The sequence below is a fragment of the Pseudaquabacterium pictum genome (assembly GCF_005403045.1).
In the GTDB taxonomy this organism is placed as follows: Bacteria; Pseudomonadota; Gammaproteobacteria; order Burkholderiales; family Burkholderiaceae_C; genus Pseudaquabacterium; species Pseudaquabacterium pictum.
This window is the reverse complement of the sequence record NZ_BJCL01000026.1, coordinates 1-47,300: the sequence shown is the minus strand read 5'-3', so window position 1 is coordinate 47,300 and position 47,300 is coordinate 1. Positions and strand designations below refer to the sequence as shown.

31 protein-coding genes are annotated in these 47,300 nt (G+C 72.6%); 10 read left to right on the top strand and 21 right to left on the bottom strand.

What is annotated here, in order from left to right; translation table 11 throughout:
* Positions 1-152 precede the first annotated feature (152 nt).
* The 3 genes from FFT10_RS26300 to FFT10_RS26290 all read right to left on the bottom strand — a co-directional run bounded on the left by FFT10_RS26300 (position 153) and on the right by FFT10_RS26290 (position 5,529).
* Entirely contained in the window at positions 153-1,502 is a 1,350-nt protein-coding gene (locus FFT10_RS26300) for an NAD(P)/FAD-dependent oxidoreductase (protein WP_137735859.1), read from the bottom strand.
* A gap of 45 nt (positions 1,503-1,547) precedes the next feature.
* A complete protein-coding gene (locus FFT10_RS26295; protein WP_137735858.1) occupies positions 1,548-3,821 on the bottom strand; it encodes a putative bifunctional diguanylate cyclase/phosphodiesterase in 2,274 nt (757 codons plus the stop codon).
* Between the two features lie 82 nt (positions 3,822-3,903).
* Positions 3,904-5,529: an MFS transporter gene (locus FFT10_RS26290; protein WP_137735857.1), complete on the bottom strand. Its 1,626-nt coding sequence runs from the start codon at positions 5,527-5,529 to the stop codon at positions 3,904-3,906.
* Between the two features lie 132 nt (positions 5,530-5,661).
* Between FFT10_RS26290 and FFT10_RS26285 the strand changes: the two genes are divergently transcribed.
* Genes FFT10_RS26285 through FFT10_RS26275 form a run of 3 tightly spaced genes read left to right on the top strand, consistent with a single transcriptional unit; the run spans position 5,662 to position 12,269 of the window.
* On the top strand, positions 5,662-6,948 hold the full coding sequence (locus FFT10_RS26285; RefSeq protein ID WP_137735856.1) for a DUF4231 domain-containing protein: 1,287 nt from the start codon (positions 5,662-5,664) through the stop codon (positions 6,946-6,948).
* A 12-nt stretch (positions 6,949-6,960) separates the two neighbouring features.
* Positions 6,961-8,358, top strand: coding sequence for a toll/interleukin-1 receptor domain-containing protein (locus tag FFT10_RS28705; protein WP_137735855.1), 1,398 nt, complete (start codon positions 6,961-6,963; stop codon positions 8,356-8,358).
* The gene (locus FFT10_RS26275) at positions 8,355-12,269 is read left to right on the top strand and encodes an NACHT and WD repeat domain-containing protein (protein ID WP_137735854.1); all 3,915 of its coding nucleotides are present in this window, start codon (positions 8,355-8,357) and stop codon (positions 12,267-12,269) included. Before FFT10_RS28705 ends, FFT10_RS26275 begins: the two co-directional genes overlap by 4 nt.
* 14 nt (positions 12,270-12,283) lie before the next feature.
* Here FFT10_RS26275 and FFT10_RS27875 read toward each other — a convergent pair whose 3' ends face one another.
* On the bottom strand, positions 12,284-13,006 hold the full coding sequence (locus FFT10_RS27875; protein ID WP_162520936.1) for a PEP-CTERM sorting domain-containing protein: 723 nt from the start codon (positions 13,004-13,006) through the stop codon (positions 12,284-12,286).
* A 282-nt stretch (positions 13,007-13,288) separates the two neighbouring features.
* On the opposite strand from FFT10_RS27875, the gene FFT10_RS26265 reads away from it, so the two are divergent.
* Complete coding sequence (locus tag FFT10_RS26265) at positions 13,289-14,230, top strand: PEP-CTERM sorting domain-containing protein (RefSeq protein WP_162520935.1); 942 nt, start codon at positions 13,289-13,291, stop codon at positions 14,228-14,230.
* Between the two features lie 8 nt (positions 14,231-14,238).
* Here the strand turns inward: FFT10_RS26265 and FFT10_RS26260 are convergent, their stop codons facing one another.
* The 5 genes from FFT10_RS26260 to FFT10_RS26240 all read right to left on the bottom strand — a co-directional run bounded on the left by FFT10_RS26260 (position 14,239) and on the right by FFT10_RS26240 (position 18,138).
* A complete protein-coding gene (locus FFT10_RS26260) occupies positions 14,239-15,054 on the bottom strand; it encodes an enoyl-CoA hydratase-related protein (protein WP_137735852.1) in 816 nt (271 codons plus the stop codon).
* On the bottom strand, positions 15,051-15,458 hold the full coding sequence (locus tag FFT10_RS26255; protein WP_137735851.1) for a DUF6285 domain-containing protein: 408 nt from the start codon (positions 15,456-15,458) through the stop codon (positions 15,051-15,053). The genes FFT10_RS26260 and FFT10_RS26255 overlap by 4 nt, the downstream gene beginning before the upstream one ends.
* A gap of 1 nt (position 15,459) precedes the next feature.
* Positions 15,460-16,461, bottom strand: coding sequence for a phosphotransferase family protein (locus tag FFT10_RS26250; protein ID WP_137735850.1), 1,002 nt, complete (start codon positions 16,459-16,461; stop codon positions 15,460-15,462).
* Positions 16,458-16,856 (bottom strand): EthD domain-containing protein, encoded by a 399-nt coding sequence (locus tag FFT10_RS26245; protein ID WP_228027330.1) that lies wholly within the window; start codon positions 16,854-16,856, stop codon positions 16,458-16,460. Before FFT10_RS26245 ends, FFT10_RS26250 begins: the two co-directional genes overlap by 4 nt.
* A 103-nt stretch (positions 16,857-16,959) precedes the next feature.
* Positions 16,960-18,138 carry an acetyl-CoA C-acetyltransferase gene (locus tag FFT10_RS26240; protein ID WP_137735848.1) on the bottom strand — a complete coding sequence of 393 codons (1,179 nt, stop codon included), beginning with the start codon at positions 18,136-18,138 and terminating at the stop codon, positions 16,960-16,962.
* Between the two features lie 192 nt (positions 18,139-18,330).
* Between FFT10_RS26240 and FFT10_RS26235 the strand changes: the two genes are divergently transcribed.
* Positions 18,331-18,765: a hypothetical protein gene (locus tag FFT10_RS26235; RefSeq protein ID WP_137735847.1), complete on the top strand. Its 435-nt coding sequence runs from the start codon at positions 18,331-18,333 to the stop codon at positions 18,763-18,765.
* Here the strand turns inward: FFT10_RS26235 and FFT10_RS28700 are convergent.
* Positions 18,731-21,472: an ATP-binding protein gene (locus tag FFT10_RS28700; protein ID WP_162520934.1), complete on the bottom strand. Its 2,742-nt coding sequence runs from the start codon at positions 21,470-21,472 to the stop codon at positions 18,731-18,733. The two genes, FFT10_RS26235 and FFT10_RS28700, sit on opposite strands and share 35 nt — an antisense overlap.
* Before the next feature lie 42 nt (positions 21,473-21,514).
* Between FFT10_RS28700 and FFT10_RS26225 the strand changes: the two genes are divergently transcribed.
* Positions 21,515-23,878: a DEAD/DEAH box helicase gene (locus FFT10_RS26225; RefSeq protein ID WP_137735845.1), complete on the top strand. Its 2,364-nt coding sequence runs from the start codon at positions 21,515-21,517 to the stop codon at positions 23,876-23,878.
* Positions 23,879-23,926: 48 nt separating this feature from the next.
* Here the strand turns inward: FFT10_RS26225 and FFT10_RS26220 are convergent, their stop codons facing one another.
* From FFT10_RS26220 to FFT10_RS26185, 8 genes are all read right to left on the bottom strand, one after another.
* Positions 23,927-25,225: a hypothetical protein gene (locus FFT10_RS26220; protein ID WP_137735844.1), complete on the bottom strand. Its 1,299-nt coding sequence runs from the start codon at positions 25,223-25,225 to the stop codon at positions 23,927-23,929.
* 84 nt (positions 25,226-25,309) lie between these two features.
* Positions 25,310-25,735, bottom strand: a complete 426-nt coding sequence (locus FFT10_RS26215; protein ID WP_137735843.1) for a hypothetical protein — start codon at positions 25,733-25,735, stop codon at positions 25,310-25,312.
* 13 nt (positions 25,736-25,748) lie between these two features.
* Positions 25,749-27,050 (bottom strand): hypothetical protein, encoded by a 1,302-nt coding sequence (locus tag FFT10_RS26210; RefSeq protein ID WP_137735842.1) that lies wholly within the window; start codon positions 27,048-27,050, stop codon positions 25,749-25,751.
* A gap of 32 nt (positions 27,051-27,082) precedes the next feature.
* Positions 27,083-28,243 (bottom strand): response regulator, encoded by a 1,161-nt coding sequence (locus FFT10_RS28695; RefSeq protein ID WP_306446713.1) that lies wholly within the window; start codon positions 28,241-28,243, stop codon positions 27,083-27,085.
* On the bottom strand, positions 28,240-31,542 hold the full coding sequence (locus FFT10_RS26200; RefSeq protein WP_137735841.1) for a hybrid sensor histidine kinase/response regulator: 3,303 nt from the start codon (positions 31,540-31,542) through the stop codon (positions 28,240-28,242). The genes FFT10_RS28695 and FFT10_RS26200 overlap by 4 nt, the downstream gene beginning before the upstream one ends.
* 183 nt (positions 31,543-31,725) lie before the next feature.
* Positions 31,726-34,551 carry a formate dehydrogenase subunit alpha gene (gene fdhF, locus FFT10_RS26195; RefSeq protein ID WP_137735840.1) on the bottom strand — a complete coding sequence of 942 codons (2,826 nt, stop codon included), beginning with the start codon at positions 34,549-34,551 and terminating at the stop codon, positions 31,726-31,728.
* Position 34,552: 1 nt separating this feature from the next.
* The gene (locus tag FFT10_RS26190) at positions 34,553-36,373 is read right to left on the bottom strand and encodes an NADH-ubiquinone oxidoreductase-F iron-sulfur binding region domain-containing protein (RefSeq protein WP_137735839.1); all 1,821 of its coding nucleotides are present in this window, start codon (positions 36,371-36,373) and stop codon (positions 34,553-34,555) included.
* Between the two features lie 81 nt (positions 36,374-36,454).
* Positions 36,455-37,447 (bottom strand): LysR substrate-binding domain-containing protein, encoded by a 993-nt coding sequence (locus tag FFT10_RS26185; RefSeq protein ID WP_137735838.1) that lies wholly within the window; start codon positions 37,445-37,447, stop codon positions 36,455-36,457.
* Positions 37,448-37,465: 18 nt separating this feature from the next.
* On the opposite strand from FFT10_RS26185, the gene FFT10_RS26180 reads away from it, so the two are divergent.
* The 3 genes from FFT10_RS26180 to FFT10_RS26170 all read left to right on the top strand — a co-directional run bounded on the left by FFT10_RS26180 (position 37,466) and on the right by FFT10_RS26170 (position 42,671).
* Complete coding sequence (locus FFT10_RS26180; RefSeq protein WP_137735837.1) at positions 37,466-38,068, top strand: GNAT family N-acetyltransferase; 603 nt, start codon at positions 37,466-37,468, stop codon at positions 38,066-38,068.
* A 68-nt stretch (positions 38,069-38,136) separates the two neighbouring features.
* Positions 38,137-39,801 carry an energy-dependent translational throttle protein EttA gene (gene ettA / locus FFT10_RS26175; protein ID WP_137735836.1) on the top strand — a complete coding sequence of 555 codons (1,665 nt, stop codon included), beginning with the start codon at positions 38,137-38,139 and terminating at the stop codon, positions 39,799-39,801.
* 53 nt (positions 39,802-39,854) lie between these two features.
* Positions 39,855-42,671: a zinc-dependent metalloprotease gene (locus tag FFT10_RS26170; protein WP_137735835.1), complete on the top strand. Its 2,817-nt coding sequence runs from the start codon at positions 39,855-39,857 to the stop codon at positions 42,669-42,671.
* Positions 42,672-42,686: 15 nt separating this feature from the next.
* Here the strand turns inward: FFT10_RS26170 and FFT10_RS27730 are convergent, their stop codons facing one another.
* The 3 genes from FFT10_RS27730 to FFT10_RS26160 all read right to left on the bottom strand — a co-directional run bounded on the left by FFT10_RS27730 (position 42,687) and on the right by FFT10_RS26160 (position 45,693).
* On the bottom strand, positions 42,687-42,824 hold the full coding sequence (locus FFT10_RS27730) for a hypothetical protein (RefSeq protein ID WP_154694104.1): 138 nt from the start codon (positions 42,822-42,824) through the stop codon (positions 42,687-42,689).
* A 99-nt stretch (positions 42,825-42,923) separates the two neighbouring features.
* The gene (locus FFT10_RS26165; protein ID WP_137735834.1) at positions 42,924-43,859 is read right to left on the bottom strand and encodes an ROK family protein; all 936 of its coding nucleotides are present in this window, start codon (positions 43,857-43,859) and stop codon (positions 42,924-42,926) included.
* A gap of 10 nt (positions 43,860-43,869) precedes the next feature.
* Positions 43,870-45,693, bottom strand: coding sequence for an aminopeptidase P family protein (locus tag FFT10_RS26160; RefSeq protein ID WP_137735833.1), 1,824 nt, complete (start codon positions 45,691-45,693; stop codon positions 43,870-43,872).
* A 259-nt stretch (positions 45,694-45,952) separates the two neighbouring features.
* Between FFT10_RS26160 and FFT10_RS26155 the strand changes: the two genes are divergently transcribed.
* A partial coding sequence (locus FFT10_RS26155; RefSeq protein ID WP_174246153.1) for a DEAD/DEAH box helicase occupies positions 45,953-47,300 on the top strand: 1,348 nt, incomplete at its 3' end.

Below are 47,300 nucleotides of genomic sequence, written 5' to 3'. Positions count from 1 at the left end.
GGCCGGGAGGGCCTGTTTTGCGGAGGTAGAGGCGGAGTCCTATTCGCCGCTTGCGGCGTGTAGGACGGGGGACATGGAGCAAAACAGGCCCTCCCGGCCCGGCGCGATCGCGCAGAACCAAACGTCCGCAACGAGCCCGAAGCGGAAGACCCTCAATGCAGCTTCACCCGCGGCTCGGTGCTGCGGGTCAGCAGGCGCGAGGCCGAGCCCAGTGCCGTCTTCCACCAGCCATGCAGCGCCACCTGGTGCATCTTGTAGAGCGACAGGTACACGGTGCGGGCGAACAGGCCTTCCACCCACAGGTTGCCACCCACCAGCGCGCCCATCAGGTTGCCCACGGTGGAGTACTCGCCCAGCGACACCAGCGAGCCGAAATCCCGGTACTTCCAGGGCTTGAGCGGCTGACCGCGCAGCTGCCGCTGGATCTGCCCGACCAGGTGCGAGGCCTGCTGGTGCGCCGCCTGGGCCCGCGGCGGCACCAGCACGCCCGCCTCGCGGCCCAGCCACGGGGCGGCCGCGCAGTCGCCGATGGCGAAGATGCGTTCGTCGCGCGAGGTCTGCAGCGTGGGCGTGACCACCAGCTGGTTCAGCCGGTTGGTCTCCAGACCGGCCAGGTCCTTCAGGAAATCCGGCGCCTTGACGCCGGCCGCCCACACCACCAGCTCGGCCGGCAGCGTCTCGCCGCTGGCCAGCACCACGCCCTCGGCAGTGACGGCGGTCACCCGCGCATCGGTGCGCACCTGCACACCCAGGCCCTGCAGCAGCTGGGTGGCGGCGCCGGCCACCCGCGCCGGCAGCGCCGGCAGGATGCGCGGGCCGGCCTCGATCAGGTTGAGCCGGATGTCGCGCTCGGGGTCGATGCGCTCGAGGTTGTAGGACACCAGCGTGCGCGTGGCCTTGTGCAGCTCGGCCGCCAGCTCCACCCCGGTGGCGCCGGCGCCGATGATCGCCACCTGCAGCTGCCGCGGTGACAGCGGTTCACGCTGCATGTGTGCCCGCAGGCAGGCATTGACCAGCCGGCGGTGGAAGCGCTGGGCCTGGGTGGGCGTCTCCAGCGCGATGGCATGCTCGGCCACGCCCGGGGTGCCGAAGTCGTTGGTGCCGCTGCCCACCGCGATCACCAGGGTGTCGTAGCCGCGGGTGTAGGCCGGGGTGACGGACACGCCCTCCTCGTCGACCACCGGTGCCACATGCACCAGGCGCTGCGCGCGGTCCAGACCCACCATCTCGCCCACCCGGTAGCGGAAGCCGTGCCAGTGGCTCTGCGCCAGGTAGTCGGTGGCATGCACATGCAGGTCCATGCTGCCGGCAGCGATCTCGTGCAGGTGCGGCTTCCAAAAATGGCTGCGCGCCTTCTCGATCAGCGTGACATGGGCCAGCCCCTTGCGGCCCAGGCTGTCACCCAGCCGGGTGGCCAGTTCCAGGCCGCCGGCGCCACCGCCGACGATGACGATGCGGTGCAGGTGTTGCGGGGTGCGGGACTCGAACGGCGCTGCGGGCATGGCGGGTCACCAACCGGTCTCGGGTGTCGATGGACCAGTGTAGGGTCAGCCCGCCTCCGGCACAGCCTGGCGCACCGGCCAACCGGCGCGCAGCGCCAGAAAGCGGTCCAGCGGCAGCGGCGGCGACACCAAATAGCCCTGCACCTCATGGCAGCCGGCCTGGCGCACCGCCGCCAGCTGGGCCGCCGTCTCCACGCCTTCGGAGACGGTGCGCATGCCCAGCGTGCCGGCCAGCTGGGCGATGGTGTGCACGATGGCGCGGGCATCGGCGCGCAGCAGCACCTCGCTGACGAAGGCACGGTCGATCTTCAGCGTGTCGAACGGGAAACGGCGCAGGTAGGCCAGCGACGAGTAGCCGGTGCCGAAGTCGTCCAGCGCCACCCGCACGCCCAGCGCGCGCAGCGCATGCAGCCGCTCCAGCGCGCCGTCGCTGTCGCCGATGAACACCGATTCGGTGATCTCCAGCTCCAGCCGGCCGGGCGGCAGCCGGGCAGCCAGCAGCGCCTCGCGCAGCACCGCCAGCGCATGCGCATCGCGCAGCTGCACCGGCGAGACATTCACCGACACCACCAGCCCGGCCAGCGGCCCGTTGGCCGCGCGGCAGGCCTCGGCCAGCGCCCAGCGGCCGATCTCGGCGATCAGGCCGCACTGCTCGGCCACCGGGATGAACTCGGACGGGCCCACCGCGCCCAGCTGCGGGTGCTGCCAGCGCAGCAGTGCCTCGGCGCCGACGATGCGCCAGCCGGCGATGTCGACCTTGGGCTGCCAGTGCAGCGCCAGCTCGCCACGCGCCACCGCCGTGCGCAGGCCCTGTTCCAGCGCCACCCGGCGGCGGCTGCGGGCGCCCATGGCCGGGGTGTAGACGGCATGGCGGCCGCGGCCGCCGTCCTTGGCCGCGTACAGCGCCAGGTCGGCGCGCACCAGCAGGTCGTCGACGCCGTCGGCTGTGCCGTCGCAGCGGGCCACGCCCACGCTGGCACCCACCTGCAGCTGCCGGCCCTGCACCAGCACCGGCTGCGCCAGGCTGGCGATCAGCCGGCGCGCCAGCGCGTCCACATCGGCCGGGCCGATGGGCGCGCGCAGCAGCACCGAGAACTCGTCGCCGCCCAGCCGCGCCACCAGGTCGCCGGGGCGCGTCACATCGCACAGGCGCTGCGCCACCGTCTGCAGCAGCTGGTCGCCAGCGGTGTGGCCCAGGGTGTCGTTGATGCTCTTGAAGTGGTCCAGGTCCAGCGACAGCAGGGCCGCCGCCTGGCCCTGCTGCAGCGTGTCGGCCAGGGCCTCGCGCAGGGTGTGGCGGTTGGCCAGGCCGGTCAGCGAATCGGTGTGGGCCAGGGCATGCAGCTGCTGTTGCGCCAGCACCCGCGCAGTGATGTCGCTGACCACGCCGCGCCAGCCCAGCGTGCGGCCCTGTTCGTCGACCAGGCGCTTGCCCTGCAGGGCCAGGTGGCGCGGCGTGCCGCCGATGTCCAGGCTGATCACCAGGTCGCGGAACGGCCGGCCGGCGTTCAGCGCCTGCTGCAGTGCCTCCATGCCGCTGCTGGCGCGGCTGCGCAGCAGCGCCAGCAAGGGCTGCGCGGCCAGCGCCGCGTCGGGCAGGCCCAGCAGCTGGCCCAGGCGCGGCGCCTGGTGGCTCAGGTGGCCGTCGGCGCCGGTCTGCCACAGCACATCGTCGGCTTGCTGCTCGAAATCCTGCAGCAGCACCGTCAGCATGCGCTCCTGCCGCTCGGTGCGCCATTGCGCCAGCAGCATGCGGGCCTGCAGCCGGCCGGCCGACTGCGCCCCGATGGCCACCATCGGCGCATAGGCCACCACCAGCATGGCCACGGGCAGCAGGTCGGGGTTGAAGTCGCGCCACAGCGCGATCAGCGCGCCCAGCGCCGTGGCGCACACCCAGGCCAGGCTGGCCGCCGGCACCGGGCTCAGCACGAAGCCGCCGGCGCCCAGCATGCCGGTCACCAGGGTTCCGATCAGCAACTGCTGCGCCGGCTGCGCATGCGGGAACCAGACCACCGGCACCAGCGCCCACAGCGTGGCCAGCACCGCGCTGTGCACGGTGACGCGGCGCATCGCCCGCACCGAGGCCGTGGCATGCACGCGCTGGCGCTGCCGCCACCAGCCCCACAGCGCCAGCAGCGACACGGTGTTGAGCACCGCCCACCAGGCCCACAGGCTGGACGGCACGCCGCCATCGAAGGCCTGCAGCACCAGCGCGCCCGAGCCCAGGTTGCAGGCCATGGTGTAGGGCGTGAGGCGGCGCACCGCACCCAGCAGGGCCGCGCGCAGGGCCCCCGCCTCGGCATCTTCAGCCTGGGACAACGGCACAGGCATGGTGGACGGCGGCATCACCCAATCATCTCGGCCGCCGGCTGGCCAACTTGAGGACGCCCGGCTGCGCGGGTCAGCGTTCCGCGATGTAGTGCTGCATCACCACCTGCTCGCCGGGCAGCAGCAGTTCACGCAGCTGGGCCTCGATGGCCTGGTCGGCCACCGTCTGGCGGGCGCGCTGGTGCAGGTAGTCGGCCCAGCTGGTGACGATGAAGCGCTCGACGAAGCGGCCGGCGTCGTCCAGGTCGCGGTAGATGCGCCAGAAGGTGGCGCCGTCGCGCTGGCGCGGGCCCTTCAGCTGGATGGCCAGGGCCAGGAAGGTCTCGGCCTGTGCCGCGTCGATGCGGTAGCTCAGCTCCACCGCCACCGGGCCGGCGGCGGGGTCGGGCTCATCGGCCACCAGCAGGTCGGTGAAGGGCGCCGGCGTCACCTCGTGCGGCGCGCCCATGCGCAGCGGAAAGCGCCGCGCCAGCAGCAGGTTGGCCAGCATCAGCGCGGTGGCCAGCACCAGCGCCGTCTGCAGGCCCAGCAGGCCGGCCACCGCGCCCCACAGCGCCGAGCCCAGCGCAAACGGCCCCAGCGCGCTGAGCACATGCATCGCCGTGGCGCGGCTGCGCACCCAGGGCGGCGCGCTGGTCTGCGTGGCGGTGTTGAAGGTGTTCATCACCGCCATCCAGGCGCCGCCGCCGGCCACCAGGGCCAGGTACACCGGCAGCGCCCAGCGCGACAGCGCCGCCACCGCCATCACCGCGGCGAACACCACGCAGCAGATGGCGATCAGCCGCTCCAGCCCCAGGCGCTGGCGCAGCGGGCCGATGGTCAGGCCGGCGGCCACCGCACCGGTGCCCAGGCAGGCCATCAGGCCGCCGAAGCCCTCGGCGCCCAGCCCCAGGCGCTGCTGGCCGATCACCGGCAGCAGCGCCCACAGCGCCGAGCCGGCGGCGCTGTAGGCTGCCGTGCGCACCAGCTGGGCCAGGATGGTCTCGGCATGCCAGGCATAGCGCAGGCCGGCCAGCGTGCCGCCCCACAACCGTTCGGGCGGCAGCTTGGTGGGCGGGTGCGGCTTGGGCGGACGGCGGTGGAAATCGTGCGCCAGCACGCCGATGCCGGCCAGCGCCAGCACGAACACCGCGCCGCCGCCCATGCCGCTGCCGCCCAGGCCGCTGGCCAGGCCGTAGACCAGGCCGGCCAGCGCCGGGCCCAGCGCGCGGGCGCCGTTGTAGGCGATGCTCATCGCGGTGATGGCCTGCGGCAGCTCGTCGCGCGGCAGGATCTCGCCCACGGCCGAATTCCAGGCCGGCGACAGCATCGCGGTGCAGCAGCCGCTGAGGAAGGTGAACAGCAGCAGTGTGGCCGGCCCGCCCCAGCCGGCGAGCATCAGCCCGGCCAGCACCACCACCGAGACCGCCTGCACCGCCAGCGCGGCCAGGATCAACCGGCCGCGGTCGGTGGTGTCGGCCAGCACGCCGGCCGGCAGCGCCAGCACGAACATCGGCAGGAACACCGCCGTCTGCACCAGCGCCGCCAGGAAGCTGGAGCCGGTCAGCTCCACCATCAGCCAGCTGGCCGCCATGCCGTGCATCGCATTGGCCACGAAGTACACCGCGCTGGCGATCCACAGCGTGCGGAAGCTGCGGTGGCGCAGCGTCACCCAGATGCTGGTGTGCTGCTGGGCGGGTGGTGGCGGCGTGGCAGGCATGGGCCCTGCATTGTGGAGGTCCGCGCGCAGCCCGCGGGCAAACCCTGTGGCAAAGGCCCGGCTGGCCGCGTCGCCTATGCAATACTGAATTTCGTGCCAGAAGTCACGGCACGACGCTGCCGGAGAGACTGCATGCCCGATGCCCTGCCTGCCCAGAACACCAACGATCCGCAGCAGGTGGTGGCCTCTGCGTGGGCCGACCAGGCGCTGTGGTCGCTGGTCGCCAACCAGCTGGGCGATTCCATCCGCACCTGGCGCGCCCGCGCCGCGGTGGCCGGGGTCGCCGGCCTGTTCCTCAGCCTGCTGGCCGGCACCATGGGCAGCGGCAGCGTCGGCCAGAAGGTGGTGGCCTCGCTGGGCGTGCTGCTGCTGGCGCTGGTGCCCTTCCTGCAGCAGCGGCTGCTGTCGGCCGACCGGGTGCTGGCATGGACCCGCGCCCGCCAGGTGGCCGAGCTGCTGAAGGAGGCCATCTACCGCCACCTGATGGGCGCGCTGGCGCCGGTGCCGCTGGACGACGGCAGCCCGCCGCCCGACCCAGCCGGCCCGGGCAACCTGGTGCGACGCTGCCGCGCCATCAAGCGCAGCGCGGCCGACCTGGCGCTGCTGGCGGCCACCGCCACCCCCGAGCCGCGCACCCGCAAGACGGCGATGACGCTGGCCGACTACCTGGCCGACCGGCTGGAAGGCCAGATCAGCTACTACCGCAAGAGCAGCCTGGCCGCCGGCACCAATGCCCAGCGGCTACAGCAGCTGGAGTTCGGCCTGGGCCTGCTGACGGTGCTGCTGGGCGCACTGGCAGGCAACCTGCTGCCTGCAGCCGCCACGCCCGATGCGGTGCAGAACTCGCCGCTGGCGCCCTGGCTGGCGCTGATCGCCTCCACCGCGGCGGCCGTCAGCAGCCACATCGCCGGCACCCGCAACCTGGAATTGGCGGCCAAGTACTTCGCCACCCATGACCTGCTGAAGACGCTTCGCGACGAATGGGCCGTGGCGCCCGACCGCGACGACCCGGCCCGCGTGCTGCGCCTGGTGGACGCGGTGGAAGGCGCGATAGCCGCCGAGCATGGCGGCTGGGTCAACGACTGGCAGCAGGCGGCCACAGCCGGCACCGCAGCCGGCGCCACAGCGCCGGCCCCGGCCAGCGCGCCGGCTGGCGACCCCGCGCGGTCCGGTCTGTCGCCGGCCGTGCCTGCCCTAGCTGCTGCCGCCTCTGTCGCCACGGCCGCCACCGTGGCCGCCGCCGATGCCACCGACGACCCCGCCGCCAGCGGCGGCGCGGCCGGCCCGTCGGCGCTGACCGAGGTGGAACCCGCGGGCCCGTCTGCGCCGGAGCCCGACGGGCCGGCCGCCCCTGAACCCGATGGCCCTGCTTCGCCCGAGCCCGACGTGCCAGCCGACACCACGCGCCCCACCTCCTGACCAGGCCGCACCATGGCATTCCTGCCGCAGTTCAACAACGACCTGTTCATCAGCTACCGGCGCACCTCCAATGCCGGTGAAGACCCCTGGGTCGACAACTTCTGCGAGACGGTGGAGCTGCGGCTGCGCGACCTGGTGAGTCCCCAGATCAAGCTCTGGAAGGACAAGGAGCAGCTGGAGGCCGGCAAGGCCTGGCGGCCCGAGATCGCCGAGGCGGTGGACTCCACCGGCATCTTCCTGGCGGTGATCTCCCGCACCTACTTCGACAGCGACGAGTGCCGCAAGGAGCTCGACCGCTTCCTGGGCCGGCTGAAATCGGCCGACGGCCGCGACGGCCGCCGGCTGGTGCCGATCTACAAGCACCCGACCAAGCCCGACCAGGAAGTGCCGCGCGAGCTGGCCGAGATCGGCCACCACGAATTCTTCAACCTCGACCCCAAGCCCTGGCGCGAGCTGGACCCCAAGCGCGACTACAACGACTACCAGGAGCGCCTGGGCCGGGTGGTCTTCGACCTGATGACCGCGCTGGAGGAACTGCAGGGCCAGCAGAAGAAGCTGGCGCTGGGCAAGGTGTTCATCGCCAACGTCGGCCCCGAGCTGCAGCAGGAGCGCGAGCGCCTGCGCACCGACCTGCGCCAGCGCGGCTTCCTGGTGGTGCCCGAGAACGAGTACCTGTGGAATGCCGACGACCACCGCGAGCGCATCACCCGCGACCTGGGCGAGGCCCTGCTGTGCATCCACCTGGTGCAGCGCCAGGCCAGCATCGAGCCGCTGACGCCGGCGCGCGCCCGGCTGCAGCTGGAACTGGCCCATGCCGAGATGAAGCAGCGCGGCCGGCCGGCGCCGCTGGTGTGGATCCAGCCCGCCGCCGCCACCGACGCCAGCACCCGCAGCCTGATGGACTACATCGAGAGCGACCTGGCCAACGACGGTGTCGACTACCTGCAGGGCAGCCTGGAGGACCTGAAGACGCTGATGCTGGACAAGCTGCCCAAGCCCACGCCCAAGGCACCGCCCAAGCCGCGCGAGGTGGCGGTGCTGGTGGAAGACGGCGACCTGGCCGACCTGGGCCCGCTGAAGACCCTGCTGGCCGACAAGCTGGGCGTGGAGCCGCGGCCGCTGAAGTTCAGCCGCGCCACGCCCAAGGACGAGGAACGCCTGGCCCGCACGCTGGCGGCCTGCCCGCAGGCCATCATCTTCTGGCACCGGCAGTCGGAGGACTGGGTCTTCGACCTGATGGACCTGGACGCGCTGGCCGACCGGCTGGGGCCCGAGCGCCTGTGCATCGTGGCCGCCGGCGAGGGCAGCGACGAGAAGGCCAGCTTCACCACCAAGAAGGCGCGCATGGTCAATGCGGTGGTCAGCAACGGCGAGGCCGAGCTGCGCCGCTTCCTGGATGGTGCGGCATGACGAGCGCCGCCGCCTATGCGCTGATCGCCGCCAATCCCTTCCCCGGGCTGCGGGCCTTCAAGCCCGGCGAGTCCGACCGCTTCTTCGGCCGCCAGCAGCAGATCAACGAACTGGTGGCCCGGCTGGCCGAGGTGCCGTTCATCGCGGTCTCGGGGGCGTCGGGCTGCGGCAAGTCGTCGCTGGTGCTGGCCGGCCTGCTCAACGAGCTGAAGCGCCGCCACGCCGAGGACTTCGAGACCGACTGGCGCCCGGTGGTGATGCACCCCGGCAACCGGCCCATCGCCAACCTGGCCGGCCCGCTGGCCGAGGCGCTGGAGGCGGCACCCGCCACCGCCGATGCCGGCCGCAGCGACGCCGACGCGCCGACCGCGCGGGCCGACACGCTGTATGGCCAGCTGCGCCTGGGCGGCCTGGGCCTGGTGGAAGCGGTGCGCAATTCCCGCCTGCCCGCCACGGCCCGGGTGCTGGTGGTGGTCGACCAGTTCGAGGAGATCTTCCGCTTCAAGCGCATGGCCGATCCGGACGAGGCCGCGGCCTTCGTCAAGCTGCTGCTGCAGGCGGCGGCCGACCCCGAATCGCGCGTCAGCGTGGTCATCACGCTGCGCAGCGACACCCTGGGCGCCTGCGCCGATTTCCGCGATCTGCCCGAGGCCGCCAGCCGCGGCGGCTACCTGGTGCCGCGGCTGAAGCGCGACCAGCGCAAGGAAGCCATCGTCAAGCCGGTGGAGCTGCGCGGCGCGCGCATCGCCCCGCGCCTGGTGCAGCGGCTGCTGAACGACGTCAGCGACGATTTCGACGACCTGCCGGTGATGCAGCATGCGCTGTCGCGCACCTGGCAGCAGTGGGCCCAGGCCACCGGCGGCAGCCGGCCCATCGACCTGGAAGACTACCTGGCCACCGGCGCCGCCGCCAACGCATTGAACAACCATGCCGACGAGGCCTGGGAGTCGCTGGGCGCGCTGGGCGCATCCGGCGGCACGGTGGAACGGGTGTTCCGCGCACTGACCGAACGGGTGGCAGAAGGCACCGAGGTGCGGCGCCCGCTGGAGTTCTCGCAGCTCTGCGCCATCTGCGGCGGCGGCACGCCCGAAGGCAACGCCGCGGTCACCCAGGTGGTCGAGCGCTACCGCCGCGCCGACACCGCCTTCCTGGTGCCGGGCACCGAGCGGCCGCTGGCCGACAACCCGGTCATCGACATCAGCCACGAGAGCCTGATGCGCCAGTGGGCGCGGCTGCGCGGCTGGGTGCAGGCCGAGGTGGACGGCAGCACCGAGCTGCACGACCTGGTGCGCGAAGCCCAGGCCCAGGCCCAGGGCCAGGGCGAGCTGCGCCACGGGCTGGACCTGGTGCGTGCCCGCACCTGGCAGCAGCGCTTCCAGCCCAACCCGGCCTGGCTGCGGCTGTGCCTGGGCGGCACGGCCGACGAGGCGGCCACCCGGCTGCAGGCCATCCAGACCTTCCTGGATGCCAGCACCGCGGCCGAGCAACAAGCCGAGCGGCGCCACCGCCGGCGCACGCTGGGCATCCGCGGCCTGGTGGCGGCGGTGGTGGTGGTGTCGGTGGCCGCGGCGGTGGTGGGCATCACGCTGCAGAGCCAGGCGCGCTCGCGCGAGCTGGTCAGCCGCGCGGTGCTGGCCCAGGCGCAGGACCCGGTGCGCAGCGCCCGCCTGGCGCTGGGCGCACTGCAGCAGGACAGCCGCAACCTGCGGGCCGACTACGCGCTGCGCCAGGCCATGTCGGCGCTGGAGGTGGCGCGCACTGCCCAGCTGCTGCCGCTGGACGAGCCGCTGACCGAGGCCCGCTACACCGACGACGGCCAGCGCCTGCTGGTGGCCGGCGGCCGCAGCGTGTGGCTGCTGGATGCCGCCAGCCTCAAGACCCTGCACAAGGTGCCCACGCCGGCCAACGTGGTGCGGGCCTGGCAGCTGGGCGAGCAGATCATCAGCTTCACTGACGACTACCAGGTGCGGCTGCAGACGCTGGACGGCAAGACCCGCGCCGACCTGCCCTGCCCCGGCAACGGCAATGCCGTGGCCAGCGTCGCCTACACCGCGGCACGCGCCGGCCAGCCGGCCCAACTGGCGGTGGGCTGCTACAACGGCGCCTTGCTGCTGTGGGACCTGGGGCCGCAGGGCGTGCTGGCCCGCGGCCAGCTGCAGGCCGGTGACGAGCAGACGCCCACCATCAATGCGCTGGCCTTCTCGACCGACGGCCAGTACCTGGCCAGCGGCCAGGCCAATGGCGACCTGCTGGTGTGGAGGCGTGGCCAGGCCGGCGGCGCCTGGATCGGCGCGCAGCCGGCCAATGCGCTGCGCCACCGCGCCGCGGTGCGCGACATGGCCTTCCACCCCAGCGACAACACCCTGCTGGCCAGCGTGTCCGACGACAGCTCGGCACGCGTCTGGACGCTGGACCTGGACCGGCGCCGGCTGGCGCAGCTGGAGGGCAATGCGGCCAACCCCGGCGTGCTGGCCCATGACCGCCCGGTGCTGGGCGTGCGCTTCGTGCAGCGTGCCGACGACAAGTACCTGCTGATGACCCGCTCGGACAAGCGGGTGTTCTTCTGGTCGGACGAGAAGACCTTCGACGCCCGCCTGCATGCCGATGCGGTGACCGATGCCAACCCGTCGAAGGACGGCGAGCTGCTGGTCTCGTCCAGTGCCGACGGCACGGCGCAGCTGTGGTCGTCCCGCGCGGCCACCGCCATCGCGGCGCTGCGCGGCCACCGCAACGAGGTCACCCGCGCCATCTTCAGCCCGGCCGGCGATGCCGTGGTCACCGTCAGCCGCGACCGCACGTTGCGCCGCTGGCAGATCACCCGGCCGGTGATGCTGGCCGCCGGCCGGCCCTGGCAGCTGGCCGCGGCCATCGATCCCACCGCCCAGCGCGCGGTGCTGTGCGGCGAGGCCACGCCGGCCACACCCAACCACTGCCGCATCAGCCCGCTGGCCGACCTGGCCACCCGCGCCAGCACCGACAGCGAGTGGCTGGCCAAGGTGGGCACCGACGCGGTGGTGCAGGCCAGCTTCAGTGCCGACGGCAAGCGCGTGCTGGGCGTGGGCATCACCCAGGATGTCTACCAGACCACCAAGCCGCTGCTGTGGGATGCCGGCACCCGCCAGCGCCTGAATCCGGCCTGGCTGGACACCTGGGCCTGGGCCGCCTTCGCCACCGGCCGGCCCGAGCTGGTCACGCTGCGGCCACCCGCCGCCCCCGGCGGGCCGGAGGAGCTGGCGGTGTGGCCGGCCAAGGCCCTGGACGGCGACGCGCCCGGCGCACCGCTGCTCAAGCTGAGCGTGCCACAAGGCCACCTCAGCGCCGCGGCGCTCAGCCCCGACGGCCGCTGGCTGGCCGCCGCCCGCGGCGACCATGCCCTATTGTGGGACCGCAACGCGCCCACAGCCGCCCCGCGTGAACTGCGCGGCCACCGCGGTGACCTGCGCAGCCTGGTCTTCAGCCCCGACAGCAAGGCCCTGGTCACCGCCAGCGGCGACCGCACCGCCCGGGTGTGGCCGGTGGCCGGCACCGGGGCGCCGGTGCTGCTGCAGGGCGGCCATGCCGGCGCGCTGACCTCGGCCGCCTTCAGCCCCGACGGCCGCCAGGTGCTGACCGGCAGCACCGACAGCAGCCTGCGCCTGTGGGATGCCGCCAGCGGCCGCGAGCTGGCCCTGGTCGAGCGCCATGCCGATGCGGTGACCGCGGTGCAGTTCAGTGCCGACGGCCAGCAGCTGCTGTCGGCCAGCACCGATGGCACGGTGCGCTTCGACCGCTGCCGCGCCTGCAGCCTGCCGTCGGACCAGCTGGCCAGCCAGGCCCGCGCCGCGGTGCAGCTGGCCGGCCCGCCCGAGGCGGAAGACGCTGCCGCCCTGGCCCAGGGCCTGCTGCCGCGCTGGCTGGGCGGCAGCCGCTGACATGGCCTGCAGCGTCAGCGCTGCCGGCGCATCCAGCCCAGCAGCGCCGCGGCGCCCAGCAACAGCATGGCCGGCGTTGCCGGCTCCGGCACCGCACTGATGGTGATGCTGCCCAGGCTGCCGAGGGCAGCCGGATCGGCGTTCGGCCCCACCAGCGCGAAGCCGTACTGCACCGGGTGACCGAGCACCGTGTCCAGGGTCAATTCGAAGGCCTGGCCAGCGACAAGCGCCACGCTGGATTCGGTGTAGCCGGACTGGTAGCCCGGCAGGAAGTCGCGGATGAAGGCATAGGCCACATAGGGCGCGGCCAGGCTGCTGGCCAGCGTGGTGCCGCTGAAGCGCACGGTCTTGCCGCCCAGGGCCACGCCGCTGAAGCCGGTGTCGACGTAGACGTTGGCCTCGATCACGCGGTTCGGCAGATGGCCGCCCTTGCCGTCGGCGATCCACCAGTCCGTGCCGTCGCGCGGTGCACCACCGAGCGTGCCGTTTGGCGCCAGCATGGCCTGGCTCCCTGCGATGCTGGCAGGCAGCGCAGCCAGGTCGGTGTTCAAGAAGAACCCGTCCACGCGCGCGCCCCGGTCGGCGGCGCCGGCGGGGCGTTCGAACAGGTTCACGAAGCCCACCCAGGGCATCGCGGCGTCGACGGTGACGTCAACGCGCTCGGCATGGGCCGCTGCGGCACAGGCAAGGAGCGCGGCCAGGGCCACGCGGGAGCGAAGGATCGACGGAAGGGTCATGGATGCTCTTGACGGGTTGGCGGGCCGGTGAGGTGCTGGGCGAGGAGGATGCTCCCGCCCGCCCCGCAATTTGCCAGACACGCCTGTCCGCGCCACCGTCAATTTGATGACATTGGCACCCGCAACTGGGGGGGCGCACGCCGGCGGCCGCCACCCTGGCCCAGGGCCTGCTGCCACGCTGGCCGAGCGGCAGCCACCGCCCCCCCACGAACCGCCGTTGACACCGGCCTGGCCGCCGGTGAAATTGGTCCGCACCAACACCACATGTCCCAAGGGGGTTCCATGCATGCACGCACAGCCGCTGTCGCGCTGGCCACGCTTCTCGCGGCCGGCACCGCCACTGCCAGCGACCTGGTCAACTTCACCACCGTGTTCAACACCGACTGGACCCAGGCCGGCGTCGGCGGCCTGCGTGGGGTGGGCAGCGGCGAGATCGCGCTGTCGGCAGTCCGCGGGCCGGTGACACGCGCCTATCTGTACTGGCACGGTCCGGCCAATCCGACCTCGGACAGCGCCAATGCCGGCATCAGCTTTGCCGGCAACGCCATCGTGGGCACGAGCACCGGTCTGTCGGACGACAACTTCTGGGGCTTCGACAACAGCCAGGCCTACCGCGCCGATGTCACGGCCCTGGTCAGCGGCAACGGCAGCTATGCGCTGGGCGACATGACCAAGCCTGGCGTGGAGATCAACGGCGCCTCGCTGATCGTCTTCTACGACGACGGCAACGCCGCCAACAACCGCGATGTCGTCCTGTTCAACGGCAACGATGCGAACTGGCCGAATCCCTACGACGCGGTTGGCTGGAACACCACGCTGTCCGGCATCAACTACAGCGGCGGTGCAGTCGGGCTGCACATGCATGTGTCCGACGGCCAGAACTTCAGCGACGATGACGATGGCACGCTGCTGCTCAACGGCGATGTGCTGGCCACCGGCGGCATCTTCCAGGGCGACTCGACGCCGCGCGGGACCGGCGGCGTCGCCAACGGTGCCCTCTGGGACATCCGCGGCTTCGACGTCACAAGCTTCCTGAGCCCCGGCAGCAATGCCATGAACTTCAGCATGTCCACGGTCAATGACGCCCTCAGCCTGGTGGCGGTGGCCATTGATCTGCCGTCCGGCGCGGCGCCGCCGATCCCCGAGCCCGGCACCTACGCCCTGATGCTGGCCGGCCTGGCCGGCCTGGGCTGGGCCACACGGCGGCGGCGCAGCGGCCTCTGACGCGCCGCTCAGGCGCGCGGCGGGAAGGCCGGCGTCCGCTTGGCCAGGAAGGCGGCCACGCCTTCGGCAAATTCGGGCTTGTCGATCAGCACCCGCTGGCGCTCGGCCTCGTAGGCCAGCTGGTCGGCCAGGGTGCTGGTGGCGGCGGCGTCATAGGCGCGGCGGGTTTCCAGCGCGGCATGGGCCGGCAGCGTGGCCAGCTGGCGGGCGGTGGCCAGGGCGCGTGGCAGCAGCTCGGCATCGTCGACGCAGTCCCAGACCAGGCCCCAGGCGGCGGCCTTCTCGGCCGGCAGCTTGTCGCCCAGCAGGGTCAGCGCGGTGGCGCGGCCGCTGCCCAGCAGGCGCTGGTAGAACCAGGTGCTGCCCACATCGGGCACGATGCCCAGCTTGGCCATGAACGGCAGGTAGAAGTAGGCCGAACGGGCGGCCAGCACCACATCACCTGCCAGGGCCAGGCCCAGGCCGCCGCCGGCGGCCACGCCGTTGATGGCGCAGACCACCGGCATCGGCAGCGCACGCAGGTCGAGCACGATGCGGTTGGTCACCGCATGCATCGCATCGGCGGCGCGGTTGCCGGGGCTGCGGCCTTGCGGGTCGGGGGTGGAGATGCCACCGGCCAGATCGGCGCCCGAGCAGAAGGCGCGGCCGGCGCCGGTCAGCACCAGGGCACGCACACTGGTGTCGGCCGCCAAGTCGGCGATGGCGCGCAGCAGGCTGGCCTGCAGCGTGGCGCTGATCGGGTTCAGCCGCGCCGGGTTGTCCAGCGTCAGGATGGCAACGTCGCCGTCGCGGGCCAACTGCAGTTCGGCGTAGGGGCTGGTCATGGTGTTCCTGTCGGGGTGGGCGCGGCATGGCGCTGGTGGGTGTCGTAGCCGGGCTGGTCAACGGCCAGCTTGGCCAGCGTGGTGGCCCACAGGTGCTCGGCCAGGCCGGGGTGGCTGCTGTCGATGGCGCCATCGGCCAGGCGGCTGGCCAGGCGCCGGTTCAGGGCGGCCAGGTCGGCTTCGTCGGGCAGGCCCAGCAGCACCTGCAGGCGGCGGCGTTCGGCGGCATCGGCAGCCGGGGCCAGGGCCGTCTGGCGGGCCACGGTGTCGACCATGTTGGCGGCCACCCGCGCCTGGTAGGCCAGCGCGTTGTCGCCATGGCGGCCCAGGGCGGGGCCGGCGTCCTCGCGCAGGAAGCGGGCGACGGCAGTGAGCAGTTGGTCGGGGTTGGGCAGGTCTTGCATCTCAGTTCACCGGGGGTCGGGGCAACAGCAGTTCCAGGAGGTCGATCTCGGCCTCGGACGCGCGGCGTCCGATGGCGGCTTTCTCCATCACCGGCTCGGCACCGCTCAGCCAGGCCTCGCCCATGCTTTCGCAGATGACGCCCCAGCGCAGGCTGCCCAGCACCTGCCACCAGTGCACCCGGGCCTCGTCCACCGTGCCGCCGGCGCTGCGGTAGCCGTCGAACAGCTGGGCCCAGTGGCCGAAGCCGCCCACCGGCCGCTGGTGGCGGCCGTAGCGCCAGCTGTTGACGCCCAGCCAGCCCAGGTCGGCCATCGGGTCGCCCTGGTGGGCCAGCTCCCAGTCGAGCACGCCGACCAACTGGCCGCCCTCGGCCTCCAGGTCGACCATCAGGTTGCCGTTGCGGAAATCGCCATGCACCAGGGCCGGCGCCGGCACGTCGGCCGGCGCATGGTCGGCCAGCCAGCGCAGCGCCAGCTGGAACACCGGCCGCACCGTGCCGTGGCGGGCATGCCAGTCGGCCAGGTGCTGCACCTCGGCCCGCGGCTGGGTGCGGCGCAGCGCCGGGGCCCCGGCCAGGTCGACCGCATGGATGCGGGCCAGCGCGGCGCCCACCTGCCAGGCCAGCGCCGGGCGGTGGGCAGCAGCCACCCGCCGGCCCAGGGTCTCGCCGCGCAGGCGCTGCATCACGAAGCCCTCGCCCAGGCCGTGGGCCGGCTGCAGCACCGCCACCACGGCCGGCACCGGCACGCCGGCCGCAGCGGCACGGCGGATCAGCTCGGCCTCGGCCGCCAGGCCGGGGTTGCCGTTGCCGCGCAGCTCGGCGCCCGGCGGGGCGCGGCGCAGGATCAGCGGCTCCACGCCCGCCGCAGTGACGGCCTCGAAGGCCCAGGTCTCCTGGCTGGCGCCGCCGGACAGCCGTTCGATGGCGCGCACCGGCACTGGCGCAGCGCCGTCGGTCGTCAGTGCGGCCGACAGGCCCTTGGCCAGTGCGGCCGTGGTCATGGCTGGAACGGGCTGCCGGCCAGTGGCTGCAGCGCCGCCTTGCCCGGCAGCACGCCGTGCTCGGCGACCAGGAACAGCGGCGAGGCCGACAGGTCGATGAAGCGGCGCTCGTCGGCCAGCAGTTCCACTGCGGCAGCGCGGGCCGCATCGCCGCGGGCCGCGGCGCGGTCGTCCAGGCTGTCCCACCACAGCTCGGCCACGCCGTCGAAGGCCGGTGGCGATCCGCGCGCCGCCGCCAGGCTGGCGGCCACCGGATCGTCCACGGTGTGGCACTGCACATAACGGCGCAGCCGCATCGCCACGGCATGGCGGGCCACCAGCGGCGCATGGTGGTCGCGCCAGTAGGCCTGGAAGGCAGCGCGGTCCAGCGACGGCAGGCGCCGCAGGCAGAACATCAGCTTGATCAAAGCGCCTACCAAGCGAACGCCGCGGAACCGGCTTTGCCGGGCCGCTGGCGTTGCCCCCTTGAGGGGGCGGCCGAAGGCCGTAGGGGGTGGGTCAAAGCCGCTCAACGATCGTGACGTTGGCCAGACCGCCGCCCTCGCACATGGTCTGCAGGCCATAGCGCTTGCCGCGGGCATGCAGGGCGTGCACCAGGGTGGTCATCAGCTTGGCGCCGCTGCCGCCCAGCGGGTGGCCCAGGGCGATGGCACCGCCGTTGACGTTGAGGCGGGCATGGTCGGCGCCGGTGGCGCGCAGCCAGGCCATGGGCACCGGGGCGAAGGCCTCGTTGACCTCGTACAGGTCGATGTCCTCGATCTTCATGCCGGCCTTCTTCAGCGCATGGGCGGTGGCCGGCAGCGGGGTCTCCAGCATCACCACCGGATCACCGCCGATCACCGTCATGTGGTGCACCCGGGCCAGCGGCTGCACGCCCAGGGCCTTCAGGCCACGCTCGTTGACCACCATCAGGCCGGCCGCGCCATCGCAGATCTGGCTGGCGCTGGCCGCCGTGCAGACGCCGCCCTCGGCGATCAGCTTGACGCCGGCCATGCCTTCGAGCGAGGCGTCGTAGCGGATGCCTTCGTCGGCGGTGTGCATCTCGCCGGTCTCGGTGCCGTCGTTCATGCGCACCTTCACCGGCACGATCTCCTTGGCAAAGACGCCAGCCTTGGTGGCGGCGGCGGCGCGCTGGTGGCTGACCAGGGCGTAGGCATCGAGCTCCTCGCGCCGCATGCCGTACTTCTTGGCGATCATCTCGGCGCCGGTGAACTGGCTGAAGGTCACGCCGGGGTAGCGGTCCTGGATGCGCGGGCTCATGTAGGTGCCGAAGCCGGCCTTGGCGGCGGCGGTGCTGGGCAGGCCCATGGGCACGCGGGTCATGCTCTCGACACCGGCGGCGATCACGATGTCCATGCTGCCCGACATCACCGCCTGGGCAGCGAAATGCAGCGCCTGCTGCGACGAGCCGCACTGCCGGTCCACCGAGGTGCCGGGCACCGATTCGGGCAGCCGGCTGGCCAGGATGGCATTGCGGGCGATGTTGACGGCCTGCTCGCCGGCCTGGCCGACGCAGCCCATGATCACATCCTCGACCAGGGCCGGGTCGCAGTCGGTGCGGGCGATCAGGGCGTCCAGCACCTGGGCGGCCAGGTCGGCCGGGTGCCAGCCCGAGAGTTTGCCGTTGCGCTTGCCGCCGGCGGTGCGGGCGGCGGCGACGATGTAGGCTTCAGCCATGGTGGTGGGCTCCTGGAATTGAATCGGAACGGGATTGTTGGCCGCCGCCTGCGCGGCCGGGGTCGTCGGAAGCGATGATTTTTCAGGCCCCGCGGCGTCCAGCGTTCTAGGGGCGTGGCATGCGGCGGCGGTGCCGGCGCCCGGTATAACCGGCGGCGGGCCACGGAGGCCCGGCCACCGAGAGACCGCACGATGACCAAACGCCTGCTGATCGCCACCGCCCTGGCCGCCGCCCTGCTGGGGGGCTGCACCATCCACTACCACCAGCACCATGCGCCGCCGCCACCGGCGGGCGGCAGCGGCGACCCGAAGGCGCCGCGGGTGATCATCAGCAACGGCAACATCAGCGTCGACCAGGACGTGCTGCGCTTCGCCAAGGACCAGACCAACGTCACCATCACCTGGCGGCTCGAAGGCAAGGGCGGCAAGCTGACCTTCCCGGAGAACGGCGTGGTGTTCGAGCGCGCCGCCGACGGCGAGATCGTCGACTGCAAGCGCAGCCAGGACAACACCGTGTTCACCTGCGTCAACCGGCACAGCCGGCCGGGGGTGTACCGCTACGGCATCAACGTCAATGAGGACGGCAAGCCGCTCAAGCCGCTGGATCCGTATGTCTGGAACGACTGACCGAGTCCAGCCAGTTTGACAAGTCGGCCCACACGGCACCGTGCTGCTCGGTGCGGCCGCGTTCGACCTCGGCGTCGAACAGGGCGCCGATGGACCGGCGCCCGGCTTCGAGAAATGCCGCCAGGAATGCAGCATCGGCAGCGTCCCGCTGCATGCCCGCCGTTGTGAAGCCCTGCTCGGCGGCACCGTGCCACCGGGCGCCGTGCCGTGCATCGTCGAGGGCGACGGCCAGCGCGGTGCAGACATCCAGCACGCTGGTCGCCAAGAGGTGTGAGCCGAGCCGGTCGACGATGCGCAGCGCATTCCGGGCACCATTGCGCGCCGACCGCAGGTCACCGGACGCCAGGCTCACCATCGCCAGGTTGAGCTCGAAGGCGGCGGTGAAGTCATCGTCCCCCTGCGCCTGCGCCAGCGCCAGGGCCTCGCTGTAGCTGCGCTGTGCCGCCTGCAACCGGCCTTCCATGCGGTCGAGTTGCGCCAAGGCGTTCAACGCACTGCTGAGCCGCCTCGGATCGTCCAGCGCGCGTGCGACGGCCACGCCGTCCTGCGCATGGCGGCGTGCTGCCGCCCTGTCGCCCAAACCATTGGCCGCCATGCCCAGCGGCTGCAGCACTGCGGCCTCGCGGGCCGTGTCGCCGATGTCGCGGGCGATCTCCAGGCATTCCGACAGCTGCGGCATGGCTTCGGCATAGCGGCCCATGAAGCAGGCGACCTGACCCGCATTGAACAAGGCTCTGGCGCGAAGGGCATCGCGGCACTGCGCCGCAGGATGGGCCAGCATCTGCAGGGTGGCGTCGCGCCACACGCTCAACAGGCCTCGGCTGAGCCAGTAGGGCCGCAGCACGATGCCCAGTGACAAGCCCAGTTCGGCGGCCGCACGCGCGCCCGGCGCGGCCTGGTCCTGCGCGCACCAGGCCAGCGCGGCCAGCAGGTTGTCGCGCGCCTGGTCCAGCCGGTCCAGCGCGGCGGCCTTGTCGGCGCCGGCCAGCTGCTGCTGGGCGGCCTCGGCCAGTGCCAGCTGGACCTGGGCATGGCGGCGGCGGGTGGCGTCGGCCTCGCTGCCGGCGGCCTGCAGCCGCGCCGCGGCATGCTGGCGCACGGTGTCGAGCAGGCGGTAGCGCCGGCTGCCGTCGGGTGCCGGCAGCACCGCCACCAGGCTCTGGTCGGCCAGGCTGTCCAGTGCGTCCAGCACCGCGTCGGCCGGCAGGTCGGGATCGGCGCAGACCGCCTCGGCGTCGTCCAGCGCCCAGGGCCCGGCAAACACCGCCAGCCGGCGGTAGAGTACGCGCGCATCGGCGTCCAGCAGGTCGTGGCTCCAGTCGATCAGCTGCTGCAGCGTGCGCTGGCGCGGCGCCACCGTGGTATCGCGGGTGGCCAGCAGGGCCAGGCTGTCGCGCAGGCGCCGGGCCAACTCCGGCAACGGCAGGCTGCGCACCCGCGCCGCGGCCAGCTCCAGCGCCAGGGCGATGCCGTCCAGGCGCTGGCAGATCTCGAGCACCAGCGCCGCATTGGCCGACGTCAGCGCAAACGCCGGATCGGCGCTGCGGGCGCGGTCGACGAACAGGCGCACCGCCTCGTGGCGCAGCAGGGCCTCGGGCGTGGCGGCCGACGTGCTGGCGATACCGCCGCGCTGCGGATCAGGCAGGCCCAGCGCCGGCACCGGGTAGACCTGCTCGCCGGCCACCTGCAGCGGCGCGCGGCTGGTGGCCAGCAGGCTGACGCCGGCGCCGGCCTGCAGCAGGCCCTTGGCCAGCGCCGCCGCGCCGGCCACCAGGTGCTCGCAGTTGTCCAGCACCAGCAGCAGCCGGCGGCTGGCGACATGGCGGCGCAGCGTATCGTCCAGCGGGCGGCCGGGCTCCTCCTGCACGCCCAGCACCGAGGCCACGGCCTGCGCCAGGCGCTGCGCATCGTCGACCGGTGCCAGCTCGATGAACCAGACGCCGTCCGGATGGGCATCGAGCAGCTCGGCCGCCAGCTGCACCGCCAGCCGGCTCTTGCCGATGCCGCCGGTGCCCAGCAGCGTGACCAGCCGGTGCTGGCCCAGCAGGGCCTGCAGCTCGGGCAGCACCGTCTCGCGGCCGATGAAGCGGTTGAGCTGCTGGGCCAGGTTGTTGGGCGTGGCCTCCAGCGAGCGCAGCGGCGGGAAATCGGTGCGCAGCGGCGGCGCCAGCACCTGCCACAGCGGCTCGGGCCGGTCCAGGTCCTTCAGCCGCACGGCGCCCAGGCTGCGCAGGTCCACACCGGCTGGCAACACCGGGCGCAGGCGGTCGGCCACCGTCTGCGACACCAGCATCTGCCCGCCGTGGGCGGCCGACATGATGCGGGCGGCGCGGTTGACGGCGGGGCCGAACCAGTCGTTGTCACGCGCCTGGGCCGGGCCGGCATGCAGGCCGCAGCGCAGCGCCAGCGGCAGGCTGCCGGCGGCGGCCGCATCGGCCAGCGCCCGCTGCAGCTGCAGCACCGCGCCCAGCGCCTGCTGCGCATCGGCAAAGCTGGCGTGCAGGCCGTCGCCGGTGCCCTTGACCCACTGGCCCTGCCAGTCGGCCACCGCCTGGCGGGCCAGCGCATCGTGCTGCGCCAGCGCGGGGGCCATGGCGTCGGCCTGCTGTTCCCACAGCCGCGTGCTGCCTTCGATGTCGGCGAAGAGGAAGACCACGTCCGGCGCGGCGGCAGCGGCGTCGGCGGGAGGACAGGCAGGCGGGACCACGGCGGCACGATACCCGATGGGTGGGCAGCCACAATCCCGCCGATGTCGTTTGCGCCCACCCAACCCTGCCTGCGGCTGCAGACCCTGGACCGCGGCGACGGCCTGCTGGGTCTGCAGCCCTGCGGGCCGGTGCGGGCGCCGGCGCGCACGCCGCTGTTCGGCGCCCGCGGCCCGCAGGTGAGCGTGGCCTGGCTGGACTGGCTGCCCGCCGGCGCCCGGCCCGCGCCCGCCGCCGAAGCCGCGGCGCAGGCCCGGTTGCGGGAGACCGGCCTGCAGCCGCTGCCGGCCGACGCCCTGCAATGGCGCGGCCCACCCACCTTGCCCACCGAGGCCCCGTTGCTGAGCCTGGTGCGCGAGACCGACTTCGCCGCCTTCTGGTCCGACGCCCTGCCGGCACTGCAGGCCGAGGGCTGGGCCATCGACCAGCGGCCAGGCTTCGCCCATGCGGCGCTGCCGGTCAGCGGCTGGCAGATCCAGCTGGCGCCGCTGGCGCCACCGCGCGGCCTGGGCAGCTGGCTGCTGAGCCTGGGCGTCACGGTGCAGACCCGCGACGGCAGCGAGACCCTGGACCTGGTGCCGCTGCTGGCCCGGCTGGTCAAGCACGACCGCCGCTGGACCGACGCCGACGCACTGGCCGCCATCCACGACGATGCGCTGATCCGCCTGGTGGCCCCGGGCGGCCGGGTGATCGATGCCGAGGCGGCGCCGCTGAAGGCCATCGTGCGCCACATGCTGGACCTGCTGACCCGCCCGCGCCGCCGTGCCGACGAGCCGCTGGTGCTGAGCAGCTGGGAGGCCCAGCGCCTGGCCCTGCTGCGCGCCGGCCTGCGCGATGCGATGGCCAGCCACCCCAGCGCGCGGCGCGACTGGCTGCTGCAGGGCGATGACGGCCTGGCCTGGCTGCAGGCGGTGGGCGCCGGCGAAACGCCACCACCGGTCGCACCACCACCCGGCCTGGGCATCACCCTGCGCCCCTACCAGCTGACCGGCCTGGCCTGGCTGCAGCAGCTGCGCCGGCACGGCCTGGCCGGCATCCTGGCCGACGACATGGGCCTGGGCAAGACCGCCCAGGCCCTGGCCCACCTGCTGCTGGAGCAGCAAGCCGGCCGGCTGGCCGGTGGTGCCGACGGGCGCCCTGCCCTGGTCGTCGCGCCAGCCAGCCTGCTGTTCAACTGGCAGGCCGAGGCCGCCCGCGTGGCGCCGGCGCTGAAGCTGCTGACGCTGGACGGCCCCGACCGGGCGAAGCGCATCGCCCGCATCCCCGCGCATGACGTGGTGCTGACCAGCTACCCGCTGCTGTGGCGCGATGCGATGGCGCTGCAGCGCCAGCCCTGGCACCTGGTGGTGCTGGACGAGGCGCAGATGGTGAAGAACGCCGGCAGCCGCACGGCCACCGCCGCGCGGCGGCTGAACGCCCGCCACCGCCTGTGCCTGACCGGCACGCCGGTGGAGAACCACCTGGGCGAGCTGTGGGCGCAGTTCCACTTCCTGCTGCCCGGCTGGCTGGGCGATGCGCGCAGCTTCCAGCGCGACTGGCGCACGCCGATCGAGAAGAACGGCGAGACGCAGCGCGCCCGCCTGCTGGCCGCGCGGGTGCGGCCGTTCATCCTGCGCCGCCACAAGGCCACCGTGGCCACCGAGCTGCCACCGCTGACCGAGCAGCTGCACCGCCTGCCGCTGGCCGGCGCGCAGCGCCAGTTGTACGAGAGCGTGCGCCTGGCGGCCGACGAGCGGGTGCGCCGGGTGCTGGAATCCCAGCGCTTCGAGGGCGCGCTGGTCAGTGTGCTGGATGCGCTGCTGAAGCTGCGCCAGGTCTGCAACGACCCGCGCCTGCTGGATGCCGGCGCGGCCATCGGCCCGGCCGGCGACGCCGGCACCAGCGCCAAGCTGGCCTGGCTGGCCGCCACCCTGCCCAGCCTGGTGGCCGAGGGCCGGCGGGTGCTGGTGTTCTCGCAGTTCACCCGCATGCTGGCGCTGGTGCAGATGGAGCTGCAGGCCCTGGGCCTGCCGCATGCGCTGCTGACCGGCGACACGCCCACCGCGCAGCGCGGCGCGGTGGTGGCGCAGTTCCAGGCCGGCGGCGTGCCGGTGTTCCTGGTCAGCCTGAAGGCCGGCGGCGTGGGCCTGAACCTGACCGCCGCCGACACCGTGGTGCACATCGACCCCTGGTGGAACCCGGCGGTGGAGCAGCAGGCCAGCGCCCGCGCCCACCGCATCGGCCAGACCCGGCCAGTCACCGTCTACCGCCTGGTGGCCGCCGGCAGCATCGAGGAGCGGCTGCTGGCCCTGCAGCAGCGCAAGGCGGCGCTGGCCGATGTGGTGCTGGGGGCGGAGGGCGGCGCCGACACGGCGCTGCAGCCGGCCGACGTGCAGGCGCTGCTGGCGCCGCTGGACGATGCCCCATAGCGCCGCAGCAGCCTGTCCACCCGCGCCTGGCAGCAGCCACCGTGACGGCTAAGCAGCCGCCAGCGCGGCCAGCCTGGCCTTGTCTTCATCGAAGCCTGGATTGCCGAACCCCGCCGCATCGACCACCGATTCCAGAAAGGCCGATGTCTGGCCCAGGACCCGGGACCGGGCGCCGAAGAGCTTCGCATTGAAGTGTTCGTCAAACCCGAGGCAGTAGTCGGTGTCGGCCAGTCTCTGCGGCAGTGGGGTGCAGGTGCAGGCCTGCACCAGCGGGCGCAGCACTTGCCATGAGGCGTCCCGCACCGCCTCGGGCTCGCCCGGGACCGCCATGACGAAGACCAGCAGGTGGGAAGGACAGGCGCGGAGCGCTTCGCCGACTTCCCAGCTGGTGCCTCTGGTGGGGCGGAACCGGATGACGACCAATTGCGCCCGGACCATCAGGCCTTGAACGAGCGCTTGCCACCCCTGCGCCTGAACGTCCGGCAAGCGGATGCGGTCGGCCCCGAGATTGGGCAGCCCCTCCCTGGGGCCCTCCAGCGCAACCATCGGTCCCTCATGGCGGACGACGGCGCTGAGCTTCTGTTCGATCGTCTCGAGCCGCGTGGTGTTGAGGAAGTGCGAGAACAGGGTGTCCGACTCACGGCCCGTGCCATCGACCACATGCGAGCGCAGGTAGAGGATCGGCTTCCGGTCATCCCGGGCCAGCGTGAACAGGCCGTCCGGCGCAGCAGCCCTGGCAGCGTGCACCGCCTGGTTGCTCCAATGACGCCGCAGCAGGGGAAAGCCCAACAGGGCGCCGAAACCAATGGTCAGACCGATGGTGTCTGAGGACACGGCCGGGACCAGTGACTTGACCAGCAGGAACAGGCCCAACGGCAGCGTCAGGGCCAGCGTCATCCACAGCGCAGACCGCGATGCTGGCGCTGGCGCGGCACGCAGGTCCGGCCTGGTGTGCAAGGCCACGGACATGACAAGCCGCAACATCGATTCCAGATCGGTGTCGTGGACAAAGGCCAGCCGGACGGCGATCTCGTCCTGCGGCATGCCCTTCGACAGCGCCAGGTGTGTGGTGAACGCCAGGTGCTGCAGTCCCATCCTGTCGGCCAGGGACAAGGCCGGCGCGTCCATCAGCATCGGCGGGAACGTCCAGTGCGTCAGCAGGTGGCTCAGGCCAGCGGCTTCCAGGTTCTGTGCGCGTTCCTGCGCCACCACGGGCCAGCCGGCTTTGGTGGCATGGAGCTCGAGCAGGGTCTCGACATCGACGTCGGCGAGCACCAGGCACGCGTCCAGCGGCCTGCGGCCAGCACGCCAATGGTGGACGACATCGCGCAGTTTGGCTGGATCCATCACGACGCCTGTCCCCATCGACCGAAGTGGGTGCATCGTATGCGCACGCACCGCTGCGGCCACCACCGGGCCGCAGCCCGGGGGTCAGAGCCGGCAGATCACGTTCAGCCCGGTCTGACCGGCCGCGCTGGCCGCGTCGATGTAGCCCACCGCGCCGGGGGTGCGGGTCACCACCTCCAGCATCTGGGCCACGCTGGTCAGCTCGCGCGGCGGCGCGCCCTTGCCGACGTGGCGGCGCACCGTCCAGTAGGCGCGGTAGCGTTCCTCGTCGAACTGCAGGCACACCGCCAGGAAGCGGTTGCGCAGGACATGGCCGGGCGCCAGGTTGTAGACGGTGACCGGCTGGTTGTCGGCCTCGATGGCGCGGCCGGTGTAGAGCCGCGCCACCGTGGCGGCATCCACCCGCGGCACGCCGGCATGGCCGATGACCAGCAGCGGGGATTCGGACTGGGCGCGGGCCCAGGGTGCGGCGCCCAGGGCGCCGGCGAGCAGGAAATGACGTCGGTTCATGTCCGTCTCCTGCTCAGTAGGCCACGCTGTAGCTGAGCCGCCAGGTGCCGAAGCGCTGGTTCTCTGGCGATGGCTGGCCGGCCGGCGTGTCGATCAGCCGGGTGGTCTCGCCGATGCGGGTGCTGGCATGCTCGACCTTCAGGCTGCCGCCCCAGGGCGTGTGCCAGGCCATGCCCAGCGTCCAGCTGGTCTGGTTGGCCACGTAGATCGATTCGGCCGCGATGCGCTGCGCGGCATTGAGCTGCGCGGCGCCGGGAATCATCGGCGGCAGCTGCGTGTTGATCAGCTGCCGGTAGCGCTCCATCTGCGTGCTGCTGGTGCGCAGCCGCCCGGCGCTGACATAGGGCGTGAACGCCCCCATCTCGCGGAACACCGTGACATAGCCACCCAGCGTGTTCGAGCCCAGCCGGGTGCGGAATTGCTGGTTGCGCGCCAGTTCAGCCGCCACCCGCCAGCCATCGCCCAGCTGCTGCTCGACGCCCAGCGTGGTGATCACGTTGCGGATGCGCGCCACCGTCTCCATCGGCGGCCCGGGCACCAGGTCACTGACCTTGTAGTAGCCCAGGCCGGGGCCGACCGGCACGAAGGGATAGTCCACCGGCGTGCGCTCGCCACCCAGCCGGGCGGTGCGTGCCGCATGCAGGCCCAGGCGCAGCGTGGTGCGGGGATTGCGCAGCGTGGTCAACAGGCCGAAGGTGGTGACGTTCACCGACACATAGCTCTCGCCGGCGGCCACCTGCGGCGGCGCACCGTCGCGCAGCCAGAAGCGCGCGGTGGTGCCGATGCGGCCGCCGTAGGCTTCCACCGCCAGCTCGCCATCGGGCAGCAGGCTCGTCGACCGGGTGTGGCCGATCGAGACGCCGTTGTACTCGTTGGACGGGATGATCGAGTACATCTCCACCGGCAGGCGGGCCATGTCCTGGGCCACGCCCACGTCCAGGCTCTCGGAGTACATGTACAGCGGCAGGCGCATGCGGCCAGCGCGCACCAGCCAGGCATCGTCGGGCCGCCAGGCCAGGAAGGCCCAGGCCGGCCGCAGCTGCCACTGGTCGTCCGACTTCTCCGACGGCGCAGCCTTCAGCTGCACCGTGGCCGACCAGCGCGGGTTGATGCGCCAGTCTGCCTGCAGCGCGGCCACGCTGTCGGCGTTGAAGGTGCCGTTGCCGTCGATCCAGCGCAGGTAGCGCCCGGGCGCGTCATCGGTCTGGGCATAGCCCAGCGTGGCGAAGCCGGACCAGGCGATGTCCTGCGCCTGCGTGGCATGGGGCGCGGCCAGCGCGGCCAGCAGCATGAGCGGCGCCAGGATCGCGCGCATGCCGGCACGCCGGCGGGGTGGGAGGGCATGTGTCATCGGAGGTCAGCAGCCACAAGGCTGTCGGGAAGGGGTTGGTCGCTCCACTGCCGCGCGATGCGCTGCAGCGTGTCCTGGTTGGCCAGCAGGGCCTGCACCACCGCTGGGTCGAAGTGGCCGCCGCTGCCGGCCACGATGTGGGCGACGGCGGCGTCATGGTCCATCGGATCCTTGTAGGGACGGCGGCTGATCAGCGCGTCGTAGACATCGGCCACCGCCATCAGCCGGGCCGACAGCGGGATGTCCACGCCGCGCAGGCCGTCGGGGTAGCCGGCACCGTCCCAGCGCTCATGGTGGTGGCGTGCGATCTCCATGCCGTAGCGCAGGAAGCGGTTGCCCTGGTGGCCCATGCGCTCGGCGGCGCGGCGCAGCATCTCCCAGCCCTGCATGGCGTGGGTCTTCATCACCGTCATCTCGTCGGGCGTCAGCCGGCCGGGCTTGAGCAGGATGCCGTCGGGGATCGCCACCTTGCCGATGTCGTGCAGCGGCGCCGACTTGGCGATGTCCTCGATGCCCTCGTCGTCCAGCCCCAGGGTGTTGCCGGGCTGGGCGGCCAGCCAGTGCGCCAGGGTGCGCACGTACTCCTGCGTGCGGCGCACATGGAAGCCGGTGTCCTCGTCGCGGAACTCGGCGAACGAGATCATCACGTGCAGCGTGGCATCGCGCAGCTGCTCCACCTCGGCCAGCCGGCCCTGCAGCTCCTCCTGCAGCCAGGCATTGCGCCGGTGCAGGGTGTCGCGCCACTGCTTGGCCTCGAGCTGGGTGGCCACCCGCGACAGCACCGTGGCCGGGTTGAACGGCTTGTGGATGAAGTCGGCCCCGCCGCATTCGAAGCCGCGGGTCTCGTCCTCGGGCTGGCTCAGCGCGGTGAGGAACAGCACCGGGATGTCGCGGGTGGCGGGGTCGGCCTTCAGGCGGCGGCAGACCTCGTAGCCATCCAGCTCCGGCATCATCACATCCAGCACGATCAGGTCGGGCGCCTGGCGGCGCACCAGCTCCAGCGCCTTGGCCCCCGACGGCGCCAGCCGCACCCGCCAGCGCGGGCTCAGCAGGCTCGACAGCAGGCTCAGGTTGGCCGGCGTGTCGTCCACCACCAGGATCGACGCCTGGGGGTCGGCCTGGGCCAGCATCGCGGGAAGGGGATGGGCTTGGTTCATGTCGGCGTGGCGTCAAGGTCGGTTTGGAGGCCCGGGCGCTGGCCCTGTTGCGCCTGCTGGCACAGCACCAGCGCGGCGTCGAAGTCGAAACGGCTGATCGCCCGCGACAGCCCGCGCAGGGCCACCGGATCGAGCAGGCTGGCCAGTGCCTGCTCGTGGGCCTGCCACCAGTCGATGGCGCGGCTGTCGCTGTCGGTCAGCAGGCTGGCCAGGGCTGACAGGTCGGGCACCGACGCGGCATCGGCCGGCGCGGGCGTGGCCACCGGGCCAGCGGCCGGGGCGGCCGGTGCATCGGCGATCTGCATGCGCACCGCGTCCAGCGCGGTGAGCAGGCGGGCCAGTTGGTCCTCGGTCGCCTGCAACTGCAGACCGGCGGCGGCGGTGTCCTGCGCCACGGCGGCCTGCTCCAGCGCCAAGGCCGCGCTGCGCAGTGCATCGGCCGCCAGCGTGCCGGCCAGGCCTTGCAGCGTGTGGGCGGCCTGGCGCAGGCTGGTCCAGTCGGGGGCGGCCAGCCAGGCATGCCAGTCGACCAGGCCGTCGGCATAGTCCTGCGCCATGCCGCGCAGCAGGCGCCGGGCCAACGCCGGGTTCTGGTCGCAATGGGCCAGCAGCCGCGTGCGGTCCAGGCCGGGCACCGCGGGCAGATCGGCCTCCGCCGCGGCGGCCGTCAGGACGGCAGGCTGCGGCGCCGGCGCCACCGCTGGTGCGGCCGGCGGCATGCTGCCGGCACCGGCGCGGCGCCAGCGCGCCAGCGTGCCGAACAGCTGCGCCGGCACCAGCGGCTTGGTGATGTAGTCCTGCATGCCCAGGGCCAGGCAGCGCTCGCGCTCGCCGGCCATGGCGTGCGCGGTCATCGCCAGGATGGGCAGGCCGTCGAAGCGGGCATCGCCGCGCAGGCGGCGCACCGCGTCGTAGCCATCGAGCACCGGCATCTGCAGGTCCATCAGCACCAGCTCGCAGGCATCGGGGCCGTTGGCCTGCAGCCATTCCACCGCCTCCAGGCCGTGGTGGGCAACCTGCACCTGCACGCCCTGCAGGCCCAGCAGGCCCTGCGCCACCTCGCGGTTCAGCGCGTTGTCCTCCACCAGCAGCACCCGCAGGCCCTGCAACGGCATGGCCAGGGGTCCCGCGGGTGACGGCGCCGCAGCAGCAGCCTGGGCATCGCGCGCCGGCGCAGTGGCATCGGCCGGCCCGGATGGCCCGCCCAGCAGGCGGCGCAGGTCCTGCGGCATCACCGGCTTGTCGATGACGGCGGCGCCGCAGGCGGCGGCGGCGGCCGACAGCTCGACCGAGCCATGCGCCGTGATCACCACCACCCGCAGCCGCGGCCAGCGGGCACGCAGCTGGGCCAGCAGGCGGCCGCCGTCGATGTCGGGCAGCACCCAGTCCAGCAGCACCAGGTCGACCGGCTGGCCTTCGTCCTGCGCGGCCTGCAGCTGCGCCAGTGCGGCGCGGCCGTTCTCGGCCGACAGCAGGCCGCCGGCCACGCCGACGCCCAGGCGCTGCAGCATGGCCAGCAGGTTGGCCAGGGTGTCGGGGCGGTCTTCCACCACCAGAACCCGCAGCGCGGCGGCGGCAGGCTCCAGGCCAGGGCTGGTGCCCGGCTCCACCTGCAGCGGCACCCGCACGGTGAAGCACGAGCCGGCACCGGGCACGCTGTCCACCGTCACCGTGCCGTCCATCAGCGTCACCAGCCGCTGGCTGATGGCCAAGCCCAGGCCGGTGCCGCCATAGCGGCGGGTGATCGAGGCATCGGCCTGGCTGAATTCGCGGAACAGCTGGTTGCACTGCTCGGCCGTCATGCCGATGCCGGTGTCGCGCACCCGCATCACCAGCACCAGGCCCGGCGCGGCGGCGCCAGCCACCGGCTCGGTGGCCAGGCTCAGCGTGACCTGGCCGGCCTCGGTGAACTTCACCGCGTTGCCCAGCAGGTTGGTCAGCACCTGCTGCAGGCGCAGCGGGTCGCCGCGCAGCACGGCGCGGTGGCCCAGCAGGGTGGCGTCCTCCACGTCGCACAGCAGTTCCAGGCCCTTGTCCTGGGCGCGCTCGCGCACCAGGGCCAGCGCGCGGGCGGCCAGTTCCTCGACGCGGAACGGGCTCAGCTCCAGCGTCATGCCGCCGGCCTCGATCTTGGAGAAGTCGAGGATGTCGTTGATCAGGTGCAGCAGGTGCTCGCTGGCCGCCATGGCCTTGTCGAGGTAGGCCCGCGGCTGCGGGTGCAGCGGCGACTGCAGCGCCAGCTGGGTCATGCCCATGATGGCGTTCATGGGCGTGCGGATCTCGTGGCTCATGTTGGCCAGGAAGGCCGTCTTGGTGCGCGCTGCGGCTTCGGCCTGGTCACGCGCCAGGGCCAGGGCGCGCTGGGCGCCGTCGCGGGCCTGCAGTTCGCTCTCGATGGCAGCGGCCATGCGGTCCAGCGTGGTGGCTAGCGTGGCCAGCTCGTCGACCTGGCTGCGCTGGCGCGCCGCATCGCTGCGGTGGCTGTAGACGCCCGAGGCGAAATGCTGGGCGGTGTCCACCAATGCGCCGATCGGCCGCAGCACGCTGCGCCGCATGCCGATCATCGCCACGGCGGCCAGCGCCAGCATGGCCACGTTGGCCAGCAGGGCCACCATCACCGCCAGCGTCAGCCGGTCACGGGCCAGCAGCAGCTCGGCGTCGGTGCGGCGCTGCACCTCGACCGACAGCCGGCCCACCGCACGGATCAGCTCGGCCCGCAGGGCCTCGTAGCGGGGCGAATGCACCCGCTCCACCGCATAGGCCAGGTCGGGCTGGCCCTCGTCGACGAACTGGCCGGTGGCACGGTCGTACAGGCCCTGGGTGGCAGCGAAGGCGATCTTCTCCTCCACCTGCAGCGCGGCCGAGGCATCCAGCACCGCCTGGGCTGCACGCAACTCGGTGGCGGTGAAGTCCAGCGCCCGCAGGCGCTCGATCATGCTGCGCGGCGCCAGGTTGGGCGGCGGCTTGATGGCGGCGCCACCGCCGATGCGTTGGCGCCAGTAGTCGGCCATGCCGGTGGCCACCGGCGAGGGCAGCTCACCCTGCCAGGTGCCCAGGATCTCGTAGTAGAGGTCGAGGTAGCGGGTGCGGGCGGTGGTGGTGTAGCTCTGCACCAGCGAGGCCAGCAGCTCGGTGCCCTGCACCAGGTCGTCGACCTCGGCATGGGCCGCCTCGCCGCGGTTGACGGCGCGCTCGATCTGGTCCTGCGCCTGGCGCACACCCAGCAGCAGGGCCAAGTTCAGCAGCAGCACCAGGCTGACCATGCCGAAGAACAGCCGCGAGACCTGCTTGAGCTTCACGGCAGGTACCCCGCCTCCGCCTGGACAGGCGGATGGGTCGCGACGGCGCAGCGCGTGGGTCGGTCGGAGTTGGGGTACATCTTGGCACGTGCCAGACACAAGCTGGACACATGGCGGGATTGTTTCGGCCCGCCCGCGGCCCGGTGGCCGGTGGAGGCGGGACTGCACCCGCCAATTCGGCGCTTAAACGGACGCGGCGGCAGCCGACTGCGCGCCAGGCGCGGCCGGCGCCAGCCGCACCGCGCAGAACTTGAAGCCGGGGATCTTGGCCGCCGGGTCCAGCGCCGGATGGGTCAGCCGGTTGGCCGCCGCCTCGGCATAGGCGAAGGGGATGAACACCGTGCCGGGCGGTGTGCCGTCGTCGCGGCGGGCCTGCAGCTGGATCCGGCCGCGCCGGCTTTCCACCGTCAACAGCTCGCCCGGCTGCAGGCCCAGCGCGGCCAGGTCGCTGCCGTGCAGGCTGGCGGTGGGCACCGGCTCCAGCGCGTCCAGCACCTCGGCACGGCGGGTCATGCTGCCGGTGTGCCAGTGCTCCAGCTGGCGGCCGGTGATCAGCGCAAACGGGTAGTCGGCGTCGGGCGGCTCGGCGCCGGCCGTCACCGCTGCCGGCACCAGCTTCACCCGGCCGTCGGCGGTGGGAAAGCGCTCGGTGAAGACGATGGGCTGGCCAGGGTCGGCCTCGCTCAGGCAGGGGTAGGTGATGCTGCCGGCGGCGTCCAGCCGCGCCCAGGGCACACCGGCGATCACGCCGTGCAGGGCCTGCCGCATCTCCTCGTACACGGCGGCCACACCGCTGTCGGGGCCGGGGTAGTGCCAGGCCAGGCCCAGGCGCTGGGCCAGCTGCTGCAGGATCCACAGGTCCTGCTTCGCCTCGCCGGGCGCGTCGAGCGCGCGCCGGCCCATCTGCAGCATGCGGTCGGTGTTGGTCACCGTGCCGGCCTTCTCGGGCCAGCCGCTGGCGGGCAGCACCACATCGGCCAGCCAGGCGGTCTCTGTCATGAACAGATCCTGCACCACCAGGTGCTGCAGGCTGGCCAGCCCGGCGCGGGCGTGGTTGAGATCGGGGTCGCTCATCGCCGGGTTCTCGCCCATCACCAGCATGCCGCGCACCTTGGCGGGGTCGTTGTCCGGCGCGGCGGCCTTGTGCAGCGTCTCCACCACCGTCAGCCCCGGCTGGGCGCTCAACGGCTGGCCCCAGAAGTCCTCGAACCAGGCATGCACCTGCGGGTTGTCCACCCGCTGGTAGTTGGGGAACATCATCGGGATCAGCCCGGCATCGCTGGCGCCCTGCACATTGTTCTGGCCACGCAGCGGATGCAGGCCGGAGCCCGGCTTGCCGATCTGGCCGGTGATGGCCGACAGCGCGATCAGGCAGCGGGCGTTGTCGGTGCCGTGCACATGCTGGCTGACGCCCATGCCCCACAGGATCATCGACGCCTTGCTGGTGGCAAAGGCCCGCGCCACCTCGCGGAGGGTGGCGGCCGGCACGCCGCAGACCGCGGCCATCGCTTCCGGCGAACACGCGGCCACGCCTTCCTTCAGCGCGGCGAAGTTGCTGGCGCGGTCGCGCAGAAAGGCCGGGTCGGTCAGGCCCTCGTCGATCACCGTGTGGATCAGCGCATTGAGCAGCGCCACGTCGGTGTCCGGCTGGAACTGCAGCGTGCGCCAGGCATGGCGCGACAGCTCGGTGCGGCGCGGGTCGGCCAGCACGATCTTGGTGCCGCGGGCGGCGGCGTTCTTCATCCAGGTGGCCGCCACCGGGTGGTTGGCCGTGGGGTTGCTGCCGATCACCAGGATCAGCCCGGCATGCTGCACATCGTTGACCGGGTTGCTGACGGCGCCCGAGCCCACGCCTTCGAGCAGGGCCGTCACGCTGCTGGCATGGCACAGCCGGGTGCAGTGGTCGACGTTGTTGCTGCCGAAGCCGGTGCGCACCAGCTTCTGGAACAGGTAGGCCTCCTCGTTGCTGCCCTTGGCCGAGCCGAAGCCGGCCAGTGTCTGCGGGCCGTGGGCATCCCGCAGGGCCTTCAGGCCACCGGCGGCGAGGTCCAGCGCCTCGTCCCAGCTGGCCTCGCGGAACACCGCCTGCCAGTCGCCCGGGCGGGCGTCGATGCTGCCGTCCTTGGGCACGCCGGGCTTGCGGATCAGCGGCTTGGTCAGCCGCTGGCGGTGGTGCACATAGTCGAAGCCGAAGCGGCCCTTGACGCACAGCCGGCCGGCATTGGCCGGGCCATCGCGGCCCTGCACCGCGACGATGGTGTTGTCCTTGACCTGGTACTGGATCAGGCAGCCGACGCCACAGTAGGGGCAGACCGAATCCACCGTCTTGTCCACCCGCTGGTCGCCGACCAGCGACTTGGCGCTGAGCGCGCCGGTGGGGCAGGCCTGCACACATTCACCGCAGCCCACGCAGCTGCTGTCGCCCATCGCATCACCCAGGTCGAAGGCGATCTGCGTGCCGGCGCCGCGGTGCAGCAGGCCGATCACGTCATTCATCTGCGTCTCGCGGCAGGCGCGCACGCAGCGGGTGCACTGGATGCAGGCGTCGAGGTTGACCAGCATCGCCGGGTGCGAGGCATCGGGCGCCGGTTGCTGGCGCTGCAATGCGGTGAGCGCCGGGCGCGGCGTGACGCCGAGCGTGTCGGCCCAGGCGCTCAGCTCGCCGTGCGGGCGGGCGGCGTCGCCATCCACCCACTTGCTGCCGGTGGTGGGCAGGTCGGCCAGCAGCAGCTCGACCACCATCTTCTGGCTCTTGAGCGCCCGCGCGCTGCGGGCCTGCACCTGCATGCCGGGCGTGGGCACACGGCAGCAGCTGGGCGCCAGCGTGCGCTCGCCGGCGATCTCGACCACGCAGGCGCGGCAGTTGCCGTCGGGGCGCAGGCCGTCGCTGTGGCACAGCCGCGGGATCTGCACGCCCTGGCGCTGGGCGGCCTGCAGGATGGTCTCGCCGGGGCGGGCGTTGACGGTGGCGCCGTCGAGCTGGAAGTCGAACAGGTCAGGACCGGTCATCTCACACCGCCTCGGGGAAGTACTGCTGCACGCAGCGGATGGCGTTCGGCGCCGCCTGCCCCAGGCCGCAGATGCTGGCGTCGGCCATCACCATGGCCAGATCGTCCAGCGTGGCATGGTCCCAGCGCGGCGCGGCCATCAGTGCGGCGGCCTTGGCCGTGCCCACGCGGCAGGGGGTGCACTGGCCGCAGCTCTCGTCGGCGAAGAACTGCATGGTGTTGACCGCCGCGGCGCGCACGCTGTCGTGCTGGCTCAGCACCACCACCGCCGCCGAGCCGATGAAGCAGCCATGCGGCTGCAGCGTGTCGAAGTCCAGCGGCACATCGGCCAGCCGCGCCGGCAGGATGCCGCCCGAAGCACCGCCCGGCAGATAGGCCTGCAGCCGATGCCCGTCGGCCATGCCGCCGCAGAACTCGTCGACCAGCTCGCGCAGCGTGATGCCGGCCGGCGCCAGCTTCACCCCCGGCTGCCGCACCCGGCCGCTGACGCTGAAGCTGCGCAGGCCCCGCCGCCCATGCCTACCGAAGCCGCTGAACCAGGCCGGGCCGCGCTGCACGATGTCGCGCACCCAGTACAGCGTCTCGAAGTTGTGCGCCAGCGTCGGCCGGTCGAACAGGCCGCGCTCGGCGATGTACGGCGGGCGCAGCCGCGGCTCGCCGCGCTTGCCTTCGATGCTCTCCAGCATGGCCGACTCCTCGCCGCAGATGTAGGCACCGGCGCCGCGGCGCAGGGTGATCACCGGCAGCGGGCATGGCGGGTCGGCCTGCAGCTCGGCCAGGGTCTGCTGCAGGATGGCGCGGGCGCCGTGGTACTCGTCGCGCAGGTAGATCCACACCGCGTCGATGCCCACCACCCTGGCAGCCACCAACAGGCCTTCCAGGAAGCGGTGCGGATCGCGTTCCAGGTAGGTGCGGTCCTTGAAGGTGCCGGGCTCGCCCTCGTCGAGGTTGACCGCCAGCAGCCGTGGCGCCGGCTGGCTGCGCACGATGGACCACTTGCGGCCGGCCGGAAAGCCCGCGCCGCCCAGGCCACGCAGGCCGGCATCGGTCATCGCGGCCAGCACCGCATCGGCCGCCACGGCGCCGGTCGCCAGATCGGCGGCCAGCTGGTAGCCGCCGGCCTGGCGGTAGGCGGCCAGGCGCACCCAGGGCGGCGCCACATCCGTCTCGCCATGGGTGATGGCGCAAGGCGCCTGGGCGGCGGGGTCGAAAGCCGCAGCGGCGGGGGCCGCCGGATGGCGCGCCGCCGCCGGATCGGCCAGCGCCTGCTGCACCTGGGCCTGCACCGCGGCCGCATCGGCCAGCAGCACCGGCGCCTGGCCCACCACTGCCACCGGCGCCTGCTCGCAGCGGCCCACGCAGGGCGCGGGCAGCAGCTGCACGCCCTCGCCCAGCAGGCCTTGCAGCCGCTGCAGCAGGCCGTCGCCGCCAGCCGAGTTCTGGGCGATCTGGCAGCTCAGGCCGCTGCACACCCGCACCGTCAGCCGCGGCGCGGTCTGGTCGTCGGGCAGGATCTGGAAGTGGTGGTAGAAGCTGGCGACTTCGTTGACATGTGCCATCGGCAGGCGCATCAGCGCGGCCAGGGCCACCAGATGGCGCTGGAACAAGGCGCCGAACTGGTCGTTCATCACATGCAGGTGCTCGATCAGCCGGTCACGCGGCGGGGCGTCGGTGCTGTCCAGGCCGGGCAACAGGGCCAGCACCTGGGCACGTGCGGCGTCGTCGGGCTGGCGGCCCTTGAGCTGGCCACGGCGCAGGCGCAGGCTGGCGCGCAGGGCGTCGGGTGAGACGGCGGCCACGGTGGGCGCTTCGGGCAGGGGCATGGCGTGCGGGTCGGTGGAGGCCGGCCGCATCATCGGCGCGGTGGGGCGCCGCCGTCCAATGGCTTTCCCGAACCGGGCGATTCAGGCGCTGAATGGACCGGCAGCCGGATCGGCGCCTTCCAGTGCGCCGCTGTGGGCGGCCACCAGCGCGCGCCAGTCGTCACGCTCGGCCACCGCCAGCGCGGCCTGCAGCGCCAGCGTCGGCCGGCCGCCGGCCGACGTGAGGAAGCCGATCGGCGTGCGCAGCACCGGCGAGGCCAGCGGCCGCGCCACCAGGCCCGGCCGGCTGCGTGCCACGCTGACCAGGGCGCCGGGCAGCACCGCGGCCAGACCGCCAGCCGCACCCGGCTGCACCGCCATCAGCAGCGCCAGCACCGAATTGGTCTCCAGCGCCGGCCGCGGCGCCACGCCGGCACTGGCGAAGGCCTCGTCGGCGAGGGCGCGGAAATGCATGTCGGGCGTCAGCAGTGCCAGGCGCAGCGCCGCGGCCTCGCGCCAGGACACGGGCGGGCCGAAACGGAACGGCGCCTCGGCCGCGCCGTCGCCCGGGCCGGCAGCGGTCAGCAGGTGGCAGCGTTCTTCATACTGCGGCCACACCGCCAGCTGGCGCTGGCGCACCTCGGGCCGGTCGGTGTAGCCCAGGCCCAGGTCGATGGCCAGCGCATCCAGGCCGGCCTCGATCTCCGGTGAACTGAGCGAGCGCAGCACCGGCTGCAGGCCCGGATGCAGCGCCTGCAGCAGCGCGCAGAAGCGCGCGGCCACCGGCTCGGCGCTGGGCACCACGCCCAGCGTCAGCCGGCCGGCGGGCGCGCCAGCGCGGCTGGCCAGGGCCTGACGCAGGCCCTCGGCCTCGTGCAGCAGGCGGTGGGCATGGGCCAGGGCCAGCTCGCCCTCGGGCGTCAGCCCCTCGTACTGCCGGCCGCGCCGCACGATGGTGGCGCCCAGGCTGTCCTCCAGCGCGCGGATGGCGTTGGACAATGCCGGCTGGGTGATGTGGCAGGCCTGCGCCGCCCGGCCGAAGTGGCGGTGCTCGGCCAGGGCGGCCAGGTAGCGCAGGGATTCGAGCAGGTTCATGGTGGAGACTTGCAGTCTATGTTCGACTTCAGCCAACTTGTCCTGGACACGGCACGGCTGCGGCTGCGCCCGCTGCAGCCGGCCGACGCGCCCGCGGTGTACGCCCTGCATGCCGACCCCGAAGGCATGCGCTACTGGGCCACACCGCCCTGGACCGACCCGGCCGAGGCCGACGCGCTGCTCACCCGCGACCGGGCCGGCCTGGCCGCCGGCGACTACATCCGCCTGGGGCTGGAACGGCGCACTCATGGCCAAGCCGGCCAAGATGGCCGGCTCATCGGCCTGTGCAGCCTGTTCGCCTTCCACCTGCCCAGCCGGCGCTGCGAAGTCGGCTACATGCTGGCGCGCGACTGCTGGGGCGGCGGCCTGATGCACGAGGCGCTGACCGCCCTGATGGACTACGCCTTCGGTGTGCTGGACATGAACCGGGTGGAGGCCGACATCGACACCCGCAACGCGGCCAGCGAGCGCGCGCTGCGCCGCCTGGGCTTCCAGCTGGAAGGCACGCTGCGCCAGCGCTGGATCGTCGCCGGCGAGGTGTCGGACACCGGCCTGTACGGCCTGCTGCGCCAGGACTGGCTGGCCCGCGCGGCGTCAACCACCGCCCCACAGCCCCGATAATCCACGGTTTGCCGGCGCCCGGCCCCGGGCGCGCCGCCCCCGAACACCCCCCACCCGAGCATCCGCACATGGCCCAGTACGTCTTCACGATGAACCGCGTCTCCAAGACGGTTCCCCCCAAGCGGCAGATCCTCAAGGACATCTCGCTGTCGTTCTTCCCCGGCGCCAAGATCGGCATGCTGGGCATCAACGGCTCGGGCAAGTCGACGCTGCTGAAGATCATGGCCGGCGTGGACAAGGAGTACGAGGGCGAGGCCACGCCGATGCCCGGCATCAAGATCGGCTACCTGCCGCAGGAGCCGCTGGTCAACCCCGACCAGACGGTGCGCGAGGCGGTGGAAGAAGGCATCGGCGGCGTGCTGGCGGCCAAGAAGCGGCTGGACGAGGTGTATGCCGAGTACGCCGACGAGAACGCCGACTTCGACAAGCTGGCCGCCGAGCAGGCCGAGCTGGAAGCCATCATCGCCGCCGCCGGCAGCGAGAACACCGACCTGCAGCTAGAACTGGCCGCCGACGCCCTGCGCCTGCCGCCCTGGGACGCCAAGATCGGCCTGCTGTCCGGCGGCGAGAAGCGCCGCGTCGCCCTGTGCCGCCTGCTGCTGAGCAAGCCCGACATGCTGCTGCTCGACGAGCCCACCAACCACCTGGACGCCGAATCGGTGGAATGGCTGGAGCAGTTCCTGCTGCGCTTCTCCGGCACCGTGGTGGCCATCACCCACGACCGCTACTTCCTGGACAACGCCGCCGAGTGGATCCTGGAACTCGACCGCGGCCACGGCATCCCCTGGAAGGGCAACTACTCCGACTGGCTGGACCAGAAGGAGCGCCGCCTGGAGGCCGAGCAGAAGAGCGAGGACGCCCGCGCCAAGGCGATGAAGGAAGAGCTGAAGTGGGTGCGCAGCAATGCCAAGGGCCGCCAGGCCAAGAGCAAGGCGCGCCTGGCCCGCTTCGAGGAGCTGAGCGACGTCGAATACCAGAAGCGCAACGAGACCAACGAGATCTTCATCCCGGTGGCCGAGCGCCTGGGCAACGAGGTGGTCGAGTTCGTCAACGTCAGCAAGAGCTTCGGCGACCGGCTGCTGATGGACAACCTGAGCTTCAAGGTGCCGGCGGGTGCCATCGTCGGCATCATCGGCCCCAACGGCGCCGGCAAGTCGACGCTGTTCCGCATGCTGCAGGGCGTGGAGAAGCCGGATTCGGGTGAGGTGCTGATCGGCAAGACCGCGCAGATGGCCTTCGTCGACCAGAGCCGCCAGAGCCTGGCCGCCGAGAAGACGGTGTGGCAGGACGTGTCGGGCGGGCTGGACAACATCGTGGTGGGCAAGTTCGTGATGCCCAGCCGCGCGTATCTCGGCCGCTTCAACTTCAAGGGCAACGACCAGCAGAAGCTGGTGGGCAGCCTGTCGGGCGGTGAACGTGGCCGCCTGCACCTGGCCAAGACCCTGGCCCAGGGCGGCAACGTGCTGATGCTCGACGAGCCGTCGAACGACCTCGACGTGGAAACCCTGCGCGCGCTGGAAGAGGCGCTGCTGGAGTTCGCCGGCTCGGCCATGGTGATCAGCCACGACCGCTGGTTCCTCGACCGCATCTGCACCCACATCCTGGCCTGCGAAGGCGACAGCCAGTGGTTCTTCTACGACGGCAACTACCAGGAGTACGAAGCCGACAAGAAGAAGCGCCTGGGCGAGGAAGGCGCCAAACCGAAGCGCCTGCGCTTCAAAGCCCTGAAGTAACGGCGGCCGGCGCCTGTGCCAGACTGTGCAGGTTCACAGTCCGTTCCTGCGCCATGCCCCAACACTCCTTCCCGACGCCCGTCTGGCGAGCCACCGCGTTGGCGGCATTGTTCTGTCTGGGAGGCTGCGCGCAGCTGACCACCCAGAGCACCGGCGCACCGCCAGCGGCACCCCCGGCAACGCCACCTGCCCCCACGGCACAGGCGGCACCCGCTGCGGCCACCCCGCCGGCTGCCCGGCCTGCCGCCGGCACCACCGCACCTGCCCCGGGCGCGGCACCCGCTGCTGCCGCACCGGCGCCGGGCCAGCCTCCGCCGTTTGCCACCGTCATCAAGGATGCCAAGCCGACCCACGGGCTGTTCAGCGTCTGGCAGAAGGACGAGCGGGTCTGGATCGAGCTGAAGCCCGAGGACTTCGACAAGCCCTTCTTCCTGTCGCCCAAGCTGCGCACCGGCATCGGCGAGAACCGGCTGTACGGCGGCCTGATGGTCGGTGCGCCGACGCTGGTGCAGTTCCGCCGCCAGCACAACGTGGTGCAGCTGGTGGCCATCAACCAGCAGCAGGTGGCCCAGGCCGGCACGCCGACCGCGCGCGCGGTGGCCGCATCGATCTCGCCCAGCCTGCTGACCGCCGGCCCGGTGGCCAGCCAGCCGCACCCCGACCGCAAGGCGGTGCTGGTGGAGCTGAGCGCCATGCTGATGAACGATGTGCTGGGCATCGGCGGCCACCTGCAGCGCACCTACCGGCAGAACTACAGCTTCGAAGGCCGCAACTCGGCGGTGGTGGGCGTGCGCGGCCAGCCCGGCCTGCTGGTGGTGGAGACCAACAACCACTTCTACACGCCCAACATCGCGGTGCCGCAGCCGGGCTCGCCGCCAGGCGCGCCGGTGCCCAGCCTGCCCGGCGGCCTGCCCGACGCGCGCAGCCTGTTCATCGGCCTGCACTTCTCGATGATGCAGCTGCCCGACGCGCCGATGGCCCGCCGCCCGGCCGACCCACGGGTGGGCTACTTCCAGTCGGCCCGTGACGACTACACCGACGACCTGGCGCGCAGCCCGCGGCAACGGGTGGTCAACCGCTGGCGACTGGAGAAGAAGGACCCGGCAGCCGCGCTGTCCGAGCCGGTCAAGCCCATCACCTACTGGCTGGACCGCAACATCCCCGAGAAGTACCGCGCCGCCATCACCGCCGGCGTGCTGGAGTGGAACAAGGCCTTCGAACGCATCGGCTTCAAGGATGCGGTCGTCGTCAAGCAGCAGCCCGACGATGCCGACTGGGACACGCTCGACGCCGGCGTGGCCTCGCTGCGCTGGATGACCAACCGCGAGCCGCAGTTCGGCGCCATCGGCCCCAGCCATGTGGACCCGCGCTCGGGCGAGATCCTGGACGCCGACATCGGCATCGAGAGCCTCAGCTCGCGCAACCTGCGCAATGTGCGCGCCCGGCTGCTGGGAGGCACCGGCACGGCCGCCGCCGCGCAGGACTGGGCCGAACTGCTGCAGGTGGCCGGCCCGCCGGCGCCAGAGCTGGCCGCCGGCGCGCTGGCCCATGACCCGCTGCTGTGCCGCCATGCCGACCATGCGGCCGAGCAGCTGGGCTATGCGCTGGACGTGCTGGCCGCCCGTGGCGAGCTCGATCCCGACAGCCCCGAGGCCCAGCAGTTCGTGCTCGACTACATGAAGGACGTGACGATGCACGAGGTGGGCCACACCCTGGGCCTGCGCCACAACTTCCGCGCCTCGCACGGCATCCGCGCCAGCCAGGTGGCCGACCCCGAGTTCACCCGCCGCGAGGCCTTCACCAACAGCGTGATGGAGTACGCCCCGGTCAACCTGCCGCGCCCGGGCGAGCCGGCGGCCGCACCCTTCCAGGCCACGCTGGGCGCCTACGACTACTGGGCCATCGAGTACGGCTACAAGCCGATCGCGCCCGAGGAGCAGGCCGCCGAACTGGCCCGCATCGCCGGCCGCAGCGGCGAGCCGACGCTGGGCTACGGCACCGACGAGGACAACTTCCTCGGCATCGACCCCGATGCGCTGCAGTTCGACCTGGGCGATGACGTGCTGGCCTTCGCGGCGCGCCGCTTCGACATCGCCCGCGATTTGTTCCGGCGCCAGGAGACCCGGCCGCTGAAGCCCGACGAGGACTACGGCATCCTGCGCCGCACCCTGGGCTACGCGGTGCGCGATGCCGGCCGTGCCGCCGGCGTGCTGCTGCGCCAGGTGGGCGGCGTGCGCACGCTGCGCGACTTTCCCAACACCGGGCGCGACCCGCTGCAGCCGCTGCCGGCGGCCGACCAGCGTGCCGCACTGCAGATGCTGTCGCAGCGGGTGCTGGCGGCCGATGCCTTCGTCGTCAGCCCGGCGCTGCAGCGCAAGCTGGCGCCCAACTTCCTGGAGCGCGGTGAATCGCTGGCCGAGCCCACCGAATACCCGCTGGGGCAGACGGTGCTGGATCTGCAGCGTGCCATCCTCAACCGCCTGATGGGCGACGCACTGGCCACCCGGGTGCTGGACACCGAGGGCAAGGTCAGCCCGCCGGCGCAGCCGCTGCGGCTGTCGGAGCTGTACGACCAGCTCGAGGCCGATGTCTGGAGCGAGCTGGCCGGCAGCGCCGACATCCCGCAGCCGCGGCGCGAGCTGCAGCGCGAGCATGTCAGCCGCATGGCCACGCTGGTGCTGCGGCCGGGCCTGATGACCCGCAGCGATGCCCGCGCCATGGTGCGCAGCCGCGGTGCTGCCCTGGCCCAGCGGCTGGAACGTGCGGCGGGCCGCAAGGGCCTCAGCGCCGAGGCCCGCGCCCATCTGGGCGACAGCGCCGAGACGCTGCGCAGCGCGCTGGCCGCCAGCCAGCAGCGGGCCGGCGTTTGAGCAGACTGCGTTGGGTCAGGGCCCGGGCGCAGCAGCCCGAGCGTGCTGCAGCCACTGCCCCAGGCTGTCGGCCAGGTCGGTGCGGCTGAAGCTGCAGCTCTCCTCGCTGAACAGCGCGCTGGCCTCCAGCGGCGCCAGCAGCTTCTCCAGCACCGCGGCATAACGCGGCCGCGCGCCAGGTGGCCACCAGCTGGTCGGCCGGCAGCGTGCCGCTGCGGAAGGCGGCGATGCTCGCCGCCAGGCTGTCGTGGTTCATGCGGTGGCCTCCAGATCCCGCCCCAGCCAGGCGGCGCCGCGCACGCCCGAGGCATCACCATGTGCCGCCGGCAGCAGCCGGGTGCGCACCGGCTCACGCTGGCCGCCGGCAAACACCCACCGGTCCCACAGGGCCGGCACGGCGGTGTAGGTGGCGGCCATGCGCGACAGGCCGCCGCCCAGCACGATCACATCGGGGTCCAGCAGGTTGATCACCCCGGCCAGCGCGCGGGCCAGCCGGTGCTGCCAGCGCGCCAGGCTGTCGGCGCAGGCGGCATCGCCGGCGGCGGCCTGCTGGGCGATCTGCAGCGCCGTCAGCGTGCCGCCATGGCGGCGCTGGTGGTCGGCGGCGATGGCCGGGCCGCTGCACAGTGTCTCGACACAGCCGGCCTGGCCGCAGTAGCAGGCCGGCCGCGGCTCGTCGGCCGCGGCCCAGGGCAGCGGGTTGTGGCCCCACTCGCCGGCCAGCCGGTTCGGGCCGGTCAGCACCCGGCCGCCCACCGCGATGCCGGCGCCGCAGCCGGTGCCCAAGATGGCGGCGAAGACCACCGGCACACCGCGGCCGGCGCCGTCGGTGGCCTCGCTCAGCGCCAGGCAGTTGGCATCGTTGGCCAGCGCCACCGGCTGGCCCAGGCGCTGCTGCAGATCCTGCTGCAGCGGCCGGCCGTTCAGGCAGGTGGTGTTGGCGTTCTTCACCAGGCCGGCGGCCGTCAGGCTGCCGGGGGCGCCCACGCCCACCGTGGGCCGGCCGCCGCTGGCGCTGCGGCCCGCCTCCACCAGCTGGCAGATGGCGTCCAGGATCGCGTCGTAGCCCTGGGCACCGGGCGTGGCGATGCGCTGGCGCCAGCGTTCATGGCCGGCGGCGTCCAGCGCCACCGCCTCGGTCTTGGTGCCACCCAGGTCGATGCCGATGGCCCAGCGGCCCGCCGTCACGGTGGTGAACTCACAGGGCTTCGGTGCGCTGCAGCAGCCAGGCCAGGGCGGCGGCGTCGGCCGGGTCCTGCAGCCGCGGCGCCAGGCGCGCGCGCACCGTGGCGTGGTACTGGTTCAGCCAGGCGATCTCGTCGGGGCGCAGCAGGCTGGCATCGAGGCAGCGGGCGTCGATCGGGCACAGCGTCAGCGTCTCGAACTCGAGCATCTCGCCGAAGGCACCGTTCTCGGCGGTGCTGGCCGGCACGTTGAGCAGCAGGTTCTCGATGCGCACGCCCCACTGGCCGGGCCGGTAGACGCCGGGCTCGTCGCTGGTGATCATGCCGGGCTCCATCGCCATGTGCGGCTCGGGCTGGGCCTTGCTGATGGTCTGCGGGCCTTCGTGCACGTTCAGGAAGTAGCCCACGCCATGGCCGGTGCCGTGGCCGAAGTCGATGCCGTCGGCCCACAGCGGCGCGCGCGCCAGGGTGTCGAGGAAGGGGCTCAGCGTGCCGCGCGGAAAGCGCGCCCGCGCCAGGTTCATCATGCCCTGCAGCACGCGGGTGCAATCACGCCGGTGGGCGTTGGTGAGGGTGCCGACCGGCCAGACGCGGGTGATGTCGGTGGTGCCGCCCAGGTACTGGCCGCCGCTGTCGATCAGCAGCAGGCCGTCGCCGTCGAGCCAGCTGTAGCTCTCGGGCGTGGCGCGGTAGTGCGGCAGCGCGCCGTTGGCATTGAAGCCGGCGATGGTGGAGAAGCTCAGGCCCACGAAACCGGGCATCTTCGCCCGCTCGGCGCTGAGCTGTTCGTCGATGGTCAGCTCGCTGATGCGCTCGCCCCGGGCCAGTGCCACCTCGAACCAGGCGTAGAAGCGGCACATGGCCACGCCGTCTTCCACCATGGCCTGGCGCACGAACTGCGCCTCGGCCTCGGACTTGCGGCTCTTGAACAGCGTGCTGGGGTTGATGGCCTCGACCACCGCCACGCCCGCCGGCACCTGCTGGCGGAAGCCCAGCGTGATGCGGCGCGGGTCGACCAGCAGGGTGCTGCCCGACGGCAGCGCCGCCAGCGCCGGCGCAGCCTGGGCATAGTCGGCCAGCGTCAGCCCATCGGCGGCCAACTCGGCAGCCAGCGCCGCGGGCACCTTGCCGGCGCCGACGAACAGCGTCGCCCGGGTGGCGTCGATCAGCAGGTGGGCCAGGAAGACCGGGTTGTACTCGACGTCGGCGCCGCGCAGGTTGGTGAGCCAGGCCACGTCGTCGACGGTCGACACGAAGTGGTGGGTGGCGCCCTGGCGGGCCATGGCCTCGCGCACCCGCGCCAGGCGGCTGGTGCGCGGCTCGGGCGCCTGCGGTGCCGCGTGGGCATAAACGGTGGCCACCGGCAGCGCCGGGCGGTCGGGCCAGGCATCGGCCAGCACGTCGATGTCGGTCTTCAGCGTGATGCCGCCGGCATCGAGCGCGGCGCGCAGCTGCTGCGCGGCGGCCAGGCCCAGCACGTCGCCGTCCACCCGCACCACGCCGCCACGCGGCGTGTGCTCGGCCAGCCACTGGATGTGGTGGGTGGCCGCGCCGGTGGGGATCTTCACCAGGTCGATGCCGCTGCCCAGCAGCTGGTCCTCGGCCTGCTGCCAGTAGCGGCTGTCGGCAAACAGCGCGGCCTCGGTCGGCGTGACGACCAGCGTGCCCATCGAGCCGGTGAAGCCCGACAGCCATTCCCGCCCCTGCCAGCGGCCGGGCAGGTATTCGGACAGGTGCGGATCGGCGCTGGGCACCAGCAGGGCCTGGGCGCCATGGGCCGCCAGGGCCTGGCGCACGCGCTCGATGCGTTCACGAACCGGATTGACGCGGGTGTCCATGGCAGGCTTTCGTCGAGAGGGAGACCGATTCTAGGTTTGGGCCATGCCCCGAACAGCCAGGGCTTGAATGGCCACATCACCAGGCCCTGGCGGGCGGGGCGCCTACAATGGACCTCGTCAGGGCGCCACCAGTCACGCCCTTGCAGTCGATTCCGACCTTCGCACCGACCCGTCTTCCTCCCCGACTGGGGCCCTTGGCAACAAGCGGCTGCAGGCAGACCGCGACACGCCCCACCCACAACCGGGGCGCTCACACCCGATGAAATTCACCGATCTCGGCCTCGCCGAGCCGCTGTTGCGCGCCATTGCCGATCAAGGCTATGACACCCCCACGCCGATCCAGGCCCAGGCCATCCCGGCCGTGCTGCAAGGCGGCGACCTGCTCGCCGGCGCGCAGACCGGCACCGGCAAGACCGCCGGCTTCACCCTGCCGATGCTGCAGCGCCTGTCCAGCGAACCCGCCAAGAAGGACGCCAAGGGCCGCATCGTCATCCGCGCGCTGATCCTCACGCCCACCCGCGAGCTGGCGGCGCAGGTGGAAGAAAGCGTGCGCACCTACGGCAAGTACCTCAAGCTCACCAGCATGGTGATGTTCGGCGGCGTGGGCATGCAGCCGCAGATCAACGCGCTGCGCCGCGGCGTCGACATCCTGGTGGCCACGCCCGGCCGCCTGCTCGACCACCACCAGCAGGGCACGCTGGACCTGAGCCATGTGCAGATCTTTGTGCTCGACGAAGCCGACCGCATGCTCGACATGGGCTTCATCCACGACATCAAGAAGGTGCTGGCCATCGTGCCGGCCAAGAAGCAGAGCCTGCTGTTCTCGGCCACCTTCAGCGACGAGATCAAGACCCTGGCCGACCGCCTGCTGAACAGCCCCGCGCTGATCGAGGTGGCGCGCCGCAACCAGACGGCCGAGACCATTGCCCAGAAGGTGCACCCGGTGGGCCGCGAGAAGAAGAAGGCCCTGCTGAGCCACCTGATCAAGAGCGGCAACTGGCACCAGGTGCTGGTGTTCACCCGCATGAAGCACGGCGCCAACCGGCTGGCCGAGTTCCTCAATGACGAGGGCATCAGCGCCATGGCCATCCACGGCAACAAGAGCCAGGGTGCACGCACCAAGGCGCTGGCCGACTTCAAGGCCAATGAGCTGCAGGTGCTGGTGGCCACCGACATCGCCGCCCGCGGCATCGACATCGACCAGCTGCCGCACGTCGTCAACTTCGAACTGCCCAACGTGCCCGAGGACTATGTGCACCGCATCGGCCGCACCGGCCGCGCCGGCGCGCAGGGCGAAGCCATCAGCCTGGTGTGCGTGGACGAGGACATCTTCCTGCGCGACATCGAGAAGCTGATCAAGCGCAGCATCCCCAGCGAGGTGATCGCCGGCTTCGAGCCGCCGGCCGGCGAGAAGGCCGAGCCCATCGTGCTGGGCCGCATGACCATCGGCGTGGGCGGCACCCGCCGCAATGCGGGCGGCGGTTTCGGCGGTGGCCGGCCGGGTGGCGGTGGTGGTGGTGGCGGCCGCTCCGGCGGCGGTGGCGGTGGCCAGGGCCGGCGCGATGGCGGCCAGGGTGGCGGCCGTCCGGCGGCAGCCGGTGGCGGCG

Excerpts from the sequence above, each read along its gene's own strand:
- FFT10_RS26300 (WP_137735859.1), bottom strand. The coding sequence starts at position 1,502 with ATGCCCGCAGCGCCGTTCGAGTCCCGCACCCCGCAACACCTGCACCGC.
- FFT10_RS26290 (WP_137735857.1), bottom strand. The coding sequence starts at position 5,529 with ATGCCTGCCACGCCGCCACCACCCGCCCAGCAGCACACCAGCATCTGG.
- FFT10_RS26285 (WP_137735856.1), top strand. The coding sequence starts at position 5,662 with ATGCCCGATGCCCTGCCTGCCCAGAACACCAACGATCCGCAGCAGGTG.
- FFT10_RS28705 (WP_137735855.1), top strand. The coding sequence starts at position 6,961 with ATGGCATTCCTGCCGCAGTTCAACAACGACCTGTTCATCAGCTACCGG.
- FFT10_RS26275 (WP_137735854.1), top strand. The coding sequence starts at position 8,355 with ATGACGAGCGCCGCCGCCTATGCGCTGATCGCCGCCAATCCCTTCCCC.
- FFT10_RS27875 (WP_162520936.1), bottom strand. The coding sequence starts at position 13,006 with ATGACCCTTCCGTCGATCCTTCGCTCCCGCGTGGCCCTGGCCGCGCTC.
- FFT10_RS26265 (WP_162520935.1), top strand. The coding sequence starts at position 13,289 with ATGCATGCACGCACAGCCGCTGTCGCGCTGGCCACGCTTCTCGCGGCC.
- FFT10_RS26260 (WP_137735852.1), bottom strand. The coding sequence starts at position 15,054 with ATGACCAGCCCCTACGCCGAACTGCAGTTGGCCCGCGACGGCGACGTT.
- FFT10_RS26255 (WP_137735851.1), bottom strand. The coding sequence starts at position 15,458 with ATGCAAGACCTGCCCAACCCCGACCAACTGCTCACTGCCGTCGCCCGC.
- FFT10_RS26250 (WP_137735850.1), bottom strand. The coding sequence starts at position 16,461 with ATGACCACGGCCGCACTGGCCAAGGGCCTGTCGGCCGCACTGACGACC.
- FFT10_RS26245 (WP_228027330.1), bottom strand. The coding sequence starts at position 16,856 with ATGTTCTGCCTGCGGCGCCTGCCGTCGCTGGACCGCGCTGCCTTCCAG.
- FFT10_RS26240 (WP_137735848.1), bottom strand. The coding sequence starts at position 18,138 with ATGGCTGAAGCCTACATCGTCGCCGCCGCCCGCACCGCCGGCGGCAAG.
- FFT10_RS26235 (WP_137735847.1), top strand. The coding sequence starts at position 18,331 with ATGACCAAACGCCTGCTGATCGCCACCGCCCTGGCCGCCGCCCTGCTG.
- FFT10_RS26225 (WP_137735845.1), top strand. The coding sequence starts at position 21,515 with ATGTCGTTTGCGCCCACCCAACCCTGCCTGCGGCTGCAGACCCTGGAC.
- FFT10_RS26220 (WP_137735844.1), bottom strand. The coding sequence starts at position 25,225 with ATGGATCCAGCCAAACTGCGCGATGTCGTCCACCATTGGCGTGCTGGC.
- FFT10_RS26215 (WP_137735843.1), bottom strand. The coding sequence starts at position 25,735 with ATGAACCGACGTCATTTCCTGCTCGCCGGCGCCCTGGGCGCCGCACCC.
- FFT10_RS26210 (WP_137735842.1), bottom strand. The coding sequence starts at position 27,050 with ATGCGCGCGATCCTGGCGCCGCTCATGCTGCTGGCCGCGCTGGCCGCG.
- FFT10_RS28695 (WP_306446713.1), bottom strand. The coding sequence starts at position 28,243 with ATGAACCAAGCCCATCCCCTTCCCGCGATGCTGGCCCAGGCCGACCCC.
- fdhF (WP_137735840.1), bottom strand. The coding sequence starts at position 34,551 with ATGACCGGTCCTGACCTGTTCGACTTCCAGCTCGACGGCGCCACCGTC.
- FFT10_RS26190 (WP_137735839.1), bottom strand. The coding sequence starts at position 36,373 with ATGCCCCTGCCCGAAGCGCCCACCGTGGCCGCCGTCTCACCCGACGCC.
- FFT10_RS26185 (WP_137735838.1), bottom strand. The coding sequence starts at position 37,447 with ATGAACCTGCTCGAATCCCTGCGCTACCTGGCCGCCCTGGCCGAGCAC.
- FFT10_RS26180 (WP_137735837.1), top strand. The coding sequence starts at position 37,466 with ATGTTCGACTTCAGCCAACTTGTCCTGGACACGGCACGGCTGCGGCTG.
- ettA (WP_137735836.1), top strand. The coding sequence starts at position 38,137 with ATGGCCCAGTACGTCTTCACGATGAACCGCGTCTCCAAGACGGTTCCC.
- FFT10_RS26170 (WP_137735835.1), top strand. The coding sequence starts at position 39,855 with ATGCCCCAACACTCCTTCCCGACGCCCGTCTGGCGAGCCACCGCGTTG.
- FFT10_RS26160 (WP_137735833.1), bottom strand. The coding sequence starts at position 45,693 with ATGGACACCCGCGTCAATCCGGTTCGTGAACGCATCGAGCGCGTGCGC.